Genomic DNA, 56,434 nt, shown 5'->3' with positions numbered 1-56,434 from the left:
AGCTGATCATGAGCTGGTCCCAGCAGGCGATCCTGCTGTTGCTGTGCGGCCTGCTGTTCTATGCCGCCCTCTTCTATCGCAGACACAGTTTCCGCGATCGGTTTGCCACCATCCATCGGCACCGGTTGCAACGCCAGCACCTGCAATACCGTTTCTGTCAGAGTTACCTCGCCTGATCCCGATGGGGTCCGGTCCTTTCGCACCACCTCATCGCCTCCTGATGCCTGCTCACCGCGCGTGAACGGGCCACTGTCTCATTCGTATTTTCTTGCGTGCCGCCTGCGTGGCGAGTGCGCAGCCTTCTCCTGACAGAGGCTGATTTCATGAGAAAAAAGAGTCGTATCACCTTGAACCGCATGAACATGTGGCAGTACGCCCTGCTGCTGCTCATGCTGTTCACCTTTGCGTTTTACTCCCTGCCCACCTTCTTCGGTGAGCAGCCTTCCCTTGGTCTGCACGGCCAGACCAGCCTGACCGAGGCGCAGCGTACCCTGCTGGCTGACAACCGCATCGAGCCACTCAAACAGGTGCAACAGGGCGAGCGGGTCGAGCTGGTGTTTGCCAGCCAGGCCGAACAGCAGCGCGCCAAGCAGCTGCTGGAGCAGCAGGGCTATGACAGCTCGGCGCTGACCCTGGAGTTCTACTCCAATGCCCCTGGCTGGATCAGCCAGCTCGGCGCCGCCCCCATCAAGCTCGGGCTGGATCTGCGCGGCGGCTCCCAGCTGCTGATTGGGGTCGATCTGAGCTTCGTGGTCGACAACCAGACCAAGAACCTGGTGGACATGTTGCGCACCCAGTTTCGCGAGGCGCGCCTGCGCGGCGCCAACGTGGCCCGGGTGAGCGAAGGGGAGGTGAGGGTGATTTTGCCTGAGGTGGCCGATCAGGCGCCCTGGCTCACCATCATCAAGGATTCCGCCGGCACCCGGCAGGATCAGTGGACCCTCAAGCGCAGCGGCAACGAGTTGTGGCTGGTGATGAGCGAGGCCGAGCGTACCCTGCTGGCCAACAACGCGGTGACCCAGAACCTGTCGATCCTGAAAAAGCGGATCAACGAGCTCGGCATCGTCGAGGCCTCGGTACAGCGTCAGGGTCAGGACGGCATCCGCATCGAGCTGCCCGGGGTGCACAATCCCAAGCAGGCGAAAGAGGTGATCGGGGCCACTGCCTCGCTGGCCTTCTACGAGGCCCAGGCCGACAGCCGCTTCTTCATGGCGGATCGCAACGGCCAGGCGGTCGGGCTGGCCCGCAAGCCGGTGCTGACCGGCGAGCACATCGTCGATGCCCGCGCCAACATGGGCGAGATGGGGCAACCCCAGGTCAACATCGTGCTCGACAGCCTGGGCGGCAGCAAGATGAACCAGTTCAGCCGTCAGAACGTGGGCAAGCCGATGGCCACCGTCTTTACCGAGTACAAGACCAATGCCGAAGGCAAGCTGCGGGCCAGGAGCGAGGTGATCAACGTCGCCACCATCCAGACCGCCCTTGGCAACCAGTTCCGCATCACCGGGATCGGCAGCCTGCCGGAAGCCCAGGAGCTGGCCATGCTGCTGCGCGCCGGCGCCCTCACCGCGCCCCTCAAGATCCTGGAAGAGCGCAGCATAGGCCCGACCCTGGGTCTGCAGAACATCGAGGCGGGCTTCACCGCGCTGGCGTTCGGCATGGCCGGCATGATGCTGTTCATGATGGCCTGGTATCGCAAGTTCGGCTGGGTCGCCATCACCGCGCTCATCGCCAACCTGTTGATGCAGGTGGGCATGCTGGCAGTGCTGCCGGGCGCCGTACTGACCCTGCCGGGGATCGCCGGTCTGGTGCTCACCGTCGGCATGGCGGTGGATACCCACGTGCTGATTTTTGAGCGGATCAAGGACCGGCTGCGGGAAGGGGGCTCGTTGGCCAACGCCATCGACTTTGGTTACCGTTCGGCGTTTCGCACCATCTTCGATGCCAACATCACCACCCTGATCTGTGCCGTGGTGCTCTATGCCATCGGTTCCGGGCCGCTGCAGGGCTTCTCCATCACCCTGATCCTGGGCCTTATCTCCAGCATGGTGACCGGCATCTGGGGCACGCGCGCCATCATCAACCCCCTGTGGGGCAAGAGCAGCGCCAAGCTGCTGAGGGTGTGACCATGACTGACCACCACCTGTGTCATCGCGCCGCGCGTTCGAGCCTGCTCCGCGCCCGCGTCACGCGCTTCCCTGCGGGAAGCCAGAGCCATCTGCTGTCGAGGGAACAACAATGCTGAGAATGATCATTGCTATGGGGCTGACCCGCTGGCGTTACATCGGCCTGTGGGCCTCCGTGCTGCTGACCGTGGCGAGCATCGCGGTGCTCGCCATCAATGGCCTCTCCCTCGGCCTCGACTTCACCGGCGGCATCCTGCTGGAGTTTCGCATCCAGACCCTGAAGGAGGCCCACGAGCTCAACGCCCTGTTGACGGCCCCCCTGGCGGGTGTGGTCGAGCTGCACGGCGCCGGCGTGCCCGGCGAGTGGCTGATCAAGCTGCCGCCCCACGAGCTGCCCTGGGCGGCCGAGGAGCTGGCGCTGATGCTGGGTCAGCAGCTCAACCTGCCGGTGGAGCTGCTGCGCACCACCATCGTCGGCCCCCAGGTGGGCGCCGAGCTGTTCCAGCAGGGGATGCTGGCGGTATTGGTAGCCTCGCTCGCCATCTCAGCCTACCTGGCGGTGCGTTTCGAGTGGCGCCAAGCCATCGGCATCCTGGTGTCGGTGCTGCACGACGGTCTGGTGGCGCTGGGGCTGCTGGCGCTGTTCAACATCGAGTTCGATCTCAACGTCATCGCCGGCCTGATGGCGGTGATCGGCTACTCCCTCAACGACAGCATCGTCATCTCCGACCGCTTGCGGGACTTGCTCAGCTCGCGCACCCAGATGGGGATCCACGACTGCTCCGACGTGGCCATCAAGGCCACCTTCAGCCGTACCATGATCACCTCGGGCACCACCCTGTTCACGGTGGGGGCTCTGCTGCTGTTCGGTGGCGACGCCCTCTACGGTTTCTCCTTCACCCTGTTCGCCGGCATCCTGGTGGGCACCATCTCCTCCATCACGGTGGCTTCCACCGTGCAGGAGCTGCTGGGTCTCTCGCCGCAGGCTTACCAGAAAAAAGAAGAGGAGCTGGCGGAGGCGGCATGACCCCGTCATTCCCATGCAAAACGGGCCCTCGGGCCCGTTTTTTTATGCGCATCTGAAATGAGCCTCAAAAGCCCGAGCCCGGTTGCAGCAAGAAGGCGGCCTCCTCGGCCGTGTCCTGGCGGCCCAGGATGGCGTTGCGGTGGGGGAAGCGGCCAAAACGTTCGACGATCACCTGATGGCGGCGGGCAAAGTCGGCAAAGCCGGCGAAGGTCTCCCGCGCCGGACCGTCGGCCTGCTCGGCCGCCAGCCCCTCGAACAGGGTCACGCTTCTGGCCTGCTGTTCGCGGGATTCGGCGTGCTCCAGCGGCAGGTAGAAAAAGACCCGCCCCAGCGGGGGCAGCGCCAGATCCGCCTCCAGAGAGAGCCCCTTGAGGCAGAGATCCCGCGCCTTGGCATCCTGGGCAAAGGCGGCGGGGGTGCCGCGGTGGATGTTGCGCGGCAGCTGATCCAGCAGCAGGATAAGGGCCAGCCGGCCCTCGGCCGCGTCGGCCCAGTGGGCGAGCTCGCCGGCGGCGGCTGCCGCGGCCAGATCACCGAAGCGGCTGGCGAGCAGGGCGTCGGTGTCGCTGTTTTTGCCCCACCAGAGGGGCGCTTGGCGTTTGGCGCGGGCGACGTGGTCGGTCTCTTCACCAAACCAGAATGCGATCAGCGGTTGCCAGGGTTGCATGGAATACTCCTTGGGCCTGCGGGCACCGGATGAAACAAGGCCAAATGACCCTGATGTGGTTGCTGCCGAACGGGCAGCTTCTCGTTACACTGTGCCATCTTTTCCCGCAATAGGGATCCCCCATCGGCCGGAACCGGTTGGTCGGTTCTGTCGGATGACATGGCCAATGTACTCGATGGTGTGGCGCTGATGATGTGGCCAACAAGGGCGTGGTGTGCTGCGGGAAGCCCTCTTCTACTGACATAAGGATTCTCTGATATGGCCGGAACCAGTTTGTTGGCCCTGCTCGACGATATTGCCAGCGTGCTCGACGACGTGGCGCTGATGACCAAGATGGCGGCGAAGAAGACCGCCGGGGTGCTGGGGGACGATCTGGCCCTCAACGCCGAGCAGGTCTCCGGGGTGCGCGCCGAGCGGGAGCTGCCGGTGGTGTGGGCGGTGGCCAAGGGGTCGTTTCGCAACAAGCTGATCCTGGTGCCTGCCGCCATCGCCATCAGTGCGCTGGTGCCCTGGCTCATCACCCCGCTCCTGATGCTGGGGGGCGCCTACCTCTGCTTCGAAGGGGCCGAGAAGCTGGCCCACAAGTTTCTGCCCCATGAGGCGAGCGAGGGGGAGGCGCACGCTGCCCCCATTCCCGATGATTTGGTGGCGTTTGAACAGCAGAAGATAAAGGGGGCCATTCGTACCGACTTTATTCTGTCGGCCGAGATCATCGTCATCGCCCTTGGCACCGTACAGGGGGCGAGCCTGGCGCTGCAGCTGTCGGTGGTGGCGGGCATCGCGCTGCTGATGACGGTGGGGGTCTACGGCCTGGTGGGGCTCATCGTCAAGCTCGACGACATCGGCCTGCACCTGCTACAAAAGCCCGATGGCAGTGCCTTGCGCCGGGCAGTGGGGCAGGGGCTACTGGCGACGGCGCCGCGGCTGATGCACCTGCTGGCACTGGTCGGCACCATCGCCATGTTCATGGTGGGGGGCGGCATCCTGGTGCACGGCTGGCCTTTCGTGCACCACCTGATTGAAGGGGCCGCCGCCGCCGTGGCTACCCTGCCTGCGGTCGGCGCCGCCCTCGCGCTGGTGACGCCGACCCTGCTCAATGCCGTGGCTGGGGTGGTGGCCGGGCTGGTGCTGGTGCTGGCCATGACCCTGGTGAGCAAGCTCAAGCCCGCCAAATAGTGGCGGCGGGCTGACCCTCGCGGGGCATATCCCTGCAATGGGAGTCCTCCCGGCAGATACTGTCTCGTTTGTTGTCTCGGATGGGGGCTAGGCAAGGGCCTGCCCCCTTCGTACTATCCGGCTGACACCCGCTCACAGAGGCGGGGTCAGCCCACATGGACGCAAACAGACAAGGAAGGTCATGAAACCACCCGTTTGGCAGGATGATCACATCTATGCCGCCCCCGACTGCCCGGCGATCGACGCCGATTTCCAGCGTGCCCGCGAGGCCATGAAGCGCCTGCAACCCCTGCTGGATGAACTGCCCAAAACCAACGACATCAATGCCTTGCGCCATCTGCTTCGGGCCATCAGGGCCTGCTGGCGCGAGGTGCGCCGGCTGGAGTGGAACTGCCAGATCTACGGTTACAACCGGCTCAGCCGGGATGGACGCGACGAGGCGGCCAGGGTGCTGCTCTCTCGTGGCCAGCAGTTGCAGGCAAGCCTGGCCCAGCTTTGCAAGCCGGTGACCCTGTTCTGGGTGCGTGCTCCCGAGGAGCAGGTACGCGCCCTGCTGCAGGATCCCGAGCTGTTCGAGCTCGCCTACGTCATTCGTCACGACCGGCGCCAGCAGGATCAGTGGCTCTCTCTGGAGAGCGAACAGCTGATCGCGGGGCTGAGCGTGGATGGTCTGCAGGGGTGGGGGGATCTCTACGACAACCTGGTAGGAAGGCTCAGGCCGGTGGTGGAGGGGCAGCCCATGGGGCTGGCCCAGGCAGACAACCTGCTGGCCCACCCGCAGCGGGAGCGGCGCGCCGCCGCCTGGCACGCCATCCAGGCCGCCTGGGGGGCGGAGCAGGAGACGGTGGCCGCCATCCTCAACGCCATCAACGGCTGGCGCAACGAGCTGACCCGCCAGCGTGGCAGGGAACGCAGGTGGGATGCGCTCGACGTTTCCTGCCATCAGGGGCACCTGGATCGGGTGACCCTGGAGACCCTGATGACGGCGGCCGGCGAGCACAAGGAGTTGGGGCGGCGGGCCCTGCGCGCCATGGCCTGTGCCCAGCAGATCTACGACTTCGCCCCCTGGGATCTCTATGCCCCGGCGCCGGCTGCGGCGAGCGGCCTGATCAGCTTCGAGCAGGCGCTGGCCCTGGTGGCCGACGCCTTCGCCGGCTTTGACCCCGAGATGGGGGCCTTTGCTCGCATGATGGCGGCCAATGGCTGGATTGACGCCGCCCCGAGCGAACACCGGCGCAGCGGTGCCTACAGCACCGAGTATGCCGATCCGCCCGAGCCACGGGTGTTTCTCACCTTCGAGGGGACCCTGGACAACGTCATCACGCTCGCTCATGAGTTGGGGCACGCCTGGCACAGCTGGCTGCTGCGGGAGTTGCCGCTGGAGCAGCGTGACTACCCCAAGACGCTGGCGGAGACCGCCTCCCTGTTTGCCGAGGCGCTGGTGCGCGATGCCCTGCTGGCGGCCACCGACAACATGGTGCAGCGCCGGGCCATCGCCTGGCTGGACGGGGAGCGCGCCGCCAGCCTGCTGCTCGACGTGCCGGCCCGCTTTACCTTCGAGCGGGCCCTGGTGGCGGCGCGGGAGGAGGGCTACGTGGGGGCCGGCCAACTGCGGCAGATGATGAAATCGGCGCAGCAGCAGTGGTATGGTGACACCCTGAGTCAATATGACGAGCTGTTCTGGGCCAGCAAGGGCCACTTCTCCATCGCCGAGCTCGGGTTCTACAACTACCCCTATCTGTTTGGCTACCTGTTCAGCCTGGGGCTCTATGCCCAGCAGGCGCGGGCGGGGCGCGAGTTCGTCCACGCCTACCGGGAGCTGCTGCGCGACACCGGCCGCATGAGCGCAGAAGAGCTGGTGGAGAAGCATTTGGGGGTCGACATCCGTGAGCCCGCCTTCTGGCAGGAGAGCCTCGATTATGTGGAAGAGGCGGTCGCCCGCCTCGAGCGGCTGGTGTAGGCAGCGCGGCGGTTTTTATCCTGGTGGCGGGCCCTGTGGCTCGCCACGCGCATTCAAAGGGGCTCGGCCCCGCAACCTGATGACGAGCATTTGATGCAGCAACGAATCTACCCACAACAGTGGCAAAACCAGCATATCTATCCCGCCCTCGACTGCCTGCAGGTGGCAGCCGATCTCGCCCTGGCACGCGCCAGTCTGGACGAACTCGGCCTGTTCATCGAGGGGCTTGGCGCCGTGCGGACCAATGCGCAGGCGCTGCAGGATTTTCTGCGCGAGGAGCGGCTACGGGCCCAGCGCATTCGCAACATCGGCTGGAACCTGGCTGTGCTGGCGGCCTGTCGGGGCAGTCAGGATGCCCGCGACGAGCTGGCCAAGCAGCTGGCCTCCCGCGCCCGCGCCCTCAATGCCGATCTGTTCAAGACCCTGGCCCCGGTCGAGGATCTGATGCTGGCGCTGCCGGAACCCGAATTCGAACGGCTGATGGCCGACTCCCTGCTGGGGGAGGAGGCGTACCGGCTGCGTCACGAGCGCCGCTTGCAGGATCAGCGCCTGCCGGTGGAGGCGGAGCAGCTGGTGATCGGCCTTGGCACCGACGGTCTGCACGCCTGGGACAACCTCTACAACGATCTGGTGGGCAAGATCCGGCTGGTGATCGATGGCCGCGAGATGGGGCTGGCCGAGGCGAGCAACCTGCTCTCCAGCCCGCTGCGGGCCCTGCGCCGGGAGGCGTTCGATGCCATCAGCGCCGGCTGGGAGGGGGAGCAGGAGACGGTGGCCGCCATCCTCAACGCCATCAATGGCTGGCGGCTTGAGCTTTCGCGCCAGCGCGGTCGCAGCCGCCAGCTCGATGCGCTCGATCTCTCCTGCCATCAGAGCCACATCGAGCGGGCGACCCTGGATACCCTGATGCAGGAGACCTGGCGCGCACGCGGGCTCGGTCAGCGGGCGCTGGGGCTGATGGCCGAGCGCCTTGGCATCGAGGCGCTGGGGCCGGAGGATTTGTTTGCCCCGCCGCCGGCCGCGGTGAGCCGCGAGATCCCGTTCGAGGAGGCGATAGAGATCATCGCCGAGGCGTTCTCCCGTTTTGATCCCGAGATGGGCGAGTTTGCCCGCATGATGGCCGAAAAGGGGTGGATCGATGCCGCACCCACCCCCAACCGGCGCACTGGGGCCTACTGCACCAAGTTTGCCGAGCCGGTGGAGCCGCGGGTCTTCATCACCTATGCCGGCACCATGGACAACGTCATCACCCTGGCCCACGAGCTTGGCCACGCCTGGCATAACTGGCTCATTCGCGATCTGCCCATGAGCCAGCGCAGCTACCCCATGACGCTGGCGGAGACCGCCTCCATCTTCGCCGAGACCCTGGTGCGCAGCACCCTGTTCGAGCAGGCGCAGACCCCCGAAGAGCAGCAGGCCATCGCCTGGGCGGAAGCCGACGGCGCCGCCACCTTCCTGGTCAACATCCCGGCCCGCTTCGATTTCGAGCGTGCCCTGGTGGCTGAGCGGGCGGCGGGCTATGTCTCGCCGGCGCGGCTCAAAGCGCTGACCGACGAGGCCTGGGGCCGCTGGTACGAGCAGAGTCTGTGCCGCTATCATCCCCTGTTCTGGGCGGCCAAGGCGCACTTCTCCATCGCGGGCTTGGGTTTTTACAACTACCCCTATCTGTTCGGCTATCTGTTCAGCCTCGGTGTCTATCAGCAGCTGATGCATCGCCAGAAGGCGGGGGAACAGAATGTGGCCCAGGCCTATCGCGACCTGCTGCGCGATACCGGCCGCATGAGCGCAGAAGAGCTGGTGGCCAAACACCTGGGGCAGGACATCCGCCAGAGCGCCTTCTGGCAGGGCAGCCTGGCGCTGGTGGAAGCGGCGGTGGAGCGTTTCGCCCAGACCCGCGGCTAACACAGGCTTGCTGAATGAAACCGCCGGACAGCCATGCTGCCCGGCGGTTTTTTATGAGGCGGGTTTGCCTGGTTGCGGCTGAGCGGGCGGGCGCACCGGCCCCACCAGCAGGGGCCTCGGTTGGTGGCGCAGGTCCGGCTGGTAGCCGTTGAAAAAGAGGTTGAGCAGCACCGAGCTGAGGGTGGCCAGCAGGATGCCGCTGTGAAACAACGGTTGCAGGGCGGCGGGGAAGTGCTGGAAGAAGTGGCCGGAGACGGTGGGGATCATGCCGACCCCTAGACTGATGGCGACGATGTAGAGGTTGTGGCGATTGCTGTTGTAGTCGGCCCTGGCCAGGATGCGGATGCCGGTGGCCAGTACCATGCCGAACATCACGATGCCGGCGCCCCCCAGCACGAAGGGGGGAATGGAGGCGACCAGCACCGACATCTTGGGCACCAGGCCGAAGGCGAGCAGGATCCCCCCCGACATGACGCAGACCCAGCGGCTCGACACCCCGGTCACGCTCACCAGCCCGATGTTCTGGGAGAAGGAGGTGTGGGGGAAGCTGTTGAAGATGCCACCGATGATGGTGCCGATGCCGTCCACCCGCAGGCCGCGCACTATGTCGCCCCGGCTGGCCGGGTGGCCGACGATGTCGCCGAGCGCCAGAAACATCCCCATCGACTCGATGAAGGTGATCAGCATGATGACGGTGAGGGTGGCGATGGAGATGGGATCGAAGGTGGGCCAGCCGAAGGCGAACGGCACTATGGGGGCGAACCAGGCCGCTTCACTCAGGCCGTCCAGGCTCACTTCCCCCATGGCGATGGCCACCCCGAAGCCGAACAGGATGCCGAGCAGCACCGAGATGTTGCTGAAAAAGCCCTTGGTGAAGCGGGTCACCAGCAGGATGAAGGCCAGCACCAGAAAGCTGGTGCCGATGTAGCGCAGGCTGCCGTACTCGGGGTTGCCCTTGCCCCCCGCCATCCAGTCGATGCCCACCTGCATGATGCTGATGCCGATGGAGGTGATGACCACCCCGGTCACCACGGTGGGGAAGAGCGGCATCAAGCGGCCGATGAGGGGCACCAGCAGGGTGGAGAGGATGCCGGCGGCGATGGTGGCGCCGAAGATGCCGGTCAGCCCCAGCGCCGGGTTGGCGCCGATGGCCAGCATGGGCATGACGGCGGCGAAGGTGACCGACATGATGACCGGCAGGCGGATGCCGGCGAAGCGGCCGATGCCAAGGCACTGCAGCAGGGTGACGATGCCGCAGCAGAAGAGATCCGAACTGATGAGATAGGAGATTTGATCCTTGGGCAACCCCAGGCTGCCGCCGATGACCAGCGGCACCGCCACGGCGCCGGCATACATCACCAGCACATGCTGCAGGCCGAGGGTAAAGAGCTGGCCGGGGGGGAGCAGGCGCTCCACTTCGTCGATGGCGCGGCCCTTGGCCGCCCCGGGGGGCTGGGTCTGGTTCATGAACAGATCACTCCTTGCGACCCGGCGACGAGAGCCGGGCAAGATGGGGCAGGCTGGCTGCCCCGTTCATGGATGGGGTCCGGGTCGCCCTGGATCCGGCCGCGCAGGCGAAGATTGCCTTCACGCGGTATCGCAGGGGGAGTGCAGGAACCGTGCTCAGCCGGCAGGCATGGGTGTCTGTTGGCCCTGTTCATGCGTATTTTTGCAGGCGGGATCACGCTTGCTCGCGCCGACGGCTGACAATCGTTTGCCAGTCGATGGGGCCGGGCTTTCAGATTGGTAGCCCGGTTATCATTTCGGTCGGCCGGGCTCTCAGATTGATAGCCGGCAGTGGACGGCGGCGCACCGTCTGGTTTCATCCGTAACCGAGGGCGTGATCCAAAGCAAGAAAGTAGGATGTTTTGGTGGCGCAGGGCCCTGCCGCTGGGGTAGTTTCGATAAAACCGACACAGATCCTGAGGTCTTATCCATGATCATCTATCTGCATGGCTTCGATGCCACCAGCCCGGGCAATCACGAGAAAGTGCTGCAGTTGCAGTTTATTGATGATGATGTGCGTTTCGTGCACTACAGCACGGTTCACCCCCGTCATGACATGAGCCACCTGCTCAAGGAAGTGAAGAAGCAGCTCGACATGAGCACCGATCCCAAACCCCTCATCTGCGGGGTGGGGCTGGGTGGGTACTGGAGCGAGCGCATCGGCTTCCTGTGCGGCATCAAGCAGGTGATCTTCAACCCCAACCTGCACCCCGAAATCACCATGCAGGGCAAGATCGACCGACCGGAAGAGTACGAGGATATCGGCACCAAATGTGTGTCTGAATTTCGTAGTAAAAATTCAGGAAATTGCCTCTGCATCCTTTCCGTTCAGGATGAAGTGCGCGATAATGGCGAAACTGAGCGTGAATTGAAGAATTATTACAACATCGTGTGGGATGAGCGAGAGACGCACAAGTTCAAGAACATCTCTCATCACCTGCAACAGATGAAGGCTTTCAAAGAAGCCTGATTGATCGTCACGTCATGGATTCAACTATCAAGGGAGCCGATGGCTCCCTTCGCTTTAATGGAACCGAGGTAATTAACCATGACCAATATTGTTGTCGTCGGCGGCGGTGCCGGCGGTCTGGAGCTGGCCACCAGCCTGGGCCGCAAGCTGGGCAAGAAGAACAAGGCCAAGATCACCCTGGTTGATCGCAATCGTACCCACCTGTGGAAACCCCTGCTGCACGAAGTGGCCACCGGCTCCATGGACGCGGGCATCGACGCCCTGAGCTACCAGTCCCACGCCAAGAACCACGGCTTCGACTTCCAGCTGGGTACCCTCACCGACATCAAGCGCGACGAGAAACGCATCGTGCTGGGGAAGATCGTCGACGATAACGGCGACATCGTGGTCAACGAGCGCGAACTGCCCTACGACTACCTGGTGATGGCCATCGGTTCCGTCTCCAACGACTTCAACACCAAGGGCATCAAGGATCACTGCATCTTCCTGGATAGCCCCTCCCAGGCGCACCGTTTCCACAACAGCATGATGAACCGCTTCCTGCAGTTCGCCACCGAATACCAGCCGGGCGACAAGGTGAAGATTGCCATCGTCGGCGGCGGCGCCACCGGCGTCGAGCTCTCTGCCGAGCTCTACAACGCGGTCGAGCAGCTCTACGCCTACGGCTTCAAGAATCTGACCACCGACAGCCTGAAGGTGACCCTGGTCGAAGCGGGCCCCCGCATCCTGCCGGCCCTGCCGGAGCGTATCAGCGGCGCTGCCCATCAGGAGCTGGTCAAGCTCGGCGTGGACGTGCGTACCGCCACCATGATCACCGAAGCGACCAGCGATGGTCTGCACACCAAGGATGGCGAGCTGATTGAAGCGGACCTGATGGTGTGGGCAGCCGGTATCAAGGCGCCGGACTTCATGAAGGATATCGCCGGTCTTGAGACCAACCGCATCAACCAGCTGGTGGTGAAAGAGACCCTGCAGACCACCCGCGACGAGAACATCTTCGTCATCGGTGACTGCGCCGCCTGCCCGCAGCCGGACGGCAAGTTCGTGCCGCCGCGCGCCCAGTCCGCCCACCAGATGGCGACCCAGGCGTTCAAGAACATCCTGGCCAAGATGAACGGCGGCGAGCTCAAGCCCTACCTCTACCACGACCACGGCTCGCTGGTGTCCCTCAGCCGCTTCTCCACCGTGGGCAGCCTGATGGGCAACCTGATGCGCGGCTCCATGATGGTGGAGGGCTACATCGCCCGTCTGGTCTACATCTCGCTCTACCGGATGCACCAGATCGCCCTGCACGGCTACGTCAAGACCGGCCTCATCATGCTGGTGGGCCGCATCAACCGGGTGCTGCGCCCGACCCTGAAGCTGCACTAAGCCGCCTGGGGCAAACGTGGCGGGGTGGTAATGGCTCCGTGCACCATGAAACGCGCACTATGAAAAAGGAGAGGCCCTGGCCTCTCCTTTTTTGTTGCTGGGGTATCAGGAGGCGTCCACCTGCAGGGTACGCACCTCGGTGAGGGCGGCGGTGAAGAACAGCCGCGCCAGTTCCGGGTCTCCTTGCCCGGCATCGCGGGCGACGTTGGCAATGTCGCCGCCGAGCAGGGTGATGGTGTTGCCCACCTTGCTCACCCGATCGATGAGGGAGCCGAACTGCTGGGAGAAGGCCGCCGTCTGGCCGAGGAAGCCTTGCTGACGCTGGATCTGCCCCTCAATCTGGTTCACCTGTCCCTCCAGGCTGCTCACCTTGTTCTGGGTCTGCGTCAGGGTGACGGCCAGGGCGATGAGGCCCGGCAGCCCCAGCAATCCCAGCCCCAGCAGGTAGAGTTTTTTCTTGTTGAGGGAGTCCAGCTCCTGCCGGGCGCCGTCCAGATTGGATTGCAGCCCGGCGATGGTGGCTTGCAGCTCCACGCCGATCCGTTGCAACGCGATGTTGTCTTGCGTGATGCGATCGTTGGTGGTCTGGCTGGCGGTCAGGGTCTGGGCGGTCAGGGTCTGGATGGGGGTGATCTCCTGCTGGACCAGATCGACGAACGCCTTGAGCGCATCGGGGTTGAAGGGGCCGGTATTGGCCAGCTGCTGGGTCAGTTGCAGCTCCAGGTGGGCAGCAAATGCCAGGACTTGCTGCTGCATGGTTTGCACCTGGGGCAGCAGGGCGGCGACTACCTCACCGACGTTCTGCTGGATGTTGACGGCGTTTTGCGGCAGACCGCTGAAGGACTGAATGGTCGCTTCGGCCTGCTGCATGTTGGCAATGGATTGGGAAAGAATGCCGTTGCTCATGGGGTCTCCTTATGAAAGAGGGCGGCCAGGCCACCCTCCCGTGGTTTAGGCGGCCAGGCGCGCCACGAAGTTGGCGATGGTGTCGGTCTGCGGCACTTGCAGCGGGCTCACCCCGGCCATCTGGGCCTTGATGGTGGTTACGTCGGTGAGCACCGTCTTGACCGTGGTGTCGGCGGCGGTCAGCCAGAGCTGGCGGATGTCGTCGCCGCTGGTGATCCCCTTGTCCAGGTCGGTGATCAGGCTGCCCAGATCGGAGGTGAGGGAGTCCCAGGCATTGCTCATCTGGGTGGCGGCGGTGACGGCGTTTTGCGCCTGCACCTGCAGCCCCTTGTAGCCGTTGCCGATCTGGGTGGCGATCAGCACCTCGCTGTTGAGGCTGCTGCGTTTCTGGTACAGATCCTGGCGGGCGCCCAGCGAGTTGTGCAGCACAATGGCGCCAGCCGTGATGCCGCCGGCCCCGGCGACCATCATGGCGACCCCGCCGATGACCACCGGGGTCGAGGTGCCGGCGGTGACGAAGTCAGCCACGGCACCGATGGCGGTGACGAAGGCGCCACCAATCACCAGCAGCCCCCCGGCGACGATGCCGGCGATGGCGCCGTCGATGGCCGCGTTCACCTTGTCGATGTCGCCGTTGAGCTGGGCGAGCACCCCGTTATCCCCCTGCACCTTGCTGTTGAGGTTTACCACGATTCCCTGGAAGTTGCTGGAGTCGGTGATGAGGTTGTTGTTGAGATTGACGATCACCAGGCGGGTGTCGGCGGAGAGCCGCTGATATTCGGTAGCCTGCTCCTTGATGACGCTCAGCTGCCTGAGCCACTGCGCCTTGGTGGAGCCGGGCGGCAGCACGGCCGGAATGGCGTTTTGCAGGGCAAAGTAGTTGGAGATGTTGCTGATGTTGGTGATGATCTGTGGCTGGATGGTATTGAGATAGAGGTCGGCGTGCCCCTTCGCCAGATCGAGCCCCTGGTTGATCTGGGTCTGGTTGTCCTTGAGGTTCGGGAACTGGCTGAAGTCCACCGGCACCTGCTGCTTGACGCTGTTGCAGTAGGTCTGGATCTGCATGGCTTGGGAAGCCTGGTTGGCCATACCCTGGTCCATGGTGATGGTTGTTGCGTTGGTCATTTGGCGTGTCCTTGCGTGGTGGGATTAAGCGTCGGGCAGGATGCCGTTGCCGGCGTAGGCTGCCTTGATGTCGTCAACCTGGCTCGAAAGCAGCTGCCAGGACTGGGTGTTGAGCGCCACGGTGCGCCGCAGCTGGCGTACGTCGTCGGGGCTGTTGAGGTCAGTGACCACGGGCACGGCCCCTTGATAGGCGTCGGCCACCTTCTGCCAGCCTGCGGGCAACTGGGTGACGGTGTCGGCAACCCGGCTGTAGGTGTCGACAAACAGCTGGTTTTGCGCCTGCACCGACTTGGCCACGGTCAGCAGGGTGTTGGTGACGGCCAGTGCCTGATAGGCCTGGGCCAGCTTGTCGGTGTTGGTCTTGAGCTCGCGGGCCGCCTGGCTGGAGCCAGCGATGCCTGAGGAGAGTGCCTCGAGGCCGGAGATCATGTACTGGGTCTGCTGATCGGTCTCTTTGGCTATCTCCTGCGATGTGGCGGGTTTGGCCCCCTTGTCGGCCGGTTTCTGCTCCAGCGTCAGCGAGGTGACGATGGCCCGTCCCAGCTGGTTGACCCCTTCACCGGCCTTGCCACCCTCATCGACGATCGCCTGGATATTGGCGGCGATAGCCTTGTTGAGGGTGTCAATGATCTCGGTCTGACGCTTGGCGTCGGCCATCAGATCCTGCTCGAGCTGGGTGATGACGCCGTTGAACTGCGTCATCAGGGGGCGCAGGGAACCCCATGCCACCTGCACGCGGGTATTGAGTGCCTGGGCATTGAGCCGATAGCTCTGGGCCTGATCGACGAGGGACGTCAGTTGTTGTCCCAGCCGGGCCCCGCCCGTGAGAACGGCGGCGTCATCTTCCTGACCCAGCAGGCGGTTGAACGCGGCGACCAGGGCATAGAAGTTGGAGCCGTTGCTCAGCAGGTGGATAAGACCGGACAGGTTGGTCTGCTGGTAATAGCGTGCCTGACTCATCATCTGGGCCTGGTAGGCCTCGATTTTTACCGCGAGGGTGGAGTCGATCTCGCTGTTGGCCAAAGACTGCTGCATCAACAGCAAGTTCGCATAGGTCTGGTTGAGCAGGGCGGGTGAGGTCGCCGACAGGTAGGCGGCCAGCAGACCTTGATCCCCCAGATCCAGGGTGGCGATCGTGGTCATGACATGGCCTCCATAGCGGTGTCGACGAGCGGGCTGGCGGGGAAACATGCCCCCAGTGCGAGGGTGGGGTGAGGTAGTCGGGTATCCTGCTGCATCATGCTGCTCTCCTCGTGACGAAGTGGGTCTGTCCCCGGGCTGGTGCCGGGACAGACTCACCCTAGGGAAAGGCAAAATGGGTCACAACTGATAGTTTTGCCACTTGATGTTTGAGCCGGATCGGCTAATGAAAGGGGTGTCTGCAGGGGGCGTTTTGGCGGCCCGGTGTTGCCTTTTTCCGATAACTTCTGCCAGTAAACAGGCCGGTCAACGGGCTGTGGCTCCGGGATATGGGGCACGATCGGCCAGGGTCTGGCTGGCACGTATCGAGTCTGCCTGCTTGCCTGGTCTCCTGCGCTGCTTTAGGCTGTCTCCCCAGTACACTCCACAAGGAAAACAAGATGATCCTCTCAACCACTCCCACCCTGGAAGGCAAGACCATTCGTGAGTACCGCGGCATCGTCGTGGGTGAAGCCATTCTCGGCGCCAACGTGTTTAAGGATCTGTTCGCCGGGATCCGCGACATCATCGGCGGCCGCTCCGGCGCCTATGAAAAAGAGCTGGCCCGGGCCCGGGAAATCGCCTTCGACGAGCTCAAGGAGCGCGCCGCGGCGCTGGGGGCCAATGCGGTGGTCGGCATCGACATCGACTACGAGGTGGTGGGGCAAAGCGGCAGCATGCTGATGGTCAGCATCAGCGGCACTGCCGTGCTGGTTTAAACCTGAGCTTCCCCCCTGCTTTGGCAAAGGCCGATAACCTGGTTATCGGCCTTTTTGTGGGTGCTGGTGGTGCCGCTTCCCTGGCCATCAGCGGAAAATGTGCCAATGTATGCTCATAACTTGTTGATTGTTATCTTTAATATTTTTTAATAATGGCCCGCTGCCGATTTCATCTTTTTTAACTGGGCGACGGTGAGCCGTCAGCACTAGAGTGTGTGCCATCAGGACGACATCCGGCACGGATGACATTTCATCTCTCTCAAGGCGTATCAAGATGCACAAGAAATCAGCTCTGTTGACCATCATCACCCTGGCCATCACCGCCCATGCTGGCAGCGTTGCGGCGGCCGTGCCCAACTTCAGCGCCAGCTGCCCCATGAATATCCAGGTCAAGGGAGAAGGGGGCAACGTCTACATCAACGGCAAGAAGGCCACCCTGAAAACCGATGCCCCCAATGCCTATTCGGCCCAGAGCGGCAAGATCATGATCGGCATCACCTCGGATTCCGCCACCAGCGAGCCCAGCATCGACTACGCCATCAAGCACGACAAGCGTGCCAATGGCATCTGTACCGTGCAATCCTGGTCGGCAGGCAAGGCGGCCGCGTTGCCGATGGTCAAGGGAAACTCTCCCTATCAGGGCAAGTGGACCGCCAAGAACAGCGGGACCGGTCAGACCGTGGCCGAGATCAGGATCGACGGCAAGGAGCAGGTGTGGGTCAACGAGGTCAAGGTGAAAGCCAAGCGCACCGACGGTGCCCTGCAGTTTCGTCAGGGGATGATCCTCTATACCCTGCAGGGCGATCCCCGTGTGCGCAGCGAAAGCAGCTGGCAGGATACGGATGCGGGCTCGACCGGCCCGATCACGCTGGAATAACCGACAGTTCATCTGGGGGTAACAGCGACGCAGGCCATGGCCTGCGTCGCTTTTTTACTGGTCTACTGAAGGGGCGCGCTATGAGCGGTTACACCCCCGCCAGGGTATTGGCTTCGCCGTACCAGTCCAGCTTGTCGGCCAGCGTCACCACCGAACCTATGATCATCAGGCTCGGACTGCCGACCCGTGTTGCCAACTGCGCCAACTGCTGCAGCTCGCCGCGTACCACCCGCTGCTGCAGGCGGGTGCCTTGCTCCACCAGTGCTACCGGGGTGTGGCCGGGCAGGCCGTGAGTCTGCAGCTCGTCCTGAATGCGGCCGGCATGGGCCAGCCCCATGTAGAAGACCAGGGTCTGGCGAGGGGCCGCCAGCGCCGACCACTCCTGTGCGATATTGCCCTCCTTGTCGTGGCCGGTGATGAACTGCACCCGCTGGGCGTGATCACGGTGGGTGAGGGGAATGCCGCTATAGGCGGCGCAGCCCGATGCGGCCGTGATGCCCGGTACCACCGAGAAGGGGATCCCCGCCTCGGCCAGGGTCTCCAGCTCCTCGCCACCACGACCAAAGATAAAGGGATCGCCCCCCTTGAGCCTGACCACCTGTTTGCCCAGCCGTGCCTGATCCAGCAACAGCTGGTTGATCGCCTGTTGCGGTACGCAGTGGCGGCCCGCCTCCTTGCCGACAAAGATCAGCTCGGCATCCCGGCGAACAAGTGCCAGCACCTCCTGCGACACCAGCCGGTCATAGACCACCACATCCGCCTGTTGCAGCTGCTGCAAGCCGTTCAGGGTGAGCAGCCCCGCATCGCCGGGGCCGGCGCCCACCAGGGTGACGCTGCCCTGACTCTGTTGTGGTTCGAGCCGCAGCTTGTTGATGCTCTGTTCGGCAGCCAGCTGCTGGCCGCGCGCCAGCTGGCGGGCCAGCCGTTCGTGCCGGAACAGACGCTCCCAGAAACGGCGGCGAGCCAGCTTGTCAGGAATGGCCTTGACCCGCTCGCGCAGCTTGCCCGCCAGCGCCGCGAGCTGGCCGAGGTGTTGCGGCAGCAGGGCTTCGATTTTCTCCCGCAGCTGGCGGCTCAGTACCGGTGCCGTCCCTGCGCTGGAGATGGCCACCATCAGCGGCGAGCGGTCGATGATGGCGGGCATGATGGCGCTGCAGTGGGCAGGAGAGTCCACCACGTTGCAGAAGATCTGGCGCAGGCTCGCTTCGTTGAAAACCTGCTGGTTGACCTCGGGCTGGTTGGTTGCGGCGATCACCAGCCATTTGCCATCGAGCAACTCGGGGTGAAAGTCGGCGGCGTAGACGGTAAGCAGTCCCTGCTCGGCCCAGCTCATCAGCTGGTGCTCGAGATGGGGGGCATTGATGGTCACCCGGGCTTTGGCATCGAGCAGCAGGCGCGCCTTGCGCACTGCCACCTCACCGCCGCCGACGATAAGCACCGGCTTGTGTTGCAGCTGACAGAAGAGAGGGAGAAAGTCCATAACGGGCTCCGGATATAGGTCTGGCAGCAGCGGGCTGCGCAGGACAAAAAGAGGAGAAGGAGTAGAAACGCAGTGAGAGGAAAAAGGGGGAAGCGTGATCCACGCCCGGGCCAACGACAGATCCCCACCGGTTGTCGGCCACTATGATCAGCTTCCCCAAACGAGGTTTTTCCTATTGCACCGCTTTGACATGCATGTTGGCGACGTACTGATCTTCGGCCCAGAAGATGCGGTCAGCGACCATGGCTTCCGGGTTGAGGGTGACGCCGCGCAGCACCCGCTCCTTGAACTTGTGATAACCGGCCCGATCGATAAGGTGACCCATGTGCAGGTAGATGGGTTTGCCATCCAGCATCTCGGACTCGAACTCGAACAGGTTCTTGATCACCGCGTGCAGCACCTCTTCGGTGACCCAGTTGAGAAACAGCTTGCCGGTACGGGGGGTCTTCTTGCTGGTGCGTCCCCCCAGCTTGACCATGTAGAGCTGCTTGGGATCCCGCTGCCAGGCGAGGGTCGGGCAGGCCAGCACGCACTCGCCACAACCGATGCACTTGCTCTCCTCCTTGACCGCCTTGCCATGTTTGATGGCGAGGCAATCCACCGCGTGGTGGCTGCACGCCTTGACGCAGGCGCCGCAGCCGATGCAGCGCTCGGCATTGAAGTGGATTTTGGCGATGCCGAGGATGCCAAAGTCGGCCATGTTGGCCTTGGCGCAGTCGTTGGGGCAGCCGGCGATCACCATCTTGAGGTGATAGGGGTTGGGGTAGAGGTGTTTCTCCATCCGCTGGGCCAGCCCGGTGCAGTCGATATTGCCCTTCTGGCAGATGGTGTTGCCCTGACAGGCGACGATATTGCGCCCACCGATGCTCTGGTAACCGGCGCGGGTGTCATCCACCTCAATGCCGCAGGTCTCCACCTCGATCTCCTTGATAAAGGGTTCGAGGGCAGCGTTGACCTTGTCCATGTCCTGATACTTGATGCCGGGCATCGCCAGCTTCTGGCGGGTGGTGAGGTGGATCAGACCGTTGCCGTACTGTTCGGCAATCTGCTGGGCCACTGCCAGCAGGTGGGCGGACATGATCCCGCCGGGAATGCGTACGCTGATCATCGCTTCGCCGCGCACCTTGGAGAGGCGGTATTCGTTCTTGGCGCGGGCCTTGATGATGTCGATATCGAGACTCATGGTGTTCTCCCTCAGTCGATCAGATGCTGGGCCTGGTCAAAACGAAAGACCGGGCCATCCACGCAGATATAGGTGTCGCCCATCCGGCAGTGGCCACACTTGCCCACGGCGCACGCCATGCGACGTTCGTAGTCGACCCAGATGCGATCCTTGGGGATGCCGCGCTCGAGGAAGGCGAGCACCACGAAGCGGATCATGATGGGGGGACCGACCACGATCACCTGGATATCCTCCTTGTCAGCGAGATCCAGCTGATCGATGTAGTCGGTGACCCGGCCGATGCGAAATTGCTCGCTCTCCTTGCCCTCGTCCAGAGTGACGATGAGGTTCTGCTGCTCGGCCCAGAGCGGCATCTCGTGGCGATAGAGCACCGCCTGCTCATTCTTGAAGCCGAGGATCATGTCGAGGGACTTCACCTGTTCCGGATGTTTGCTGAAGCGGCGCAGCAGCCCCTTGACCGGCGCAACGCCGGTACCGCCCGCCACCACGATGAGGTGCTGGTCGCGGTAGGTCTCCAGCGGATAGCCGTTGCCGTGGACGCCGCGCATCCACACCTTGTCGCCCACCTCGAGGGCAAACAGCGCATCAGTCACTTTGCCGACCTTGCGGATCAACAGATCCACATAGCCATCGCCATAGTCGGAGACCGAGATGGGCGCCTCGCCCACGGTGGGCAGGGAGATCTCCACAAACTGGCCGTAGTGGACGTCAAAGTCGCGGGAGACCCGAAAGTTCCACTCCAGCTCAGTGTGGCGCTCGATGGCCAGAATGGTGTAGGCCTTGGGCAGCAGGCGGTTTTCGACCACTTCCTGCTGCTGTTCTGCTGTTACGGTTTGTTGGCACTGGCACATATCAGTTCGCCCCCTGCGCGTGGTCGGCTGCGATGGTCTGTTCGACCACATCGGTCATCTTGTTGATGATGTTGCTAAAGGAGATGTAGTGAGGGCAGCGATCGTCGCAGCGGCCGCAGCCGACGCACATGTGCTCCTCCCCCTGACGGGCCTTGTAGTCGTTGACCTTGTGCAGGGCGCGATAACGCAGGCGCTCGCCGTGCTTGGCGCGAAAACCGTGGCCACCGGCCATGTCGCTGAAGCCATCCACCATGCAGCTGGACCACTGGCGACGACGTTCGCCCTGCTTGGGGTTCTCCGCATAGGTGAGGTCGTGCACGCTATAGCAACTGCAGGTCGGGCAGGAGGTGGTGCAGCGGCCGCAGCCGATGCAGCGGCTGTCGTACTCGGCCCAGACCGGATGGGCGGTGAGGATCTGGCGAATGCGCTTGGGATCGTCACAGACGCTGTCCGGGGTGCGCACCTTGACCGGGTTGCTCTGGACAAACTCCGAGGTGAAGTCGTCGGGCTCGCCCAGCTCGGCAAAGTAGCCGAGCAGATCTGGATCTTTGACCTCGATGCGAGCTCCCTCATCGCTCAGACGAATGGCGGCGGCGTAGTCCCGGGTTTCATTGCTGCCCATGGCGACGCAGAAGCAGTTCTCGAAGCTCTCGCGGCATTCCAGCAGCACCAGCTTGAGCTTGCTGCGCAGCCGGGCGTAGTAGACGTCGCTGTTCTGGCCGTTTTTCAGGTAGACCTGATCCAGCCTGCGCAGGGCGTGGATATCGCAGCTGCGCAAAAACAGCAGGGTGGGCTTGGCCTCAACCTTCGATTCGCGCAGCTCCAGATTGTCGAAGTGGAACAGGGTCTGGGTGATGGGGAGCACCACCTCTTTCGGGGAGAAGTGGGACTTCTCCTGCCACACAAGATCGGCCGGATGACGGATGCTGTGGTAGGTGACGTTGTCGGTGTCGGAGAAACGGCCGCCCCGATATTCGGCCGCGGGCGCCATGATCCGGTAATCGGGCAGCAGCCGCTCGAACAGCTGCGCCAGCGCGGGCTGGGTGAGAAGAAACGACATAAATAAACACCTTGTATGAGGGCGAGATGCCCTGACATAGGGATGAGGAGCAGACCGCTCAGAGTGTCTGGCACCTGTGCTGGCCGCGCTTGCCTCGCCACGGTCTGTTTTTATGACTCATGTTGCTCAACTGACCCGATTGTTGTTGTGTTGGCGGCGCGTGCGTCGCGGCAGGTCGGGTCATGCCTGTGTGAACGGTCAATTCAGCCGTGCTGCCTGATAGCCGGCGCACTTGCCCATCACGTAACCGAGCTCCAGCTTGTCGGGATCACGGGTAAAGCGGGAGACCGGGAAGTAGTCGGCCGGTGCTATCACCTCTATCTGGCAGTCCGCCGGCGGATGGGCGATAAAATCGAGTGCCTCGTTGTAGCTGCGATCCCGCTGTTCCAGTGCCTGCGCCAGGGCGGGGCGAGTTTTCAGCAGGGTGCGGATCATCCAGGGGAAGGGCATCGGCTTGAGCCGATAGCCCAGCGGTTCGGAGAGGATCACCGTCAGCTGACGGGCACCGCGCCGGTAGGCCTCGATCACCGGGATGGAGTCGGCCACCCCGCCATCGGTCATCGGCACCCCGTGCACCTCGGGGTATTCGCGGGAGGCGAGGGGGATGGCACAGCTGGCGGGCAGCACTTCGTTCATGTTCTCCGGTTTGACCCGGATGTACTCCGCCTTGCCAGTCAGGGTGTTGGTCACCACTGCGTAGAAGGGGATCCCAGTCTCCCGGTAGGCGTGAATATCGAGGGGGTACTTGCGGCAGCTGGTGTTCCACAGCCAGTGGATATCCACCAGATTGCCCCCCTTGGCAAAACGCAGCGGATCCATGAACTCCTGGCGGCAGGCCAGCTCGGTCAGGATGTCGTGGCTGCGACCATGCTGGCTGGCGAGATAGGCCAGCAGGTTGGTGGCCCCCGCCGAGACGCCGATGGCAAAGTCAAACGGGCGATAGTCATGCTCGATGAAGGCATCCAGCACGCCGCTGGCAAATATGCCGCGCATGGCGCCGCCTTCGACAACTAGAGCGCTGGGGGATGGGTGTGTATTCATGACTGACGCCTCATCGATGATCCGGCCAAACAGAGCCGTATTAGAAAGGCCAGCAGCGGGCTGGCGAGCTGATTGGGTTCATTCTAGGCAGGTGATTTTGTTCGGTATATCTGTAAATTTTGAATCAGTCGTTTTGTTTTATTAAACAAAATGGGTTGCTTGACTGCTTGTGAAGCAGACCAGGAAGGGACTAGTATGGGGACGTTTTTATCCTCAGCCCTGGGAAGGAGGGGCCCCATCATTTCAGTCAGGGAGTACGCAATTCATGGCTCTGCTCAAACCGCCGGGGCTCAAGCCCGGCGATACCATCGGCTTTTTTTCGCCCTCCAGTGCGGCTACCGCCTGGGCACCAAACCGCTTTGCCCGTGCCGGAGCGTTTCTGGAGGGGCAGGGCTTCAGACTCAAGGCGGGCAGCCTAACCGGCCAGCAGGATCACTGGCGATCCGGCTCCATCGCCGCCCGTGCTGACGAGCTCAATGCCCTCATTCGCGATCCAGCGGTGCGCTGCATCATGTCGGTGATTGGCGGCAACAACTCCAACTCCTTGCTGCCCCACCTCGATTTTGATGCGCTCAAGCGGGATCCCAAGATAGTCATCGGCTACTCCGACGTGACGGCCCTACTGCTCGGCATTCATGCCCGCACTGGCCTCGTCACCTTCTACGGACCGGCGCTGGTGGCCTCTTTCGGCGAGCTCTCGCCGCTGGTGGACGAGACGCTGGCGGGCTTTCGCCAGATCTGCCAGGCCGGTGGTGGCGCCGTGCCCCACACCTTGCCGACCCCGGCGCAATGGACCGAGGAGCGGCTTGACTGGGAGAACCAGACCCGGGCCAAGCAGTGCCAACCCAACCGGCTGATCTCGGTGGGCACTGGTCGGGTGCGGGGCCGGCTTATCGGCGGCAACCTCAATACGATGGCGGGGATCTGGGGCTCCCCCTATATGCCGGCCATCGAGCAAGGGGACATTCTGCTGTTGGAGGACAGCCTCCATTTGGCAGCGACGGTGGAGCGCTCGTTTGCCCACCTCAAGCTGTGCGGGGTGTTTGATCGCATCGGTGCCCTGGTGCTCGGCAAACACGAGCTGTTCGACAGTCAGGGCAGCGGGCGGCGGCCGCTCGATATCCTGCTGGAGGTAGTAGGGGAGCCGACCTTCCCCATTCTGGCGGAGTATGACTGCGCCCACACCCACCCCATGCTGACCCTGCCCCTTGGCATCGAGGCGATGCTGGATCTCGATGCCCAGCGTCTCACCCTGTGCGAGCCCTGGCTCGGCGAGTAAGCCCGCGTTGGCTGCCATGGCCGCATCGGCAAATAGACAAAGAGGTCGCCCGGGCGACCTCTTTGTCATCTGTCCCGCGGTAGCGGGGCTCAGGGCAGGGCGTCGGGCCGGAAGCTGGCGCGGATCTGCGGCACCAGGGGGGCAACATCGAAACCCTTCTCTTCTCCCAGCACCGGGTGGAGCAGGGCCAGATCCGGGATGGGGGTCATGTCGCCCGCCAGCAGCTGGCGAGTGGCCTGGCCCATCTGATAGAGCTGGCGCACCGGGGCAAACTGGGTCGCCAGATTGAGGGAGTCATCGGCGCGGGCAAAGGCCATCATGGGGATCTGGTAGCTGGCATCGCGGGGCGGCTTGTCGCCGTGAATGCCCTTGCCGGCGGACATCAGGAACGGCTGGTGATCGCCAAAAGCCACTACCAGGTAGCGTTTGCCTGAGCGATCCAGGCTGGTCAGCAGATGCTCCAGCGACGCCATGGCATCCACCACGCCGGTGTAGTAGGTGTTGAGCAGCTGGCGATCGGCATCGCTCTGATCCGGGCAGGCCTTGTCGAGCTGCTGGGCCTGGTAGCGATCCCCGTCGAAGGGGCCATGCCCCTGCATGGTGACCGCGTAGGCAAACAGCGGCTGCTCATCCTGCTCGCTGCGCTTGAGCAGGTGGTCGATCAACGCATCATCCGAGATATAGAGCCCCTTGTGTTCGAGCGTGGAGAAGCGGGTATCGAACCAGCGCTCCTCATAGCCAAGGGCCGGGATCGCCTTGGCGCGGCCCCAGAATTTTTCCACATAGGGGTGGGCAAACAGGGTCTGGTAGCCACTTTGCTTCGCACTTTGCGCCAGGCCCGGCACCTGCTCCGAGAGGTAGTAGTAGGGCACCACCCCCTGTTTGAGCAACCCCACCGGCAGGCCGGTGTTCATCTCGAACTCCGCCAGTACCGTCATGCCGCCGGTGGTGGGGGAGTGGATGGTCTTGTGCCACTGCTGCACGCTGGCCGGCAGGCTCAGGGTAGGGGGCGGCGCGCAGATCTTGCCCTGCCAGCCGAGCCAGAGGGATTCATATTGCAGCACGATCACCAGATCGAAGCGGGGCGGCTGGCTCAGGCTGACGTGGCTGAGCTGAGGGGTGAACTCGTTGATCTGCAAGGGATAGCGAAACACGCTGCCGCTTTGCAGCATCTCGTCCACCAGGTTGAACAGATAGAGGCCGGGCCCCGAGCGGATGATGTCCCTGTGGTAGTTGACCGCTCTGTCCACGTAGCGAATGTTGGGTCCCAGCAGCTTGTTGCCGGTCTGGGTGGCGAACACGCACAGCGCAAAGAAGGCGGCGGTGGCGGCCAGGGTGCGCAGGATCCAGCGCGACAGGGCGAAGCGCCAGCACAAGAAGAGGGCGAGCGCACCGCCCAGCAGCGGCAGCACCGGGTGCTGCTCCAGCAGGATGAGCAGCAGCGCCACCAGGTTGCCGAGATCGTCCCCCCCGAGCGGTACCCCGTAGATGGCGATCTTCATGAAATTCGCCAGCAGCCCGATGCCGGACAGCGCCGTGAACACCAGCCCCATGTAGAGGTTGAATCCGGCTAGCGCGCAGAGGCTCCAGCCCAGCACCATGCTGCCCCAGGCCAGGTAGTAGTGCTCGGGGCGAAAGCCTGACCAGAGCAGAAACTCCCCCAGCTTGAACACCACGAAGCCGTGCAGCAGCACGAAGGTGAGGTTGCCGAGCAGCAGGCTGCCGGCGATGCGCCAGCGCAGATTGCGCCTGAGGGTGGGTAGCACCACCTTCAGCACGGCCGCGCTCAGGGCTAGCACCAGCAGCAGGCTGGTGCAGAGATAGGTGAGGTTGAAACCCCGCTCCGGCAGGGTCTGCAGGATCTGGCTGAATTCACCGCTCTCGGGCCTCTCCTTGAGCAGCAGGCCGATCCGCAGCTGATAGCGGCTGGCCAGGGCGTCGTCGGGGGCGCGCAGGGTGCTGTTGAGATCCAGGGTGCAGCGTCCCTTGCGGCACTGCTGGCGCTTGTCCACCGGCTGGCTCAGCTGATCGATGCGCTCGCCCCTCTCATTGAGCAGCTCCACCCTGACCTTGTCACCCTCCTGCAGCGGCCCGCGCAACTGCCACTGGCTGCGAACCACCAGATAGAGGCCGCGGCTGTCGCTCTTGTAGAGCAGGGCATGACGGGTGAGGGTGGCGATGGGGTTGTCCGCTGGCCCCAGCACCAGCGGCTGGGCCCGGCCGAGCCAGCTGGCGGGGTTGATCTGCGGCAGCAACAGGGTCAGCAGCAGCAGCGCGGCCAGCATGGCGAGCAGCACGGAGGGCAGAGCGGGCACCCTGGCTGACAAGCGCGCTGAAGTGGGGGCTTTCATATGGGCTCATCCTTTGAGCGAGTGGCGATGAAACATGGCTGCTGCATTTAATTTGACCCGATGGTGATGGGCTTGTTCCTTGTTGTCAATTTAATGACCGGACAATGAACATTGCGTGACCGTGAAACCATGCAAACTGTGATCCCGATCCGGGGGCCGCACTCATTCTGTGATGAAAGCGTCATCATGGCGCTTTGCCACTGGCCTGCCTCTGCCTTGCTGCTTAGTCTCTCAATATGGATGGAGGTACATGTATGAATCCCAAAGTAGCGGCACGTCAGGCAAGATTGCTCCGCATGCTGGAGAGCAAACAGGAGATCCGGATCGGGCGCGAGCAGGACTGTCCCTTGTCCGTGGCCAAGCTGGTGCGACTCAAGGAGGATCATCCGGCGGTGCTCAAGGTCTATCGTCACGGCCTCACCGCCGAGGTGTTCCACCTCAAGGTGGAGGGACATCACTGGTGCCTGAAGCGGCGCCGGCACGACTCCCTGGTGGCCAACGTGGACGGCAGAACCGCCTTCCTGACCGAGCTGGAGCGCCGCCGCGAGATAGAGGCCCTGCGGGAGTTGCACCCCACCATCCTGGCCAACGTGGTCTGTACCTGTTTTGGCTCGGCTCGCGCTGGCGTGCTGGTCTCCCCCTGGCTGCGGGGCGTGCCGGTGCATGAACTGAATGAGCGCAACCTGGCGCAGATGCTGGCGGTGCAGGCGGAGCTGGCCCATTGGGGCTGGTTCGACTGGGATCCGAGCCCCGGCAACCTGCTCGACGACGGCCAGCAGATCAGCGTGTTCGACTTTGGCTACATGTGGCCCTTTGACCCCCGTCATGAATTCAACTCCAACGGCCTCACCGATCCCGCATTTCACGTACCGGAGCGGCTGGAGACCCGCACCCTCTCGGGCCTGTGGCTCGACGAGCCGGATCCGCTGCCGCAGTTTCGTTACTGGCGCGGCCTGTGCATCAATTGGGCGCAGCGGGAGCTGCAACACCTGACCCGGGAGGGGGCAAGCGCACCGGTGCTGGCCCGCTTGCAGAGCCTGCTGGGGGAGTGGCGCTCGGCGCTGGCCAGCGAGGAGGCGCTCGCCGCCAACTGGTGGCGCGACATGTATCGCAGCCATCGGCTCGACATTGCTGACGATCTCAGCGGCAAGAGCTGCGGCCCGCTCACCCTGCGCCGGCTCGACTGGTTGCAGCAGGCGGTGACCGAACACTTCGCCGAGCTGGTGGACAACCTGGGCCCCGACGAGGCGGGCTTAAGTCAGGCGGCGCTGCTGAGCCGACTGGAAGGGCTGCGCGAGGAGATCCGGGCCAACCTGCTGCCGGTGCCGACCCCGGTGGGCTAGGGAGAACCGCATTTAGTTTTCATCTTCATATCACCACATATAAAAAGAGGGGCCAGCCGGCCCCTCTTTTTATTTCCATGTTGTGTCAGTACATCAGTCGAGCAGCTCCTGATGGAGGCGGTTGACGATGTGGCCCGCCTCGTCCTCCTTGACCAGGAAGCAGAGGTTGTGGGCGCTGGCGCCGTAACAGATCATGCGGATGTTGTGCTCGCGAATGGCGTCAAAGACCTGACTGCCCACCCCGGCCGCCTCGCTCATCCGGTTGCCGATGAGCGCCACCAGCGCCAGCCCCGTCTCCACCTGCACCTTGCACAGCTGACCAAGCTCCGCCAGCACCTTGTCGCCGAGGATGGGCTCGCCATTGCTCTGGCTGCCGGTGTGATCCAGGGTCAGCGACACGCTCACCTCCGAGGTGGTGATGAGATCCACCGAGATGCGGTGGCGGGCCAGGATGCCGAACACCTCGGCCAGAAAACCGTAGGCGTGGAACATGTTGAGGCTGTGCAGGGTGACCAGCACCTGGTTGCGGCGCAGGGCCACGGCGCGAAACAGCGGATTGGTGCGAGTGCTGGCGCGGATCCAGGTGCCGCCGGCGGCCGGATCCTTGCTGGAGCCGACAAACACCGGGATGTCCTGGCGCACCGCCGGCTGCAAGGTGGCCGGGTGCAATACCTTGGCGCCGAAGGTGGCCATCTCGGCCGCCTCCACGAAGCTGATTTCGGGGATGGGGCGGGCCCGGGTGACCAGGCGCGGATCCGTGGTATAGATGCCGGGCACGTCGGTCCAGATCTCGATGGTTCCGGCGTCGAGTGCCTCGGCCAAGAGGGCCGCGCTGTAATCGGAGCCACCCCGGCCCAGGGTGGTGGTGCGGCCATCGCCGTCGGCGCCGATAAAGCCCTGGGTGATGATGAGGCTGTCGCCAAGCAGGGGCCCCAGCGCGGCCTGGCAGAGGTCGCGGGTTGTGGCCAGATCCACGCTGGCCTTGCCAAAGCGGCTGTCGGTGCGCAGCAGCTGGCGCGCATCCTGCCAGCAGGCTTTCACCCCACGCTGACGCAGCAGCTCGGTAAAGAGGCGGGTGGACATCAGCTCGCCGCAGGCGATGATCCTGTCGGCCAGCTCGGCATCGGTGTGCAGATGGGCCTGGCGTGCCATGGTGCGGATTTCGCCGAGCTGGCCGTGGATGAGGTCACTCAGGTCTCCTGGGTCGCCCAGCTCGGTCAGAATCGCCTGCTGGATCTCGGTGAGCCTGGCCAGTTGCGCCTCCTGGCCCGCCTCGTCCAGATCGCCCTGAGCCAGTGCCACCAGCAGATTGGTGACGCCGGCGCTGGCGCTCAGCACCACCACCCGGGTGGCCGGGTTGGCCAGCACCACATCGGCGCAGTTGTTCATGGCTGCCGCGTTGGCGACGCTGGTTCCGCCAAACTTGGCGACATTGATCGGGCTCATTGCTTACTCCTGTCTTAATATGAAAATCCGGATCCATCGGGCAAAAAGAGAGGAGGAGGCTGAAAATGGCAGGAATGATCGAAGCTATCCCGGCCAGAAGCACTCCACCCGCAGAGCCCATCCCGTACCCGCCCCTGTCGGAGCGCGGTGGGGGATGACCACTACCGATGACAACCCGGGGGATTCAGCCCCCGCAGCCGACACTGAGGTATCCAGTTGCCTCAGATGTCTCGGCGCTGCTCCCCCTGACCCAAGTTCACCGGACACTGGTGTCCTCCCTCGGGCTGCCTGGGCAGCGCTCCTCTTCTGGCTCCACCAGGGCGGTGGAGTGCATTTAGAAATACCTTGCGTTGGATTGCACTGTCAATCGAGTTTGTAAAAAAGTTCAAAAAGTCAGCCAAGGCAACGCAAAATCAATGGGTTATACGATTGTCTTTGACAAAACCTTGGAGCGACGCTGCCAGTTGTAGAGGCGTTGGCGTGCCACCGGCAGATCTTCCACCTCCAGCGGATCGAAGCCCCGTTCCCGGAACCAGTGGATGGAGCGGGTGGTGAGCACGAACAGGCGGCGGATGCCGAGCCGCTTGGCCCGCTCGGCCACCTTGGCCACCAGCTGATCCCCCCGGTTGGAGTTGCGGTAGTCGGGATGGATGGCGACGCAGGCCATCTCCGCCATCGCCTCTTCCATGAAGCAGTAGAGTGCCGCGCAGCCGATGATGAGGCCGTCGCGCTCGATGATGGTGAACTTGTCGATCTCCATCTCCAGCTGCTCGCGGGAGCGGCGCACCAGGATCCCTTCCTCCTCCAGCGGGCGGATGAGATCCAGGATGCCACCGATGTCCTCGATGGTGGCGGCGCGCGCCTGCTCGGCGCTTTCCCGCACGATCTGGGTGCCGAGGCCATCGCGGCTGAACAGCTCCTGCAGCATAGCGCCGTCATCCTGATAGCTCACCAGGTGGGAGCGGGGCACGCCGCCGCGGCAGGAGGCGATGGCCGCGCGCAGGTAGCGGGCGGTGCCGGACATCTCTTCCCCTGCCTGCTCCAGCTCCACCAGCAACTCTTCGGCCTGCTCGGGGAAGAGCTCGGAGATGGCTTCGCCGTGGCGATCCATCACCCCCTGGGTGCTGCTGAAGCAGATGAGTTTGTCCGCTTTCAGATCCACTGCCACCCGGCGGGCCACCTCTTCCGAGCTCAGGTTGAAGCTCTCGCCGGTGACTGAGCAGCCGATGGGGGAGATGAGCACCAGGCTCTTCTGATCCAGCTGGCGGGTGATCCCCTCCACGTCGATGCGGCGTACCCGGCCGCTGTGGCAAAAATCGATGCCGTCATCCACCCCGAGCGGCTGGGCGGTGACGAAGTTGCCGCTCACCACGCTGATGCGGGCCCCCTGCATGGGAGTGTTGGCGAGCCCCATGGAGAGCTGGGCTGTGATGTCGTACTGCAACCCGCCGCACACCTGCTTGATGATGGCGAAGCTCTCGTCATCGGTGACCCGAATTCGCTTGTGGTACTGGGCCTCGATGCCGGCGCGGGCCAGCGCCTCGTCGTTCTGCGGACGGGAGCCGAATACCAGCACCAAGCGTATCCCTAAGGTCTGCAGCAGGGCGATATCGCTGACGATGTTGGCGAAATTGGGGTGGCAGAGGGCTTCCCCCCCCATCATCAGCACGAAGGTGGCGCCTCTGTGCACATTGACGTAGGGGGTAGACTGCCGAAAGGCATAGACCAGGCTGGGTTCGCGTTCACGCACTTGAGGCTTCTTCCATAAAAAAACAGCAATGGGCTCAATATATGAAAATAAATGCACAAATCAAGATTAAATATTGATTTTGCGCGATTTTGTCATCGGGACGGCCTGGCGGCCCGAACAGCGGTGACACCAGGCGGGGCAGGGGTGTCAGCGGTGTGAGGGTACGCCTCAGGTTGATCCCGGCCCATAAACTGTTATCTTCGATATTCCTTTTCGTCAGCTGTGCGATCGCACAGGTTTTTATACAAGGACAGGGTGCATGGAACAGATTATTTCGCCGGCAGACGCGCTGCCGGGACGCCGCGAGGCGATGGTGATTGGCCAGCAGCATGCGGTCAATGGTCACCCGACTCAGGGACCCTGGCCTGAAGAGATGGCGGTGGCCTGGTTCGGCATGGGCTGCTTCTGGGGGGTGGAACGCCTGTTCTGGCAACAGCCCGGGGTCTACTCCACCGCCGCCGGCTATCAGGGCGGGGTGACCCAGAATCCCACCTACAAGGAGGTGTGCAGCGGATTGACCGGCCATGCCGAGACGGTGCAGGTGGTGTTTGATCCCAAGATGATCAGTTACGGCGACCTGCTCAAGCTGTTCTGGGAGCAGCACGATCCGGCCCAGGGCATGCGCCAGGGCGGTGACATCGGCACCCAGTACCGCTCCGTCATCTTCTTCGGGGACGACACCCAGGAGGCGATTGCCCAGCAGAGTCTGGCCGCCTACCAGCAGGCGATGACGGCGAGCGGTGACGGGCGCACCATCACCACCCGCATTCTGCCGCTGGCGCCCTTCTATTACGCCGAGGATTACCATCAGCAATATCTGGAGAAGAATCCGGACGGGTATTGCGGCCTGGGGGGCATCGGCGTCTGCCTGCCGCCGAGCCTCAACCGCTAGGTGAAGATGACGGGTATCTGTGACTTGTCATTGATGGTGAAAAGAAAAAGGCCGCGTTTGCGGCCTTTTTATCGGGCTTTGTCAGGAGAGTGAAAAAAATCATAAAAAAATGTGTCATGGGCGGGAACTAAATTGAACCCGCTTTGCCTAACCTAGTAGCCACCATGGATGGCGGCTAAGACCAGACACATTTCTTGCCTCGAAAATTCATAAAAGTCATTGAAAAGCTTGATGAGTTGAAATGATAGCAAGCAGGGCTGCCCGTTGAAGGCGGCCCTTTTCATGTTTGCGGTGCGGGAAATTTGCGGGGGAGTGGCGAACTTGGCGTTCGCCATTGTGATCAGCTGATGGCGCCGTCAAACAGGTTCTTGATGAGGTCGATGAACTCTTCGAGGAAGGCTTTCTGCTCCGGCGTCGGGGCGCGCAGCCAGACGGCGGAGAGCACCTCTTCCAGATCGGCCACCACCGCATCGGCTTCCTGCATGATCACGAAGCGCAACTTGGGATCGAGCTGCGGGTTCTGCTCGCAGATGGCCATCAGGTTGCTGGCCACCCGGCCGCTCACCAGATCTTCGATGGTCTGTTCACCACTGCTCTGTTGCTGGGTTTCAAACAGTCCCAGACTCTCCACCAGATACTCAATCAGGGCGATATAGCCTTCGCTTTCTACAACCATGGCGGCCTCAATCCTCAACAATACGAAAAAACTGTGCGTATTTTAGTGGCTGGACCTAGCTTGGCAAGCGGCAGTGCAGGCGATAACGGATAAAACCGACCCCGCCGCGCTCCACGCTCTCCAATCCGGTCAGCTCAAAGCCATACCGTAAAAATAGCCCATAGCTGAAGGCGCTGGCTTCCGTTGTCAGCTGTGTGAGTCCGAGCCGTTTTGCCTCGGCGAGGGCCGCAGCCAGCAGCAGGCCGCCATAGCCCCGGCGCGGGTGATCGGCGCTCACATAGAGCAGGCTGAGGTGGCCATCCTGACTCAGGGTGACAAAACCGAGTGGCTCGCCGCCTTGCTCCAGCACCCAGCCATGGTGCTCGCGCAGCTGGCCGGCAAAGCCGGGATGATGGGCGCCGAGGGCCCACTGCTCCACCTGCTCCGGGCTGTAGTGCTGGGGGCCAATCCTTCGCACCGACTGCTCGAACAGGGCGCAAAGGGCGGGGATGTGTTGCTCGTTCAGCTGAACGAGCCTGGGCTCTGCCGCCATGGCGGGGCTCATCGCTGCGGCGCCTGCGGGCGCTTGGCCTTGGGCAGACCGGCTACCACCCGCTCGTAGGAGTGATGCACCCAGCCCTGCCAGAGGTCGTCGGCCAGGCCGTCGCTGAAGGTGACCGTGTTCCAGTGCTGCTTGTTCATGTGCCAGCCCGGTTTGACCTCGGGGTGGAGTTCGCGCAGCAGCAGGGCCAGCTCGGGTTCGCACTTGAGGTTCAGCCGCAGCGGCTCGGCCTGCCAGTCCAGCAGGGCAAACATCTTGCCTGCGATGCGATAGACCAGGATCTCTGGGCCGAAGGGGGTATCCTCCTGGGCGCCCGGCAGGGTCAGCAGAAAGGATCTCAAACGGGTCAACTCCATGGTCATGCTCCTCGCCGCTTGCGGTGCAAACGTATTAGTCGGGTGAAAAAATCTGCTAAGATGCGCGCCTACTATACCCCAATGCCGTTGATGAGGGAGTCGCAAGATGCTGTATCACAAGACCTTCGAGCTGGGTCCCGAGCGGGATTGGGTAGTCTTCGTGCACGGAGCGGGCGGCAGCTCCTCCATCTGGTTCAAGCAGCTGCGCGCCTATCGCGAGCACTTCAACGTGTTGCTGCTGGACCTGCGCGGTCACGGCCAGTCCCACAAGCTGCAGCAGGTGATCAAGGGCCACTACAGCTTTCGGGCGGTGACCGAGGATATCCTGCAACTGCTCGATCATCTCAACATTCGTCGCGCCCACTTTGTCGGCATCTCCCTTGGCACCATCCTCATTCGCCATCTGGCGGAGCTCTGTCCCGAGCGGGTCAAGAGCATGGTGCTGGGCGGCGCCATTTTGCGGCTCGACATCCGCTCGCGGGTGCTGGTGCAGCTCGGCCGCCTCGGCCAGCATATCCTGCCTTACATGTGGCTCTACCGACTGTTTGCCTTCATCATCATGCCCCGACAGCACCATCAGGAGTCGCGCAACCTGTTCGTGCGCGAGGCGCGCAAATTGTGCCAAAAAGAGTTCAAGCGCTGGTTTCGCCTCGCCACCGAGGTGAATCCCCTGATGCGCTATTTCAAGGAGCGGGCCCTGCCCATTCCGACCCTCTATGTGATGGGGGAGGAGGATCACATGTTCCTGGCGCCGGTGCGCGAGCAGGTGGCGCGCGACCCTTACAGCCGGCTCGAGATCATCGACGGCTGCGGCCATGTCTGCAACGTGGAGCGGCCCGAGCACTTCAACCGCCAGTCGCTGGCCTTTCTCACCGCCCAGCCCGGCTGAGCTGGCGCTAGCCGCCGCTTTGATGCGGCCCTGGTGGCTTGAGCCTGCGAGGTCATGTCAGGTTTTGGCCGGTAATCACCGGGTGCTAGTCCACTACTACCTGGCCGACTGAGCCCTTGGTTACCCTGTGACTCCCATCACCAAGGAGTCCCTATGACCAAACTCGTCCACACCATGATCCGGGTTCGCGACCTGGATAGATCCGTGCGTTTCTACCGCGAGGCCCTCGAGCTGGCGGTGCGGGATCACTTCCCCTTCGACGGTTTTTCCCTCACCTACCTTGCCAATGATCAGAGTGGCTTCGAGCTCGAATTGACGCACAACCAGGGCCAGGCCGAGCCCTACAGCCACGGCAACGGCTACGGCCATCTGGCGGTGACGGTGGAAGACATCGAGGCGGCGCATCAGCGTCTGACGGCGCTGGGTCTGGTCCCTGCGCCGGTCAAGGCGATGCACCATGAGGGCACCCTGCTGGCCCGGCTGTTCTTTTTGACCGACCCCGACGGTTACCAGATCGAGTTCATCGAGCGGGCCGGTCGCTTCGCCTGAGCTTGAAGTGTGGAATAGGAAGGGGCCGCAGCCTGGTGCTGCGGCCCTTTTTTCATGAGGAAGGGAGTGGCGCCCATCAGGCGGCGACGTCCTGCTCCTGTCTTGTTTCCAGATGGACCAGGCAGGAGCAGCGCAGCAGGGAGGCAAAGTTGCTCATCTCCATGCCGTTGCCGAGCGCCTCCTGATAGAGCTCGGAGAGAAACAGCCCCATGGAGCGCCCCTGGGCCTGACAGAGCTGCTCCAGGATGGTCCAGAACTTGTTTTCCAGCCGGATGCTGGTGCTGTGGCCGCAGATCCGCACCGAGCGGGTGGTGCAGGCGTAGTGACTGGGATCCTGGCCGGAGAAGACGGTGCACATGGGCTGGTCCTGAGCGGTAAAGGGGAGGGTCATGGTAGGCAACTCTGCCGCCCGGGTCAAAAAAGCCCCCCGTTGATATGGGATGAGCGCCATCCCCCGTCAGCCAAAGTAGTGGGCGATGTCGAGGTAACGCTGGCGGATGTGCTCGATCAGCAGCCGGATCTTGCGCGGTGGCTGGCGGGTAAAGGGGTAGACGGCGTAGATGCCGAGCTTCTTGCCCACCTGATCGGGGAAGAGGTCCACCAGTTCGCCGTTCATCAGGTCGTGATAGACCAGACAGCGCGGCACATAGACGATGCCGCGCCCCCCCAGCGCCGCCTTGCGCAGGGCGCCGGCGTTGTCGGTGCAAAAACTGCCCGATACCGACAGCAGGTAGTTGCCCTCTTCCCCCTTGAAGGCCCACTCCGAAGCCCCCGTGCTCTGGTAGGCGTAGCGCAGACAGTTGTGGGTGAGCAAGTCTGACGGCTCGCGCGGTGCCCCGAAACGGCGCACATAGGCGGGGGCGGCGCAGATCACCCACTGGGAATCGAGGATGTGGCGGGCAATCAGGCTCGAGTCATCCAGATAGCCGGTGCGAATGACCAGGTCGAACCCCTCTTCCACCAGATTGACGAAGCGGTTGTCGAGCGACATCTCCACCGTGAGCCCCGGGTGCTGCTGGCAAAAATCGGCCACCGCATCGGCCAGCAGCAGCTCGCCGGAGATGGTGGGCACCGACATCCGCACATGACCGCTCACCTTTTCACCGAATCCCGCCACCGCATCGAAGGCGTCCAGTGCGGCGGCCTTCACATTTTTGGCACCCTGATAGAGCGCCTTGCCCGCCTCGCTCAGGGTGAGCCGGCGGGTGGTGCGATAGAGCAGCTGCACCCCGAGTTCTTCCTCCAGGCGTCCGATCCGTTTACTAACTACCGAATTTGTCAGGGAATTTTGTTCAGCTACCTTGCTGAAGGAGCTGGCCTCCACCACCTGGGCGAAGAGGATGAGGTCGTCGGTACTGGCCATATTGATCAACTTTTGGAACGAATGTTGTTCATTATTTCCATATATCGCGAAAAAGGAACAGGGTAAGGTCACGTCCGCTTAACAAAACAACAACAAGGTGCGCCTCTGCACCGCTCGGACAAGGACGCAATGATGACAGACACCCTGCTGGCCCTGGTGGCCTTCTCGCCGATCCTGGTGGCCGCCGTGCTGCTGGTCGGCCTCAACTGGCCCGCCAAGCGCGCCATGCCCGTCGCCTTTTTGTTGACCGTGTTCATTGCCCTGTGGGGCTGGCAGATGAGCCCGACCCGGGTCTTTGCCTCCACCCTGCAGGGGCTGGTGATCACGGTGACCGTGCTCTGGATCGTGTTCGGCGCCATCCTGATGCTCAACACCCTCAAACACACCGGCGCCATCAGCGCCATTCGCGGCGGCTTTACCAACATCTCGCCGGACCGGCGCATCCAGGCCATCATCATCGCCTGGTGCTTCGGCGCCTTTATCGAAGGGGCCTCCGGTTTTGGCACTCCGGCCGCCATCGCGGCGCCGCTGCTGGTGGCCATCGGCTTTCCGGCGCTGGCCGCCGTGCTGCTCGGCATGATGATCCAGTCCACCCCGGTGTCGTTCGGTGCGGTGGGCACCCCCATTCTGGTGGGGATCAACAAGGGGCTCGACAGTCAGGCCATCGGCCAGACCCTGAGCGCCGGCGGCAGCAGCTGGGAGGTCTACCTGCAACAGGTGACCACCAACGTGGCCCTCATTCACGCCACCGTCGGCACCCTGATGCCGGTGCTGATGGTGATGATGCTGACCCGCTTCTTCGGCCGCCATCGCAGCTGGACCGAGGGGCTGGCCATCCTGCCGTTTGCGATTTTCGCCGGGCTCGCCTTCACCGTCCCCTATGCCCTCACCGGCATGCTGCTCGGCCCCGAGTTCCCGTCCCTCATCGGCGGGCTGGTGGGGCTGGCCCTGGTGGTGACGGCGGCGCGCGCCGGTTTTCTGGTGCCAAAAACCAGCTGGGATTTCGCTCCCGAGCAGGAGTGGCCCGCCGAGTGGCTGGGTTCCCTCAAGCTCGATCTCAAAGAGGCCGCCGCCCGTCCCATGTCGCTGCTGCTGGCCTGGCTCCCCTATGTGGCGCTGGCCCTCTTGCTGGTGGCCAGCCGGGTGAGCCTGGAGTTCAAGGCCAGCCTGTTGTCGGTGAGCCTCGCCTTCACAGACCTTTTGGGGGAGAAGGGGGTCAGCGCCTCCATTGAGCCGCTCTACCTGCCGGGGGGCCTGCTGGTGCTCTGCGCCCTGCTCGCCACCTTGCTGCAGTCACGCTCCCTCGCCCCCTTCGGGCGGGCGTTGGGGGAGTCCAGCCGCACCCTGATCGGCGCCGGCTTCGTGCTGATCTTCACCGTGCCCATGGTGCGCATCTTCATCAACTCCGGTGTCAACGGGGCGGATCTTGCCAGCATGCCGGTGACCACCGCGAATTTTGCTGCCGGGCTGGTGGGGGAGTTCTTCCCGGCCCTGAGCGCCACCATAGGCGCGCTGGGGGCCTTTATCGCCGGCTCCAACACGGTGTCGAACATGATGTTCAGCCAGTTCCAGTTTGAAGTGGCGCAGACCCTCGGCGTCTCCACCGCCGCCATGCTGGCGCTGCAGGCCGTGGGTGCGGCCGCCGGCAACATGATTGCCATTCACAACGTGGTGGCGGCGTCGGCCACCGTGGGGCTGCTCGGCCGTGAGGGGGCGACGCTGCGCAAGACCGCGCTGCCGACCCTCTACTACCTGCTGGCCACCGGCCTTATCGGGCTGGCGCTCATGTACAGCTTCCACATCTCGGACGTCCTGCTGCAGTTGAAGTAAAGGAGAGCAAGTGATGAAGGTAATGCGGGTCTATCCGGCCAAGCCGGCCGATGTCTATCTCTACGCCACCTGTCTGGTGGACCTGTTCGACCCGGTGGCGGGGCTCGATGCCATCGCCCTGCTCGAGCGGGAAGGGATAAGGGTGCACTTTGTCGAGAAACAGACCTGCTGCGGGCAGCCGGCCTACACCTCGGGCCATGAAGAGGAGGCACGTCAGGTGGCGCAAAGCCAGATGGCGCTCTTCCCCGAGCCCTGGCCGGTGGTGGTGCTGTCGGGCTCCTGCGGCGGCATGATGCATCACCACTACCGCCGACTCTTCCCCGAGAGCTCCGAGGTGGCGGCGTTTTGCGAGCGGGTGTTCGAGCTCACCGAGTTTCTGGCCCAGGTCTGCCGGGTGCGCTGGCACGGGGTGGGGAGGGCGAGCATCGTCATGCACACCTCCTGCTCGGCCCGGCGCGAGATGCAGGTGTACAGTCGGGCCCGCGCCCTGCTGGGCCAGCTCGACGGGGTCACCTTGCATGAGCAGGCCTACGAGAGCGAGTGCTGCGGCTTTGGCGGCACCTTCTCGGTGCGTCATCCTCACATCAGCCAGGCCATGGTGGAGGACAAGACCCGCCACTTGCTGGCCACCGGCGCCGACACCCTGGTGAGCGCGGACTGGGGGTGCCTCTTGAACATCAAGGGCTCCCTGGCCTATCAGGGCAAGACACTGCCCGCCATGCACCTGGCCAGCTTCCTGCTCGCCCACAGCAAGCGGTTGTCAGAAAAAGAGGAGGCCCATCATGAGTGAGCACGCCAAGTATTCGCCACGCCGCTTCCATCCCCAGGCCGAGGCAGCCCTGGCCGACCCCGTGCTGCGCCAGAATTTTCGCGGCGCCATGGATTACCTGCGCGCCAAGCGCCGCGACGCCTTCGCCGATCCCGCCGAAGAAGCGGCGGTGCGCGATGCGGCGGAGCAAATTCGCCAGCGCTGCCTCTCGCGCCTGCCGGCGCTGCTGGAGCAGCTAGAAGCCAACTGCGAGCGCAACGGCATCAGGGTGCACTGGGCCCAGACGCCGGCTGAGGCCAACGCCATCATCCTCGGCATCGCCCAAAAACATGGGGTGAGCAGCATCGTCAAGGGCAAGTCCATGGTGAGTGAGGAGGTGGGGTTCAACCACGAGATGGCGCGCCACGGTATCCGCTGCCTTGAGAGCGACATGGGGGAGTTTATCGTCCAGCTCGACGGCGATACCCCGTCCCACATCATCATGCCCGCCATCCACAAGAACAAGCAGGAGGTGAGCGACACCTTCGCCGGCAATCTGGCGGATTTCACCCCCACCACCGACGTGGACGAGCTGATCCAGACCGGACGGCGGGCCCTGCGCGAAGAGTTTCGCCGCGCCGGCATGGGGCTGTCGGGGGTCAACTTCGCGGTGGCGGAGACTGGCAGCCTGTGCCTCGTCGAGAACGAGGGCAACGGGCGCATGTGCACTACTGTGCCGAAAGTCCACGTGGCCATCACCGGCATCGAGAAGGTGGTGGAATTTTTCAGCGACGTGCCACCCCTTTACAGCGCCCTGACCCGCTCGGCCACCGGCCAGGCCATCACCACCTACTTCAACGTCATCAGCGGCCCGCGCCGGGCAGGGGAGCTGGACGGCCCAGACGAGGTGCACCTGGTGCTGCTCGACAACGGCCGCAGCCAGGCTTACCGGGACGAGGAGCTGCGCAAGACCCTGCAGTGCATCCGCTGCGGCGCCTGCATGAATCACTGCCCGGTCTACACCCGCATCGGTGGTCACGCCTATGGCACCATCTATCCGGGTCCCATCGGCAAGATAGTCTCCCCCCATCTGCTGGGGCTGGAAAGCACCCAGGATCTGGTGACCGCATCGAGCCTGTGCGGTGCCTGCGGTGAGGTGTGCCCGGTGCGCATCCCCATTCCCGACCTGTTGCAGCGCCTGCGCCGGGAGGCCAAGCACGACACCCAGCCTGGCCACGAACCGCTGGCGGGGCAGGGGGCGGCCAAGAGCCGGCTCGAGACCCTCGCCATGCAGGGCTTTGCCTTTGCCGCCACCCACCCGCGCCTCTATCACGCCGCGACCGGTGTCGCTGGTCGCCTGCGGGGGCTGATGCCTAAACATCTGGGCCCCTGGACCCAGTGCCGCGAAGCCCCCCAACCCGCCCCCCAGAGCCTGCACACCCTGCTGCGCCAGAAGAAAAAGGAGTCCTGAGATGTCGAGCAAAGAGGCTATATTAAGCCGCCTGCGCGGCGCCGCCACCCCCATTGCCCACGTTCCCCATGGCTGGCAGCCCTGGCGCGGGGAGGATGAACAGGCGCGGCGCGAGCGCTTTGTTGCCGGGATCATCGCCAGCCACGCCGAGATCCTTACCGTCAAGGAGGCGACCCTTGCCCGGGATCTGGCCGCCTGGCTGGATGGGGAAGCAATAACGCATCTGGCCTGTGGCCAGGGCGGTCGCTGGCAGGCGGCGGTTGCGGCCGCCTGCGCCGGGCGATCTGTGCTGACTCCGGCGGGGGAGTTTGCTGGCTGGAAGGATGAGTTGTTCGACGTTTGTCAGGCGGGCATCACCCACTGCGCGGGGGCCATCGCCGACACCGGCACTCTGGTGTTGCTACCCGATGGCAGCGAGCCGCGCACCCTGTCCCTGGTGCCCCCCTGCCATATCGCCCTGCTGGCGGCCTCCACCATCGCCGACAACCTGGCGGGGCTGGTAGACGCCGGGCGCTGGCAGCAGGCCATGCCCACCAACCTGTTGCTGGTCTCCGGCCCCTCCAAGACCGCCGACATCCAGCAGACCCTGGCCTACGGCGCCCACGGCCCGAGCCGCCTCTTGGTAGTGCTGGTGGAGGATTGCTGATGCCCTGGAATGAATTTGACGCCGCCGTGCTCTCGCGCATTGCGCCGGAGCGGCTGGTGAGCGATCCTGATCTTCGGTTGGCCCACGGCACGGACGCCAGCTTCTACCGGCTGGTGCCCGAGCGCATCGTGCGCCTCGACTCCCTCGATGAAGTGCGCTTCGTGCTCGGGGTGTGCCGCGAATTGGGCCTGCCGTGCACTTTTCGCGCCGCCGGCACCAGCCTCTCGGGCCAGGCCCTGAGCGATTCGGTGCTCATCACCCTGACCGACAGCTGGCGCGGCCACCGCATTCTGGACGATGGCGCCCGCATCGCCCTGCAACCCGGGGTGATCGGCGCCGATGCCAACCGTTATCTGGCGCCTCTGGGCCGCAAGATTGGGCCGGATCCCGCCTCCATCAACGCCTGCAAGCTTGGCGGCATCGCCGCCAACAACGCGAGCGGCATGTGCTGCGGCACCGCCCACAACAGCTATCACACATTGCACGCCATGACCTTGCTGTTGGCCGATGGTACCGTGCTGGACAGTGGCGATCCCCACAGCCGCGCCGCCTTGGCGGCCAGGCGCCCGGAGCTGCTCACGGGGCTTGCAGCCCTGCGCGCCGAGGTGCTGGCGAACGCCGAGCTTGCCGCCAAGATCCGCCACAAGTACCGGCTCAAGAACACCACCGGCTACGCCATCAATGCCCTGCTCGACCATGAGGACCCCATCGATATCCTCACCCACCTGATGATCGGCTCGGAGGGGACCCTCGGCTTTATCGCCGAGGTGGTGCTCGACACCGTGCCGGAATACCCCCACAAGGCCTCGGCCCTGCTGGTGTTTCGGGACGCCGAGCAGGCGTGTCTGGCCACCTCGCTCCTGAAAAGCGCCCCGGTGGCGGCGGTGGAGCTGATGGATGGGCGATCCCTTCGCTCGGTGGCGGGCAAGCCCGGTCTGCCGGACTTTATCAAAACGCTGGATCTGGCTGCCTGCGCCCTGCTGATCGAAGTGCATGGGGAATCGAAAGAGGAGCTGGTGGATCGCTGCGAGCAGGTGATGGCCATGGCGGCCGAGTTCGTTCAGGTCGCCTCTGTGCCCTTTACCGGCGACAGTGCTGGGCTCTGGGCTATTCGCAAGGGGCTCTTCCCGGCGGTGGGGGCGGTGCGCACCACCGGTACCACCGTCATCATCGAGGATGTCGCTTTTCCCATCGAGCGTCTGGCCGAAGGGGTGGCGGGGTTGCAGCAACTGTTTGATCGCTTCGAATACGCTGAAGCCATCATCTTCGGCCACGCGCTGGAGGGGAACCTGCACTTCGTCTTTACCCAGGGGTTCGACGATCCGGCGCAGGTGGCCCGCTACGGCGCCTTTATGGATGCGGTAGCCGAGCTGGTCTCCGTGCGCTTTGGCGGCTCGCTCAAGGCCGAGCACGGCACTGGCCGCAACATGGCCCCCTATGTGGAGCTGGAATGGGGACCGGAGGGGATGGCGTTGATGCGCCGCATCAAGGCGCTGCTGGACCCCGATGGCCTGCTCAATCCCGGCGTCATCATCAACGATGACCCCAACGCCCACCTGGCCCACCTCAAGCCCATGCCGGCGAGCGATGCCATCGTCGAGCCGTGCATCGAGTGCGGCTTTTGCGAGGCGGTCTGCCCCTCGCGCACCCTGTCGCTGTCGCCGCGCCAGCGCATCGTGCTCTATCGCGAACTGGCCCGCCGCAATCGTGCCGATGAGCCATCCAACCAGCTGGCCCGGCTGTTTGACTATCAGGGCATCGACACCTGCGCCGCGACCGGGCTCTGCGCCGATCGCTGCCCGGTCGGCATCAACACCGGAGCGCTCATCAAGAAGCTGCGCACTGAAAAGTACCGGCGCTTCGTGCCCATTGCCCGCTGGAGCGCCGATCACTTCGTCGGCGTTACCCGCACCGCCCGTGGGGCCCTCGGCCTCAAAGGGATTGCCGGCAAGCTGCTGGGAGAAAAAGCGTTGGCAGGATTGGTGAACGGGGTTCGCCATCTGAGCGGCCAGCGCACGCCCGCCTGGCTGCCAACCCTGCCGGGGCCGAGCCGCTATCGGTGGCTGTCAGGGGAGGGGAGCCATGACGGACCCAGCGAGCGCGCAGTAGTCTATCTGCCGTCCTGCGCCAGCCGGGTATTCGGCCAGCAGGAGGATGCCCCGTCACTGCCGGACGTGGTGTTATCCCTGCTCAAGAAGGCAGGCTGCCGGGTCATCGTGCCGGCGAGGGTTGAGGGGCTCTGCTGCGGCATGCCCTATGACAGCAAGGGGATGGTCGAGGTGGCTGCCGCCAAGCGTACTGAGCTGGCCGAGGCGTTGTGGCAGGCAAGCGAGCAGGGGCGCTGGCCCGTGCTGCTCGATACCAGCCCCTGCGTGCAGCGACTGTTCTCGGGGGCGCTCGGCAAGGGCCTTCGGGTGTTCGAGCCCTCCGCCTTTGTGCTGGAACACCTGCTGCCCCACCTTGAGCTGACCCCCATCGATGAGACCGTCATGCTCCATATCACCTGCAGCAGTCGGCGCATGGGGCTCGGGGAAACCATGCTGGCGGTAGCCCGCGCCTGCGCCCGCGAGGTGATCGTGCCTGAGCATATCCAGTGCTGCGGCTTTGCCGGCGACAAGGGGTTGATGACCCCGGAGCTCAACGCCGCGGCGCTTGCCAGCCTGCCCGCCCAGGTTCCCAACGATTGCCGTCAGGGTTTCAGCAACAGCCGCACCTGTGAAATGGGGCTCAGCCAGCACGCCGGCATTCCCTATCACAGCATCCTCTATCTGGTGGATCAGGCGGCGAGATAGGAAAACTAAACGGCAGGATAACTATCCTGCCGTTTTCAATCGGAATATGGAAAATAATGGTTCGCGAATTCAACTTCGAAGTGCGACGCCCATCTTTGCATCGCTGCTTCAAACATGAAAAGGCCAAGGTTGGTCAGACCATGGCCATCTTGGGGGGAATTAATGCTGGGCAGCAGCGATTCAGCGGTCAGATGCCGGAGCATCATGGGGTTGATGCATTAAAATGAACTCACGCCACTCTGGCTCAAGATCCAAAGCAGACTGCCTTTCTTGGCTCAATGACAGCCAGAACGGTAACCATAAATGTGTCCACCAATACTCAATGTCTCCTTGCAAAGAGCCCAAGCCTTCGGGAGCAATCCATGGGAATGAGTCTGCTGGAAGTGGTGGCTCTATCCTTGTTTGCTGGATAGCTTCTAGTACATCCAGGTCATCACTGGCAAACGAAACTATCGTTCCAGCAAAAGAAGGATGCTGAAAAAGCATGACTTTCTTGCTTGAGGGATCCCCTGAGTGATTTATAACCTGCGTATTGAGCTCAGGACTCACCTTATATCCAGCTTGAGCCAGGGTTTGAAAGAGCAACGTCAGACTATCTTCTGAAACGAGGAAGCGAACGAGATAAGCTTCAATGGAAGGGGCTGGTGGTAGTGGCGCCGGGTAGCCAGTGTAGGCTTTCTCTGGTGCGTTGAGATAACCCGAACCTTTGAACACTTCTTTTATATCAGGAGAGCTTTTCTCCTGCTTTCTCCCAAGCAAGTGGCTCAAGACGCCCATAATCTTAGTTTTCATAGATGTGATCTGCTATCCAGTCGGCACCATAGTATCCAGCAGCACCAGCAACAATACCACCCACCAAGCCAGTGATTATTGCCTCTGGGCCAGTCTCGATGCCCTGAGCCGAATTCTTGGGCCCCACATATATACCCTTCACTTCTGGCTCGTCATCCTGCGCCGATAGCCGTGTCTGAACAATAGGCTTGCGATATCACAGTAAACTGTTTCTCGCTCGGTGTACCCTTGCTTCAAGGATCTACGCAACACCTATCCGATTATGACTACAGCCGGCTCAGAAAGGTGGGTGCCCTAGATTCTGTTTTAAGAATTCATTTTTCAAACATTGACACATCTTTTATTATCTGATGAATCTCTTCATATGATTCATACCAAATTATTGTAACGCCCAATTCTTTCATTAGTTCTTCATTTAATGCATGATGGCTAATTAGAAACTTTTCTGCTGCATCTTTATTTTTTACAGCAGCTATTTCTTCGCCGCTTTCTTTGTCTTTTTCAATACAGAAGCTCTCCGGAGAGAGTCTTTTCATAAATGCAAAATGCTTGCTTTGCTCGATATTTCTAGATGAAATGTCGAGTAGTCTTCGAAGGTTAGGGTCTGTCATAGATAAACCAACCATTAGACAATTGCTTTCTCTAAAGGAGTTCAGCTGAATAAGATTTGACCAGTGATATGAATCGGAATATATCTGATGGTATCCTTCCTCTGAAAATACGAGTGTGGAGTCATCTAATCCTTCATATGACTTTCTATCTTCAGGTAAAAATCCATGAACGTGGTAAATCGGTAGTTCATCTGGATCATAGCTTTCTTTATCTGTGTAAATGCAGCGATAATGTATGGTGTTCTTTTTCAACTGACGTTCTAGTAGATCATCAAAGTTATATGTAACAACTGACTTAACTTTGGCCCCAGTTCTACGTGGTAAACACATAGAGGCTATTGATTTTATCAAGTCAGAGTCAATTATATAATCTTCATTCCGAAGCTTATATAGATTACTTGTAACTGCTAGAATAAAATCTTTAGCCTTTACATCACTCTTTGATAATCCTTTGCGTAAATAACGGGCAGCCATAAGGGCTGACGGTTCATCAACAGTATTTAGACGGTTAACTAGAACACCAATATCTTGCTCTCCTATTTCAATATCATTATCAAATTCTTTAGCCAAATACGTGACAAATAATGAGTTCAGTAAAGTGTTCCAATCAGGCATTCCTGCACTGCTAGATACACCTGCACCTAAAAATAGGGAAAACTGTCCTTTATTATAGCTTGCTTTCAACTTATTAATTATATCTCTACGCTCTGTCCTCCATTCCTTCGGTGATTTTGAAATGGCCGATGCTAATCGTAAAGAAAATAAATTGCTTGAAATTTTATTTACGATTTTTTGATTTTTATTAACAATTCTCTTTAATTCATCTGGCCCCCATATTTTTACTGAAAAAGGCAAATTTATGCTGCTTATATAAGCTTCTATTCTTTTCATTATCACATTTTGGATGGGTCTGGCTGTTATAATGAGAAGTGTATTGAATGGTGTTTCAATGAACTGGCTTGATGACTTTGCTATGATTTTTTCAGTTATGTTATGGTAGGAGCCAGACGCCAAATTTAATTTTATTCCTATTAGTGTTGGGCCCTCGAAGTTATCAAATCCTGAAGGGGCGAAACCATCTCCAAATGTATTTTTTTTCATTGGGTATAATAAATTCCCTGCCTTGTTCCTTGAGGTGATTTCTAAATAGCTCCTGAATGAATGCCTCAAAGTCGTAATAGCTCTTCGGACCACCTGAATCTAAGCTTGAAATAATGTCGTCAATATTCACTTATCTTGAGCACTTCTAATGTAATGGGGTGTCTTTGGTATTTAAGTTTTTATGCCAATATATATGATTCATAGGTGTGGATATATTGATTCTTCTTGATTTTCTGATACCAATTTTCACTGGTATTCATTTTTTTATATCACCTATCGGCAAACAAGATAGCTACCGCACAGAGTTACAGCTCCCTGCATGCTGTTTTTAACCGAATTGAGGAGGGATAGATCATGGGCTGAACTCGGTTGCCTTTTGGCTCTGAGGACCGGATGAGTAGCCTATCAAAGGCTGACCGTTCCTGTTGAGTAAAAACACAGCCGATCCGTGGGATTTGAATGAAATCTTGATAGCGGTCAGATTTTGACGTGGAAAGGTCGAGAGAAACGGGGGGAGGGGAGATGGCTTCTCTTCTGGTTGCTGCTCCGCCCGGTCAACAAAGTCATGTGTTATCTCTTGTTCATCAATGCCTTGTAACAGCTGGTTACAGATCTTGCGTCGACCGGCGAACCCTTCCTCCAGTAAATTCATCGGCGATTGAATGACCTCACATAACAAAGCAATCGCAAGGAACAAGAGTCATGAGAATGCACCACAAAGCCATGCTGGCCATCGCCTGCACCGGCGCCCTGTCCGCCTGCGACAGCGAGAAGGCGGCCAACAGCATCGCCAAGCGCGCGCCACTGCCGTTGCCCGATGCCGGCGTCTATGAGGCAAACCTGCTCAGCCGCGATGGCGATCAGGGGCCGCTGAAGATGATCAAGGGGCTGGAAGGGTTGGCGCTGGTCTACCCCAAGGGGGATGGCGAGCAGCGCTGGGGCGTCTGGGTCGAGAACGACGGCAAGTCGATTACCTCTTCGCAATGGATGGGGCAGGCGGCCCAGAAGGAGAACAAGGATGGCATCTATCCAGTGCTGCTGGAGCGCACCTCGGTGCGGGGCAAGTGGCTCGATGCCCAGAGCAACGACCACAACCTCATCAGCTTTCAAGACAAGGCGGTAACCGATCTGGCTGGTAAGGAGGTCAAGCGCTGGGCCTTTGACTTCAGCCGTACCGGCACCCAGTTCCGGGATCCGGATCAGAGCACCGCCCTCTATCGCGATTGGAGCGGCCACCTTGCCGTGAGCAAGCTTGCCACCCGGACGATCACCAACGACAGCTGGCGGGTGGCAGAGGACGCCGGCTTTGGCGATGCCATGGTTGGGCTGATCCGCAGCACCAACAATGTCGGCTCCCTGACTCTGGAGATCGAATTTCCCAAGGCGGGCTGTACCCTGACCGGCAAGGGCAATGCAGAGTCTGGCAAGGGGCTCAGCAAGCTTAACCTGAGCGGGTTTGGCAAGTGCAGCTTCAAGGCGTCAAGCGATCTCAGCCCGCTTGAGAACAAGTGGATGCTGGGTCTGGCCAAGGCCAAAGAGGGGGCAACGGCCTATGTCGCCGCATTCGAGATGCCGGATACCCGCAAGACGACCCTGGTGGTGGGCTTCCCCGAACAGCACGGTCTGATGATGGTGGGCGAGAAGCAGCCCTGATCCCGTTTTGATATCCCGCCCCAGCACTGCGTTGTTACCCCGGCCTAGCCGGGGTTTTTGATGGCGGGTGGGCTGCCATTAGAGGGGGGAATTGGGCAAGGCTCAGTACCCCGTCATCTCCAGATAGCCAACACCGCTGGCGTCTCCCGAGACGGACACCGCCCCTTCCCAGTAGTCAAAGCGCCCCGTCATGGCCTGATCGGGCTGTCGAGCCTGAATGCGGAGGTTGATATCCCCGGCCTTAAGCTGCCACTCGATGGGGTAGTCTTGCCCCTTGGGGCCGCGCCAGGTCTTGCCGGGGGTGAGGCGGATCTGCGCAGGATCCAGCACCCGGCTGCTGCCGTCTCGTTCAATCAGGATGCCGTAGCGGTTCTCCGGCTCAGTGCGTCCTGCCTTGGTGCGCAGGCGAAACAGCATCAGCTCGCGGCCATCTGCAAATTGCAGCGAAAACCAGTCCCAGCCCGATTGCCACTCGGCCAATACCGAGCTGCTCCACTCGTGATCAAACCAGCCCTCACCGCTGACGTGGCGGGTCTCGCCATCCAGGGTCAAGGTGCCGCTGATGGTCAGGCGCGGGTAGGAGTAGTAAAAGGAGGCGTTGCCCGGGCTCTTCTCGCTGTAACCCTGTTTGCCCTGCAGCACCACGGGCTTGGCGGCACTCACCTGCAAATCAAGATCCCCCGCCTTGCTCTGCACCTTGAGGGTGGCGGGAAAAAGCGCCTCCCCTTGAGAGGCCAGCACCCACTCTTTGAGCCAATACTGACCGCCGCTGGCACCGGCGAGCCCTGGCCCCTGGCGGCTGGTGCGCTCGTCCTGCTGGTGGCTGCCTTTGCTCACATCCGTGATGGCGAACTGGGCCAGCCAGAGCTGGGGCGTGAGCCAGGGGTTGTCGGATGTTATCTCCTGCTCGATGCCTTGGCGAAACAGGGTCCACTGCATGCCATAGCCGCGCCCTTGCTCATCTTTCAGGTTGCCGGTGAGATACCACCACTCGGAGCGGTAGTCGGGGTGGGCACCGTGATCCGTGGGCAGGTTGATGGACTGACCCGGTAGGGCTTTTCTGAAGTGATCGTTGCCGCCGCCAAGGATGGCGCCCAGATCGTTGGCGCTGATCCCGGTGCCATAAAGGGTGCAGATCAGCGCCAGTGGCCAGATGATTGTTTTCATACCACTCTCCTTGCGGCGTACCAGGAGGCGAGCGCGCCACAGACGGGGGCGAGCAGGAGCGCAGTGACGGCGTGCAGGGGGGCGGCCTCGAAGGCCAGCCGCCAGCCGAAGGCGCGGGGGTTGACCACCTCAATCAGCACCCAGGCAAGGCCATAGCCCACCGGCAGGGCCAGCAGTGCGGTGAGCAGCCCCAATCCCGCCCCCTGCCACACCAGCAACCGGCGGCAGTGGCGCGGGCTCAGGCCAAGGCTCTGCAGGGTCTGCAACTCGCCGCGCCGGGCCAGCCCCAGCACCATGAAGGCCGAGCCGATGCCGACGAAGGCGATCCCTAGGATCAGCAACTTCAATAGCTCGGTCACCACGAAGGTCTGATCGAACACCTTCAGCGCCGCGGCGTGGATGGCGGGGGCGGGCAACAGGTTCACCCGCTCGCCAAACTGGGCCCGCAGGCGATCGGCGAGGCGATCAACGTGCTTGCTGAAGAGGGCCAGGGATTGCACCTTGCCCCCTTCGAAGGCGTGCAGTATCTGCCCCTTGTCGCTGCCGTAATCCTGATAGACGCCGGTGACGGTGAGCGTGCGTGGCCCCTGCTCGCCACTCACCTCGAGGCGCTGGCTCACCTTGACCCCGAGGCGCACCGTCAGCGGTTCGCTCGCCAGCACCTCGTCGAGGGTGGCGGGCCAGCGTCCGGCCAGCAGCGGATAGGCGGCTTTGAGCTCGGGAATAAAGTCCATCTGCGCCCACTCGATAGGCTGCTCCTGCCAGCGGGCCGGGTGCACCGAGCGGCGCGAGGCGGCCCGCACGTCCGGCGCGGCGAGGATGGTGTTGAGGGTATGCTCGCTCAGGGCGCCCTTGCTGCCGGCCACCCCCCTGGGGGCGGTGACGTAGAGATCGGCGGCCAGGCGCTGGCCGAGCCAGATCTCCACGCTCGAGCGAAAGCTCGACACCATGACCCCGATGCCGATGGCCGCCGCGATGGCCAGTTGCAGCGCCATCACCGCGATGGCGGTGCGATCCAGGTGATAGAGGGTTTCGGCCACCCCGAGCCGGGCGCTGAGGGAGCCGCGCTCGCGTCGGCGCAGCCGGCCCAGCACGGCGCGCAGCACATCGGGCAGGGCGAGCGCCATGGCCAGCAGCCAGCCACCGGCCACGAAGAGGGCGCCGCCCAGCCCGGTTTCTGGCCGCCACAGACACAGGGCGCAGAGCAGCAGGATGGTGATGGCGAGCCCCCGACGTTGCCAGGGGTGAGCCGGCGGGCGGCTGTTGCCCTCTCGCAGTTCTAGAGGGGATTGGCGCAGCAGTTGCCACCAGCCGGGCAGGTTGGCAGCCAGCGTGCCCAGCAGGCCGATCACCAGCGCCTTGCCAAGGCTGGTGGGGGAGAGGCGCAGCAGATCGATGGGGTTGGGGCCATAGAGATCGGCCAGCGCCTGGGTGAGTTGCCCCATCAGGGCGAGGGCCAACAGGCTCCCCAGCAGCAGCCCGAACAGGGTGCCGATGCTGGCGAGGATCAGGATCTCCAGGGTCAGCCAGCGCAGCAGCCGGCGCGGCGGCATGCCGAGGATGATGAGCTGGGCCAGCTGGGGGCGGCGCACGCTCTGCACGAAGCGCTGGGCGTTGAACACCAAAAACAATCCCACCGCCATGGCAAGCAGGGAGAGGGCAGTGAGGTTCAGAGCCAGCGCATCGCCGAGCTGGCTGGCATCGAGCGCCGGGCTGATGGGCTCAAGCCAGAGGGGCTGATGGGGGGCATAGGATTGCAGGGCAGCCTGCAAGGCTCTTTGCAAGGTATTGGCCTCGTCCTCGCTGAGCTTGAAGACGATGCGATCGAGCCGCCCTTCCTTGCCCAGCAGCGGCTGGGCGAGGCCGATGTCGGTCACCAGCAGCCGCTCCATGGGCACGGCGCCGGGCTCGAAGGTGCCGGCCAGAGTGAGGGTCAGCGGGCGGGGCGGCGCCCCTTCAGCGCCACCCAGCACGAAGCGCCGGCTCTGGCCTGTTTGCCAGCCAAGGCGCTTGGCCTCGGGAGCGGCCAGCCAGACGCTGTCGGCGCGGGTGAGGGAAAAGGTGGGCTCTGTGTCCGGCGCGGCGCCAAACAGCCGGCGCAGGGGGCCTGGGTTGAACAGATCCATCCCCAGCAGCTGAAAACTGCGCCCCTGTTCGTCCTGCAGCCAGCCGTGCAGCTGGGGCATGGCGTCGAGGTTCGGCTGGCTGCGCACCAGCGTCACATAGAGCTGCTCGTCCAGCCCGCCGTCCGGCGCCAGCCGGTAGTTTGCTTCCCCCGCCAGCTGGCTGCGGGCGGTGACGAAGTTGGTGCGGGCGCTGTGGTTCAAGAGCTCGATGGCCACCACCAGAGAGACCCCGAGGGTGAGCCCGACCAGGCTCATCAGCAGCAGCCAGGGGTGGGCGCGATAGAGGCGCAGCAGCGCTTTGAGCGGCAGCGGCAGCATCACTGCCCTCCGTGGCGGGCGTCAGTCATGGCGGCGCCCCTTGAGCTCGACCAGCTGACCCCCTTCAAGGCGCAGCACCCGATCCGCCAGGGCGCCATAGGCGGGGTTGTGGCTCACCAGCAAGAGGCCGGCGCCGGTGCCCCGCACCGCCGTCATCATCAGCGCCATCACCTGCTCGGCGTTGTGTTCATCGAGACTGCCGGTGGGCTCGTCGGCGAGCAGCCACTGGGGCTGGTGAATGAGGGCGCGGGCCAGCGCTACCCGCTGGCGCTGGCCGCCGGAGAGCTGCTCCGGCCAGGCGTGGCGCTTGTGGGCCAGATCTAGGCGCTCCAGCAGGCCCTCGATGCGCGTCTCATCGCGGGCAAGCTGGTTGATGGCAAGGGGCAGGGCGAGGTTCTCGGCCACGGTCAGGGTCGGCAACAGGTTGAAGTCCTGATAGACGATGCCGAAATGGCGGCCACGCAGGCGGGCCCGCTCATCCGCCGACTGGTTGTCAAGGCGGGTCTCCCCCAGCCAGATCTCCCCCTCATCCGGGGGGAGGAGGCCGGCGATGAGATTGAGCAGGGTCGACTTGCCGCAGCCGCTCTGCCCCAGCAGCAGGGTGATCTCGCCGGCCGCCAGGGCCAGATCAAGGTGGTGAAACAGTGGCAGCCGTTCGCTGCCGTTATCGAAGCTCTTGCCAAGATTGCGCAGGGTCAGCATGGGATAACCGGTTGATGGTCAATGGCTTTCATCATGCCATGTACGTTGCCCCCCTGCCTAATGATCACGCGGCTTTGCCTTTGTGCGAGAGTGCCAGTTAGTGATCAAGGCTGCAAAAGAGGTGAGGATCCTGGCTGGATCCCGCTCGCCTGTGGTGGTTAGAATAGGGGCCTCCATGGGTCACAGGATGCGCAAGGATGTTACACAAGCAAGTCAGTTTTATCATCGACAGCAAGGGCAACAAGCAGGCTGCCGTGGTCCCCATCGAGATTTACAACGAGCTGATGACCCTGCAAAAGGCGCTTTCCGACAACAAGCCGGGCGAGCGCGAGCTTTACCACTTCAACGGCAAGGGGGCCGAGGCACACGGTTATCCTGTGGGCAAGCGGCAGAACCCCGGCTTCATGGTGCTGGCGGGCTCCACCGCCAACGGCGAGGATGCGGCTTCCCTGCGCGAGGCGGTGATCGAACTGCGCCAGGAGCTGCTGGGCAAGGGGATCCTGGCCCCGCGCAGCGAAGGGGGCTTTGTCTTTACCGCGGATCAGCTGTTCAACAGCCCGAGCCTGGCCGCCAGCCTGGTGGCGGGCAACAACCGCAGCGGGCTGGACGCCTGGCAAAACAGCGCCGGCTACACCCTCAAGCGCTCGGGGTTTGGCAAGAAGTAGGCTGAGCCTTAGCCCCTCGGGGCAGAGGACCCGTTGACAAGGTGCAGATAACACAAGGCCGCCCCCTGCGATGCAGGTGGGCGGCCTTGTTGTTTGTCGGGGCCGGGACTTATTTTTTGCCGGTCAGCAGCCAGTAGCTCAGGGTCGAGCCGAACCCGCAGCCGGCGATGGCGATGGCCATCGGCAGCGGCGATTCGGGGGGATTGAGGTTGACCAGGATCCCCACCACGGCGCCGATGCCAAAGCGCAAGGTGCCCGCCAGCGCCGAGGCGGTGCCTGCCGACTGCGGGAAGTGGCCCATCAGGCCGGTCATGGCGTTGGCCCCCACCAGGCTGATGTGGCCGACGAACAGCACCACCGGAATGACGATGCCCCACAGGCCGCCGGTCTGGCTCCAGGCGTTGTAAATGAGCAGGGCGCCGGCACAGGGCAGCACCAGCAGGCCGTATTGCAGCATCCGCTCGGCGCCCACCCCCTTCACCAGCCGGCTGTTGACGAAGGTGACCACCATCATCAGCAGGATGTTGAGGCCAAACAGCCAGCCATAGTGCTCGGTCGGTACCTTGAAGTACTCGATGTAGACGTAGGGGGAGGCGCTCAGGAAGGCGAACATGCCGGAGCTTGAGAGCGAGCCGCACAGCACGTAGCCCATGGCGCCGCGATGGGAGAGCACGCCCCAGTAGTTCTTCAGGATCTGGCCGAGGTTGAGGGGCTGCTTGTGCTCGGGCTTCAGGGTCTCCTGAATTTTCCACTGCATCATCAGGCAGATGAGCAGGCTGATCCCCACCAGCAGCCAGAAGATCACCCGCCAGTCGCTGTGGGCGCTGATGTAGCCGCCCACCACCGGCGCGACAAGAGGGGCGAGCGTCATCACCAGAATGACGAACGACATGGCGCGGGAGAAGGCCTCCTTCTCGAACAGGTCGCGCAGCAGCGCATTGACCACCACAGAGCCGGCCGCCCCGCCAGCTGCCTGCAACATCCGATACGCCAGCAGCTCGGGCAGGGAGTCCGCCATGGCGCAGCCCACCGAGGCGATGGCAAACATCACCAGCCCCGCCAGGATCACCGGCTTGCGGCCATAGCTGTCGGCGAGCGGGCCGTAGAACAGCTGGCCGATGGCGAAGCCACCCAGAAAGGCGCTGATGGTGAGCTGGGCGCCGTCGATGCTGGTGGCCAGATCCCGGGCGATGGCCGGAATGGCGGGCAGGTACATGTCGACCGCGAGCGGGGTCAGGCCCGCCAGCGCGCCGAGCAGGATGAACAGGAAACGGGGGGAGAGGGGGGCGTGGGGCATAGGCTATCCAGTCTTGATGAGTGCGAAGTCAGGGAGTGACAAACATCCAGTCTACCAGTTTTGGTGACGGGGGTGATCCTGTATGCCGAGCCAAAGGCCGGGCTCGGCGTGAAAGCGGGGGGCAAACCAGACCCGTTGGCCGCCGGCGGGCAGATCTTCCGGGCCGAGGGGACGCCGGCTGAGCCGGCAGGCCCCTTGTGCCAAAGCGAGGCGAGCATCCCCCTGATACCAGCCGTCGGTGACGGGCAGGGGCGTGGTTTCGCGCAGCAGCCTCACCCCCCACTGGGTCACCAGCGCCGGGCACGCCTGCTCGGCCAACCTGGTGGCCCGGGTCATGGCTGGCGCCGTGGGAGGGGTGAGGGTGCAGAGCAGCAGCAACAGGGCTCCCAGCATGGCTGGCAGCTCGCCCCGGCCCGGCAGCCAGCCTGCCAGCAGCACCAGGCCGAGCAGGGTGATGGGGGCCAGATGGCGGGGATTGTCCGGATTCTGGCCAAACAGGGTCCACAGCAGCAGGATGAGCCAGTAGAGGGGCCAGAGCACGGAGGGGGCTGCATTGTGATCCTTTGACCGTTGCCAGAGTGGCAGTACCAGCAAGGCTCCCATCAATAGGGGCCAGAGCGGGGTCAGCTGCTCGTTGAAGGTACGGGCCCAGCTCAGCAGCCGATCGCCGTGGGCCGCCGCCGTGTTGCCCCACAGGGTAAAGTGGCCGTCGGTAAAGCGGCGCCCCTCGCTGAAATAGGCCCAGCCATCGGCCTGCCAGACAAACAGCAGGCAGGCGAGCCCCACCAGCGCGATGGGGAGCAGAAAGTTAAGCCGCTGACCTTTTTGCGCCATCCCGAGCCAAAGGGGCAGCAGGGTCAGCACGAAGTAGGAGGGGCGCAGCGCCAGCATGAGGCCCAGTAGCAGACCCGCCAGCGCTATCTTGCGCTTTTGCAAGGACAAGAGAGACCCGAGCCAGGCGGCCAGCGCCGGCCCGTCCGAGAGGCCGGAGAGTGCCAGCGTCGGGGTGAGCGGCAGGGCCAGTACCAGCAGCCAGACCGGCGCCAGCAGGCTGGGCCGCTGCCACAATCTGACCGCGAGGGAGGCGGCGAGTGGCGCCAGCAAACTGCTCCCCAAGAGGCTTGCCCACTGCACCGCGCGGGCCGGATCGTCCACCACCAGATTGATCAGCCGCGCCAGCCAGATAAAGGCGGGGTAGCCCGGAAAGTGAGGGGAGAACTCCAGCACGCTGAAGCGCACCACCCCGTGGGCAAAGTTGAGGGCATCGTCGGAATCGAGCGCCACCGGGAAGGCCAGCAGCCAGCCAAGCCAGACCAGTTGCAGCAGGGCAAGCAAGCACGGCCGATTGGCAAAGCGTAATCGGCCGTGGTGACGCCCCCCTTCTCCCGCAAGGTGAGAAGGGGGCAAACCGGCGTCCGGGTGCATCTATCGGCAGGCCGTGCGTAGGGTGGGTAGCGCACAGCGAAACCCACCGTTTGTCACAGCGAGATGGCGCAATGATTGGCAGATTGCCATCAAAGCGGTGCCAGCACGGCCATCAGCGCTTTTTCCGCCTCGGCGAAGGCGGTGACATCGGCAGGCTTGGCACCCACCCCGAACACCCCAGGGTTGCCGATGGCATCCAGCACCTTGGCCAGCGCCTGCTCGGCGGCCTTGCGATCCCCTTCGCTCAGGGAGGGGAGGATCAAATCGAGGAAGCGCTTGCTCTTGACCACCAGCACCTTGGCGGTCTGGTAGTCGCCAAGGTTCTGGCTGGCCCCCTCGAGACGGCGCTCGATCTCCGCCTTGTAGGCCCGGTTGAGCAGGGCGGCGGTAGCCGCGGCGTCTTTGGCCTTGATGGCGGCCGCGAGTGGTGCTTGCAGCTCGACCTTGTGATGCTGTTCCAGATAGGTCAGCTCCTCGGCAATCTCGCTCAAGGTAGCGCTGGCATCCTTGCCGTCAGTGGCGGCGCCCA

Annotated in this window: 49 protein-coding genes and 1 riboswitch (2 of these 50 running past the window's edge); of the genes, 22 read left to right on the top strand and 27 right to left on the bottom strand. The window is 62.8% G+C overall.

The window, feature by feature from the left end; genetic code table 11:
• The 3 genes from ACPW75_RS10370 to secF all read left to right on the top strand — a co-directional run.
• Positions 1-176 carry the final stretch of a hypothetical protein gene (locus tag ACPW75_RS10370; protein ID WP_077096445.1) on the top strand. 331 nt of this gene lie to the left of the window's left edge, so only the last 176 of its 507 coding nucleotides appear in the window; its start codon lies beyond the left edge, outside the window; the stop codon is at positions 174-176.
• Between the two features lie 147 nt (positions 177-323).
• On the top strand, positions 324-2,126 hold the full coding sequence (gene secD, locus ACPW75_RS10365; RefSeq protein ID WP_425904447.1) for a protein translocase subunit SecD: 1,803 nt from the start codon (positions 324-326) through the stop codon (positions 2,124-2,126).
• 112 nt (positions 2,127-2,238) lie between these two features.
• Positions 2,239-3,153, top strand: coding sequence for a protein translocase subunit SecF (gene secF, locus ACPW75_RS10360; RefSeq protein ID WP_179101434.1), 915 nt, complete (start codon positions 2,239-2,241; stop codon positions 3,151-3,153).
• Positions 3,154-3,217: 64 nt separating this feature from the next.
• Here secF and ACPW75_RS10355 read toward each other — a convergent pair whose 3' ends face one another.
• Complete coding sequence (locus ACPW75_RS10355; RefSeq protein WP_077096443.1) at positions 3,218-3,820, bottom strand: DUF924 family protein; 603 nt, start codon at positions 3,818-3,820, stop codon at positions 3,218-3,220.
• 258 nt (positions 3,821-4,078) lie between these two features.
• Between ACPW75_RS10355 and ACPW75_RS10350 the strand changes: the two genes are divergently transcribed.
• The 3 genes from ACPW75_RS10350 to ACPW75_RS10340 all read left to right on the top strand — a co-directional run bounded on the left by ACPW75_RS10350 (position 4,079) and on the right by ACPW75_RS10340 (position 8,858).
• Entirely contained in the window at positions 4,079-4,996 is a 918-nt protein-coding gene (locus ACPW75_RS10350) for a DUF808 domain-containing protein (RefSeq protein WP_077096442.1), read from the top strand.
• 181 nt (positions 4,997-5,177) lie between these two features.
• On the top strand, positions 5,178-6,956 hold the full coding sequence (locus ACPW75_RS10345) for a M3 family oligoendopeptidase (RefSeq protein WP_077096441.1): 1,779 nt from the start codon (positions 5,178-5,180) through the stop codon (positions 6,954-6,956).
• 93 nt (positions 6,957-7,049) lie between these two features.
• Complete coding sequence (locus ACPW75_RS10340) at positions 7,050-8,858, top strand: M3 family oligoendopeptidase (RefSeq protein WP_425904446.1); 1,809 nt, start codon at positions 7,050-7,052, stop codon at positions 8,856-8,858.
• Positions 8,859-8,909: 51 nt separating this feature from the next.
• Here ACPW75_RS10340 and ACPW75_RS10335 read toward each other — a convergent pair whose 3' ends face one another.
• Complete coding sequence (locus ACPW75_RS10335; protein ID WP_077096439.1) at positions 8,910-10,325, bottom strand: nucleobase:cation symporter-2 family protein; 1,416 nt, start codon at positions 10,323-10,325, stop codon at positions 8,910-8,912.
• 469 nt (positions 10,326-10,794) lie between these two features.
• On the opposite strand from ACPW75_RS10335, the gene ycfP reads away from it, so the two are divergent.
• Complete coding sequence (ycfP, locus tag ACPW75_RS10330) at positions 10,795-11,334, top strand: alpha/beta hydrolase YcfP (RefSeq protein WP_016351064.1); 540 nt, start codon at positions 10,795-10,797, stop codon at positions 11,332-11,334.
• 78 nt (positions 11,335-11,412) lie between these two features.
• Positions 11,413-12,705 carry an NAD(P)/FAD-dependent oxidoreductase gene (locus tag ACPW75_RS10325; protein ID WP_039213461.1) on the top strand — a complete coding sequence of 431 codons (1,293 nt, stop codon included), beginning with the start codon at positions 11,413-11,415 and terminating at the stop codon, positions 12,703-12,705.
• Positions 12,706-12,810: 105 nt separating this feature from the next.
• On the opposite strand, the gene ACPW75_RS10320 is transcribed toward ACPW75_RS10325, so the two are convergent.
• The 3 genes from ACPW75_RS10320 to ACPW75_RS10310 are packed head-to-tail and all read right to left on the bottom strand — an operon-like array spanning position 12,811 to position 15,879.
• Positions 12,811-13,611 (bottom strand): hypothetical protein, encoded by an 801-nt coding sequence (locus ACPW75_RS10320; RefSeq protein ID WP_077096438.1) that lies wholly within the window; start codon positions 13,609-13,611, stop codon positions 12,811-12,813.
• 45 nt (positions 13,612-13,656) lie between these two features.
• The gene (locus ACPW75_RS10315; RefSeq protein WP_017408109.1) at positions 13,657-14,736 is read right to left on the bottom strand and encodes an HBL/NHE enterotoxin family protein; all 1,080 of its coding nucleotides are present in this window, start codon (positions 14,734-14,736) and stop codon (positions 13,657-13,659) included.
• Between the two features lie 24 nt (positions 14,737-14,760).
• Entirely contained in the window at positions 14,761-15,879 is a 1,119-nt protein-coding gene (locus ACPW75_RS10310) for an HBL/NHE enterotoxin family protein (RefSeq protein WP_179101433.1), read from the bottom strand.
• A 437-nt stretch (positions 15,880-16,316) separates the two neighbouring features.
• On the opposite strand from ACPW75_RS10310, the gene ACPW75_RS10305 reads away from it, so the two are divergent.
• Positions 16,317-16,634, top strand: a complete 318-nt coding sequence (locus ACPW75_RS10305) for a heavy metal-binding domain-containing protein (RefSeq protein ID WP_011706400.1) — start codon at positions 16,317-16,319, stop codon at positions 16,632-16,634.
• 87 nt (positions 16,635-16,721) lie between these two features.
• Here the strand turns inward: ACPW75_RS10305 and ACPW75_RS10300 are convergent, their stop codons facing one another.
• Positions 16,722-16,856 carry a hypothetical protein gene (locus tag ACPW75_RS10300; protein WP_256821975.1) on the bottom strand — a complete coding sequence of 45 codons (135 nt, stop codon included), beginning with the start codon at positions 16,854-16,856 and terminating at the stop codon, positions 16,722-16,724.
• 52 nt (positions 16,857-16,908) lie between these two features.
• Here ACPW75_RS10300 and ACPW75_RS10295 point away from each other — a divergent pair, with 52 nt between their 5' ends.
• Positions 16,909-17,511 carry a hypothetical protein gene (locus ACPW75_RS10295; protein WP_077096436.1) on the top strand — a complete coding sequence of 201 codons (603 nt, stop codon included), beginning with the start codon at positions 16,909-16,911 and terminating at the stop codon, positions 17,509-17,511.
• An 88-nt stretch (positions 17,512-17,599) separates the two neighbouring features.
• Here the strand turns inward: ACPW75_RS10295 and cysG are convergent, their stop codons facing one another.
• The 5 genes from cysG to ACPW75_RS10270 all read right to left on the bottom strand — a co-directional run bounded on the left by cysG (position 17,600) and on the right by ACPW75_RS10270 (position 23,126).
• The gene (gene cysG, locus ACPW75_RS10290) at positions 17,600-18,991 is read right to left on the bottom strand and encodes a siroheme synthase CysG (RefSeq protein WP_077096435.1); all 1,392 of its coding nucleotides are present in this window, start codon (positions 18,989-18,991) and stop codon (positions 17,600-17,602) included.
• A gap of 172 nt (positions 18,992-19,163) precedes the next feature.
• Positions 19,164-20,174: a sulfite reductase subunit C gene (gene asrC / locus ACPW75_RS10285; protein ID WP_077096434.1), complete on the bottom strand. Its 1,011-nt coding sequence runs from the start codon at positions 20,172-20,174 to the stop codon at positions 19,164-19,166.
• Between the two features lie 11 nt (positions 20,175-20,185).
• Positions 20,186-21,025, bottom strand: a complete 840-nt coding sequence (gene asrB / locus ACPW75_RS10280) for an anaerobic sulfite reductase subunit AsrB (RefSeq protein ID WP_077096433.1) — start codon at positions 21,023-21,025, stop codon at positions 20,186-20,188.
• A 1-nt stretch (position 21,026) separates the two neighbouring features.
• Entirely contained in the window at positions 21,027-22,085 is a 1,059-nt protein-coding gene (gene asrA, locus ACPW75_RS10275) for an anaerobic sulfite reductase subunit AsrA (protein ID WP_077096432.1), read from the bottom strand.
• Between the two features lie 198 nt (positions 22,086-22,283).
• Complete coding sequence (locus tag ACPW75_RS10270) at positions 22,284-23,126, bottom strand: patatin-like phospholipase family protein (protein ID WP_077096431.1); 843 nt, start codon at positions 23,124-23,126, stop codon at positions 22,284-22,286.
• Between the two features lie 265 nt (positions 23,127-23,391).
• Between ACPW75_RS10270 and ACPW75_RS10265 the strand changes: the two genes are divergently transcribed.
• Positions 23,392-24,405 carry a S66 family peptidase gene (locus tag ACPW75_RS10265; protein WP_077096430.1) on the top strand — a complete coding sequence of 338 codons (1,014 nt, stop codon included), beginning with the start codon at positions 23,392-23,394 and terminating at the stop codon, positions 24,403-24,405.
• Between the two features lie 89 nt (positions 24,406-24,494).
• Here the strand turns inward: ACPW75_RS10265 and ACPW75_RS10260 are convergent, their stop codons facing one another.
• A complete protein-coding gene (locus ACPW75_RS10260) occupies positions 24,495-26,756 on the bottom strand; it encodes an LTA synthase family protein (protein WP_077096429.1) in 2,262 nt (753 codons plus the stop codon).
• Between the two features lie 254 nt (positions 26,757-27,010).
• Between ACPW75_RS10260 and ACPW75_RS10255 the strand changes: the two genes are divergently transcribed.
• Positions 27,011-28,099 carry a hypothetical protein gene (locus tag ACPW75_RS10255; RefSeq protein WP_045527015.1) on the top strand — a complete coding sequence of 363 codons (1,089 nt, stop codon included), beginning with the start codon at positions 27,011-27,013 and terminating at the stop codon, positions 28,097-28,099.
• A 93-nt stretch (positions 28,100-28,192) separates the two neighbouring features.
• Here the strand turns inward: ACPW75_RS10255 and lysC are convergent, their stop codons facing one another.
• Together lysC and argA are read right to left on the bottom strand one after the other, a co-directional pair.
• The gene (gene lysC, locus ACPW75_RS10250; RefSeq protein ID WP_077096428.1) at positions 28,193-29,545 is read right to left on the bottom strand and encodes a lysine-sensitive aspartokinase 3; all 1,353 of its coding nucleotides are present in this window, start codon (positions 29,543-29,545) and stop codon (positions 28,193-28,195) included.
• A gap of 89 nt (positions 29,546-29,634) precedes the next feature.
• Positions 29,635-29,859: riboswitch (Lysine riboswitch) on the bottom strand.
• 107 nt (positions 29,860-29,966) lie between these two features.
• Complete coding sequence (argA, locus tag ACPW75_RS10245; protein ID WP_011706389.1) at positions 29,967-31,295, bottom strand: amino-acid N-acetyltransferase; 1,329 nt, start codon at positions 31,293-31,295, stop codon at positions 29,967-29,969.
• Positions 31,296-31,554: 259 nt separating this feature from the next.
• Between argA and msrA the strand changes: the two genes are divergently transcribed.
• Positions 31,555-32,187: a peptide-methionine (S)-S-oxide reductase MsrA gene (msrA, locus tag ACPW75_RS10240; protein WP_077096427.1), complete on the top strand. Its 633-nt coding sequence runs from the start codon at positions 31,555-31,557 to the stop codon at positions 32,185-32,187.
• A gap of 340 nt (positions 32,188-32,527) precedes the next feature.
• Here the strand turns inward: msrA and ACPW75_RS10235 are convergent, their stop codons facing one another.
• From ACPW75_RS10235 to ACPW75_RS10225, 3 genes are read right to left on the bottom strand one after another with little or no spacing between them, the layout of a single operon-like run.
• Positions 32,528-32,863 carry a DUF3802 family protein gene (locus ACPW75_RS10235; protein WP_024944925.1) on the bottom strand — a complete coding sequence of 112 codons (336 nt, stop codon included), beginning with the start codon at positions 32,861-32,863 and terminating at the stop codon, positions 32,528-32,530.
• A gap of 55 nt (positions 32,864-32,918) precedes the next feature.
• Complete coding sequence (locus ACPW75_RS10230; protein WP_029302790.1) at positions 32,919-33,407, bottom strand: GNAT family N-acetyltransferase; 489 nt, start codon at positions 33,405-33,407, stop codon at positions 32,919-32,921.
• Positions 33,404-33,760, bottom strand: a complete 357-nt coding sequence (locus ACPW75_RS10225) for an MmcQ/YjbR family DNA-binding protein (protein WP_016351046.1) — start codon at positions 33,758-33,760, stop codon at positions 33,404-33,406. The genes ACPW75_RS10230 and ACPW75_RS10225 overlap by 4 nt, the downstream gene beginning before the upstream one ends.
• A gap of 106 nt (positions 33,761-33,866) precedes the next feature.
• On the opposite strand from ACPW75_RS10225, the gene ACPW75_RS10220 reads away from it, so the two are divergent.
• On the top strand, positions 33,867-34,649 hold the full coding sequence (locus tag ACPW75_RS10220) for an alpha/beta fold hydrolase (protein WP_005302068.1): 783 nt from the start codon (positions 33,867-33,869) through the stop codon (positions 34,647-34,649).
• A gap of 153 nt (positions 34,650-34,802) precedes the next feature.
• On the top strand, positions 34,803-35,198 hold the full coding sequence (locus ACPW75_RS10215; protein WP_077096426.1) for a VOC family protein: 396 nt from the start codon (positions 34,803-34,805) through the stop codon (positions 35,196-35,198).
• 76 nt (positions 35,199-35,274) lie between these two features.
• Here ACPW75_RS10215 and ACPW75_RS10210 read toward each other — a convergent pair whose 3' ends face one another.
• On the bottom strand, positions 35,275-35,589 hold the full coding sequence (locus ACPW75_RS10210; protein ID WP_077096425.1) for a ribbon-helix-helix domain-containing protein: 315 nt from the start codon (positions 35,587-35,589) through the stop codon (positions 35,275-35,277).
• Between the two features lie 66 nt (positions 35,590-35,655).
• Positions 35,656-36,633 (bottom strand): LysR family transcriptional regulator, encoded by a 978-nt coding sequence (locus ACPW75_RS10205; RefSeq protein WP_077096424.1) that lies wholly within the window; start codon positions 36,631-36,633, stop codon positions 35,656-35,658.
• A gap of 60 nt (positions 36,634-36,693) precedes the next feature.
• Here ACPW75_RS10205 and ACPW75_RS10200 point away from each other — a divergent pair, with 60 nt between their 5' ends.
• Genes ACPW75_RS10200 through ACPW75_RS10180 form a run of 5 tightly spaced genes read left to right on the top strand, consistent with a single transcriptional unit; the run spans position 36,694 to position 44,048 of the window.
• Positions 36,694-38,391, top strand: a complete 1,698-nt coding sequence (locus tag ACPW75_RS10200; RefSeq protein ID WP_077096423.1) for an L-lactate permease — start codon at positions 36,694-36,696, stop codon at positions 38,389-38,391.
• 13 nt (positions 38,392-38,404) lie between these two features.
• Positions 38,405-39,181: a (Fe-S)-binding protein gene (locus ACPW75_RS10195; RefSeq protein WP_077096422.1), complete on the top strand. Its 777-nt coding sequence runs from the start codon at positions 38,405-38,407 to the stop codon at positions 39,179-39,181.
• Complete coding sequence (locus ACPW75_RS10190; RefSeq protein ID WP_252410731.1) at positions 39,174-40,610, top strand: LutB/LldF family L-lactate oxidation iron-sulfur protein; 1,437 nt, start codon at positions 39,174-39,176, stop codon at positions 40,608-40,610. Before ACPW75_RS10195 ends, ACPW75_RS10190 begins: the two co-directional genes overlap by 8 nt.
• A 1-nt stretch (position 40,611) precedes the next feature.
• Entirely contained in the window at positions 40,612-41,256 is a 645-nt protein-coding gene (locus tag ACPW75_RS10185) for a LutC/YkgG family protein (protein ID WP_077096862.1), read from the top strand.
• Positions 41,256-44,048, top strand: coding sequence for an FAD-binding and (Fe-S)-binding domain-containing protein (locus ACPW75_RS10180; protein ID WP_077096864.1), 2,793 nt, complete (start codon positions 41,256-41,258; stop codon positions 44,046-44,048). Before ACPW75_RS10185 ends, ACPW75_RS10180 begins: the two co-directional genes overlap by 1 nt.
• A gap of 180 nt (positions 44,049-44,228) precedes the next feature.
• Here ACPW75_RS10180 and ACPW75_RS10175 read toward each other — a convergent pair whose 3' ends face one another.
• Positions 44,229-44,840, bottom strand: coding sequence for a hypothetical protein (locus ACPW75_RS10175; protein WP_077096866.1), 612 nt, complete (start codon positions 44,838-44,840; stop codon positions 44,229-44,231).
• Positions 44,841-45,154: 314 nt separating this feature from the next.
• Positions 45,155-46,552, bottom strand: a complete 1,398-nt coding sequence (locus ACPW75_RS10170; protein WP_218668672.1) for an SIR2 family protein — start codon at positions 46,550-46,552, stop codon at positions 45,155-45,157.
• Positions 46,553-47,260: 708 nt separating this feature from the next.
• Here ACPW75_RS10170 and ACPW75_RS10165 point away from each other — a divergent pair.
• Positions 47,261-48,205 carry a hypothetical protein gene (locus tag ACPW75_RS10165; protein ID WP_077096868.1) on the top strand — a complete coding sequence of 315 codons (945 nt, stop codon included), beginning with the start codon at positions 47,261-47,263 and terminating at the stop codon, positions 48,203-48,205.
• A 102-nt stretch (positions 48,206-48,307) separates the two neighbouring features.
• On the opposite strand, the gene ACPW75_RS10160 is transcribed toward ACPW75_RS10165, so the two are convergent.
• Genes ACPW75_RS10160 through ACPW75_RS10150 form a run of 3 tightly spaced genes read right to left on the bottom strand, consistent with a single transcriptional unit; the run spans position 48,308 to position 52,518 of the window.
• Positions 48,308-49,372: a lipocalin-like domain-containing protein gene (locus tag ACPW75_RS10160; RefSeq protein WP_143239007.1), complete on the bottom strand. Its 1,065-nt coding sequence runs from the start codon at positions 49,370-49,372 to the stop codon at positions 48,308-48,310.
• Entirely contained in the window at positions 49,369-51,816 is a 2,448-nt protein-coding gene (locus ACPW75_RS10155) for an FtsX-like permease family protein (RefSeq protein WP_077096872.1), read from the bottom strand. Before ACPW75_RS10155 ends, ACPW75_RS10160 begins: the two co-directional genes overlap by 4 nt.
• Positions 51,817-51,837: 21 nt before the next feature.
• Positions 51,838-52,518 carry an ABC transporter ATP-binding protein gene (locus tag ACPW75_RS10150; protein WP_077096874.1) on the bottom strand — a complete coding sequence of 227 codons (681 nt, stop codon included), beginning with the start codon at positions 52,516-52,518 and terminating at the stop codon, positions 51,838-51,840.
• A gap of 197 nt (positions 52,519-52,715) precedes the next feature.
• Between ACPW75_RS10150 and ACPW75_RS10145 the strand changes: the two genes are divergently transcribed.
• Positions 52,716-53,183, top strand: a complete 468-nt coding sequence (locus ACPW75_RS10145) for a DUF4357 domain-containing protein (protein WP_016351033.1) — start codon at positions 52,716-52,718, stop codon at positions 53,181-53,183.
• Positions 53,184-53,292: 109 nt separating this feature from the next.
• On the opposite strand, the gene ACPW75_RS10140 is transcribed toward ACPW75_RS10145, so the two are convergent.
• The 3 genes from ACPW75_RS10140 to ACPW75_RS10130 form a co-directional block, all read right to left on the bottom strand.
• Positions 53,293-54,480 (bottom strand): Bcr/CflA family multidrug efflux MFS transporter, encoded by a 1,188-nt coding sequence (locus tag ACPW75_RS10140; protein ID WP_016351032.1) that lies wholly within the window; start codon positions 54,478-54,480, stop codon positions 53,293-53,295.
• A gap of 51 nt (positions 54,481-54,531) precedes the next feature.
• Positions 54,532-55,815: a hypothetical protein gene (locus ACPW75_RS10135; RefSeq protein ID WP_077096876.1), complete on the bottom strand. Its 1,284-nt coding sequence runs from the start codon at positions 55,813-55,815 to the stop codon at positions 54,532-54,534.
• Between the two features lie 179 nt (positions 55,816-55,994).
• Positions 55,995-56,434 carry the 3' portion of a hypothetical protein gene (locus ACPW75_RS10130; protein ID WP_077096878.1) on the bottom strand. It continues 121 nt past the right edge of the window, so 440 of the gene's 561 nt are visible here — the last part of the coding sequence; its start codon lies off the right edge, out of view — the gene reads right to left on this strand; it ends in the stop codon at positions 55,995-55,997.

Origin of the sequence: Aeromonas sp. FL131, assembly GCF_049860615.1 — a bacterium.
In the GTDB taxonomy this organism is placed as follows: Bacteria; Pseudomonadota; Gammaproteobacteria; order Enterobacterales; family Aeromonadaceae; genus Aeromonas; species Aeromonas hydrophila.
The sequence above is the reverse complement of the archived record's forward strand: the minus strand, read 5'-3'. Positions and strand labels throughout refer to the sequence as shown.

Bases quoted from the DNA above. Each gene is read 5' to 3' on its own strand.
- ACPW75_RS10170 (WP_218668672.1), bottom strand. From the start codon at position 46,552: ATGAAAAAAAATACATTTGGAGATGGTTTCGCCCCTTCAGGATTTGAT.
- ACPW75_RS10270 (WP_077096431.1), bottom strand. From the start codon at position 23,126: ATGAATACACACCCATCCCCCAGCGCTCTAGTTGTCGAAGGCGGCGCC.
- secD (WP_425904447.1), top strand. From the start codon at position 324: ATGAGAAAAAAGAGTCGTATCACCTTGAACCGCATGAACATGTGGCAG.
- ACPW75_RS10345 (WP_077096441.1), top strand. From the start codon at position 5,178: ATGAAACCACCCGTTTGGCAGGATGATCACATCTATGCCGCCCCCGAC.
- ACPW75_RS10255 (WP_045527015.1), top strand. From the start codon at position 27,011: ATGAATCCCAAAGTAGCGGCACGTCAGGCAAGATTGCTCCGCATGCTG.
- ACPW75_RS10185 (WP_077096862.1), top strand. From the start codon at position 40,612: ATGTCGAGCAAAGAGGCTATATTAAGCCGCCTGCGCGGCGCCGCCACC.
- ACPW75_RS10295 (WP_077096436.1), top strand. From the start codon at position 16,909: ATGCACAAGAAATCAGCTCTGTTGACCATCATCACCCTGGCCATCACC.
- ACPW75_RS10140 (WP_016351032.1), bottom strand. From the start codon at position 54,480: ATGCCCCACGCCCCCCTCTCCCCCCGTTTCCTGTTCATCCTGCTCGGC.
- ACPW75_RS10175 (WP_077096866.1), bottom strand. From the start codon at position 44,840: ATGAAAACTAAGATTATGGGCGTCTTGAGCCACTTGCTTGGGAGAAAG.
- asrC (WP_077096434.1), bottom strand. From the start codon at position 20,174: ATGAGTCTCGATATCGACATCATCAAGGCCCGCGCCAAGAACGAATAC.
- ACPW75_RS10235 (WP_024944925.1), bottom strand. From the start codon at position 32,863: ATGGTTGTAGAAAGCGAAGGCTATATCGCCCTGATTGAGTATCTGGTG.
- ACPW75_RS10180 (WP_077096864.1), top strand. From the start codon at position 41,256: ATGCCCTGGAATGAATTTGACGCCGCCGTGCTCTCGCGCATTGCGCCG.
- ACPW75_RS10220 (WP_005302068.1), top strand. From the start codon at position 33,867: ATGCTGTATCACAAGACCTTCGAGCTGGGTCCCGAGCGGGATTGGGTA.
- ACPW75_RS10315 (WP_017408109.1), bottom strand. From the start codon at position 14,736: ATGACCAACGCAACAACCATCACCATGGACCAGGGTATGGCCAACCAG.
- ACPW75_RS10190 (WP_252410731.1), top strand. From the start codon at position 39,174: ATGAGTGAGCACGCCAAGTATTCGCCACGCCGCTTCCATCCCCAGGCC.
- ACPW75_RS10155 (WP_077096872.1), bottom strand. From the start codon at position 51,816: ATGCTGCCGCTGCCGCTCAAAGCGCTGCTGCGCCTCTATCGCGCCCAC.
- ACPW75_RS10230 (WP_029302790.1), bottom strand. From the start codon at position 33,407: ATGAGCCCCGCCATGGCGGCAGAGCCCAGGCTCGTTCAGCTGAACGAG.
- ACPW75_RS10210 (WP_077096425.1), bottom strand. From the start codon at position 35,589: ATGACCCTCCCCTTTACCGCTCAGGACCAGCCCATGTGCACCGTCTTC.
- secF (WP_179101434.1), top strand. From the start codon at position 2,239: ATGCTGAGAATGATCATTGCTATGGGGCTGACCCGCTGGCGTTACATC.
- ACPW75_RS10260 (WP_077096429.1), bottom strand. From the start codon at position 26,756: ATGAAAGCCCCCACTTCAGCGCGCTTGTCAGCCAGGGTGCCCGCTCTG.
- asrB (WP_077096433.1), bottom strand. From the start codon at position 21,025: ATGTGCCAGTGCCAACAAACCGTAACAGCAGAACAGCAGCAGGAAGTG.
- ACPW75_RS10150 (WP_077096874.1), bottom strand. From the start codon at position 52,518: ATGCTGACCCTGCGCAATCTTGGCAAGAGCTTCGATAACGGCAGCGAA.
- msrA (WP_077096427.1), top strand. From the start codon at position 31,555: ATGGAACAGATTATTTCGCCGGCAGACGCGCTGCCGGGACGCCGCGAG.
- ACPW75_RS10145 (WP_016351033.1), top strand. From the start codon at position 52,716: ATGTTACACAAGCAAGTCAGTTTTATCATCGACAGCAAGGGCAACAAG.
- ACPW75_RS10225 (WP_016351046.1), bottom strand. From the start codon at position 33,760: ATGGAGTTGACCCGTTTGAGATCCTTTCTGCTGACCCTGCCGGGCGCC.
- ACPW75_RS10195 (WP_077096422.1), top strand. From the start codon at position 38,405: ATGAAGGTAATGCGGGTCTATCCGGCCAAGCCGGCCGATGTCTATCTC.
- ACPW75_RS10215 (WP_077096426.1), top strand. From the start codon at position 34,803: ATGACCAAACTCGTCCACACCATGATCCGGGTTCGCGACCTGGATAGA.
- ACPW75_RS10325 (WP_039213461.1), top strand. From the start codon at position 11,413: ATGACCAATATTGTTGTCGTCGGCGGCGGTGCCGGCGGTCTGGAGCTG.
- ACPW75_RS10160 (WP_143239007.1), bottom strand. From the start codon at position 49,372: ATGAAAACAATCATCTGGCCACTGGCGCTGATCTGCACCCTTTATGGC.
- ACPW75_RS10320 (WP_077096438.1), bottom strand. From the start codon at position 13,611: ATGAGCAACGGCATTCTTTCCCAATCCATTGCCAACATGCAGCAGGCC.
- ACPW75_RS10335 (WP_077096439.1), bottom strand. From the start codon at position 10,325: ATGAACCAGACCCAGCCCCCCGGGGCGGCCAAGGGCCGCGCCATCGAC.
- ycfP (WP_016351064.1), top strand. From the start codon at position 10,795: ATGATCATCTATCTGCATGGCTTCGATGCCACCAGCCCGGGCAATCAC.
- ACPW75_RS10350 (WP_077096442.1), top strand. From the start codon at position 4,079: ATGGCCGGAACCAGTTTGTTGGCCCTGCTCGACGATATTGCCAGCGTG.
- asrA (WP_077096432.1), bottom strand. From the start codon at position 22,085: ATGTCGTTTCTTCTCACCCAGCCCGCGCTGGCGCAGCTGTTCGAGCGG.
- ACPW75_RS10300 (WP_256821975.1), bottom strand. From the start codon at position 16,856: ATGGCACACACTCTAGTGCTGACGGCTCACCGTCGCCCAGTTAAAAAA.
- ACPW75_RS10310 (WP_179101433.1), bottom strand. From the start codon at position 15,879: ATGACCACGATCGCCACCCTGGATCTGGGGGATCAAGGTCTGCTGGCC.
- ACPW75_RS10340 (WP_425904446.1), top strand. From the start codon at position 7,050: ATGCAGCAACGAATCTACCCACAACAGTGGCAAAACCAGCATATCTAT.
- ACPW75_RS10305 (WP_011706400.1), top strand. From the start codon at position 16,317: ATGATCCTCTCAACCACTCCCACCCTGGAAGGCAAGACCATTCGTGAG.
- ACPW75_RS10200 (WP_077096423.1), top strand. From the start codon at position 36,694: ATGACAGACACCCTGCTGGCCCTGGTGGCCTTCTCGCCGATCCTGGTG.
- ACPW75_RS10355 (WP_077096443.1), bottom strand. From the start codon at position 3,820: ATGCAACCCTGGCAACCGCTGATCGCATTCTGGTTTGGTGAAGAGACC.
- ACPW75_RS10265 (WP_077096430.1), top strand. From the start codon at position 23,392: ATGGCTCTGCTCAAACCGCCGGGGCTCAAGCCCGGCGATACCATCGGC.
- ACPW75_RS10165 (WP_077096868.1), top strand. From the start codon at position 47,261: ATGCACCACAAAGCCATGCTGGCCATCGCCTGCACCGGCGCCCTGTCC.
- lysC (WP_077096428.1), bottom strand. From the start codon at position 29,545: ATGAGCCCGATCAATGTCGCCAAGTTTGGCGGAACCAGCGTCGCCAAC.
- cysG (WP_077096435.1), bottom strand. From the start codon at position 18,991: ATGGACTTTCTCCCTCTCTTCTGTCAGCTGCAACACAAGCCGGTGCTT.